This window comes from Pseudovibrio flavus (genome assembly GCF_009711345.1).
Lineage (GTDB): Bacteria > Pseudomonadota > Alphaproteobacteria > Rhizobiales > Stappiaceae > Pseudovibrio > Pseudovibrio flavus.
The window spans coordinates 423,917-481,383 of the sequence record NZ_SMMA01000066.1 but is presented as its reverse complement, the minus strand read 5'-3'; the positions used below and the strand labels follow the sequence as shown (position 1 = coordinate 481,383).

The following is a 57,467-nucleotide window of genomic DNA, read 5'->3' as shown; positions in this document are numbered from 1 at the left end:
AACTCACATCAAATGTATTTCAAATTAAAATAAAACTTACTTCAAATACATCTAAAATATAAGTAAAAACAACCAGTTGACTTTATACGGAAAGAAAATCCATAGAGTCATAGTGACCCTCAAGGTAGTTGGAGGGCGTTATGGCTACTATGAAGAAAACATTTTTATCCGTAATAGGTAGTTTTACTTTATCACTACTCGCATTCACGGGTATTTCGCAGGCAGACCAAACATTAGGTCCGTTTATGCCTGTACTGGGGGAAACCGCGGCACCAATGGGCCACGTCTCATTCTGCGCGAGCAATCCCCAAAGCTGTAACTATGGAACGAACACACCGCTTGTCGTCAAACTCACGCAAGAGCGCTGGAATGAGCTATTGCAGGTCAATGCAGACGTGAATGCTCGCGTTCAGCCGATGACTGATGACGACCTCTTCGGCATGGCGGAGTATTGGACCTACCCAACTCAAGGCGCAGGTGATTGCGAGGAGTATGTTCTCGAAAAACAGCGCGTTTTGATCTCACGCGGCTGGCCGGCAAGTGCGCTTCTTATTACCGTGGTAAAAGACACCAATAACGCCGGCCATGCAGTTCTTAGCGTGCGCACGGATCAGGGTGATCTCATTCTCGACAACCAGATGAGCGTTATTCTTCCTTGGTATTCTACGCCCTACCGGTTTGTGAAGCGCCAATCCAGCAGACATGCAGCCGCTTGGACTGCAATCTCTGACCGCCGCGTCACCACAGTTGCGAGTATTTCCAACTAGGCAGGGCTAGCGCCCGCGAACCAATATCCACGAACGCCGTTATTGCCTTACAGTTCAACAAGCCCTTCACGATAACGGCGGCCGTTGTTGACATAGCCATCAGCAGAAGCCTTCAACTTCTTCGCGGTTGCCTCATCCAACTGGCGAACAACCTGACCCGGCACTCCAACCACTAGGGAGTTGTCGGGAATTTTTTTGCCTTCAGGTACCAAGGCATTCGCACCGATAATGCAGTTAGAGCCGATCTCTGCGCCATTGAGAATGGTTGCGCCCATTCCCACCAACGTTCCACTGGCAACCTTACAGCCATGCAAGATGGCCTGATGGCCCACGGTTACATCCTCACCGATCTCTAAAGGAAAGCCCATATCAGTGTGAAGAACGCATCCGTCTTGAATATTGGAACGGCGCCCAACTGTAATGCGCTCGTTATCACCGCGCAGAACGGCACCGAACCAGACGCTTGCGTCTTCTTCGATCAAGATATCGCCAATCACACTGGCATTGGGAGCGATGAAACAGTTCCCGCTTTCAGGAAGGCACGGGGCTTTATCCCCCAAACGGTAGAGCGTCATAAAAAGCTTCTCCTCAAAAACTCAAAGCAGGACATAGCCTGCTTCAACTCAGAAGGGAAGTGACAGCGCAATGTGCACCACGACGAGACCTGAGGAAACGCTCCAGAGCATAACAAGGCTAGAAGCAATCACACCGCCAGCAATGGTCAGGGAATTCTCGCTTCGTCCCGCCATAACCAAACGGCTGACAATGAACGGGCCTGCAAAGATATAGAGGAAGAAGCGGGCAAAGGTAGCGATGAAGGAATTGAGTTCCGTTTTGAAGGTCAATGGCAAGCCAGTCACCAACTGAAAGAAACTACCGACGATGCCAGCAAAAACAAAACCGGCTGATCCAAGATACGCCGCTAACAATAATTCTTGAAACATAAGTGCCCCCTACTTTGCCATCCAACAGCAAATCGCGGGCCAAAAAAACACCTCAGAAAAACCTTGGCATTTCCTAGGAGTTTCGCGTCATGCGGGACACAACTGGTCCCGAACTGAAACAAGGTGTCCTATAGAGAGACACCTCGACGTTTGGCCATGAAAAAAGGGCCCCGAGAGGCCCTTCATCATGCAAGGAGACTGTACCCAAGCTTAGAGATCTTCCACGTCAATATCGAGGATCGCCATGGAGAAGTTCCAGCTGAGTTCACCTTCGTCTTCATCGCGGAACAAGATACCCAGAAATTCATCATCCATGTAAACTTCTGCGGAATCGTCTTTGCGAGGACGCGCACGAACGCTGATTCCAGGAGCCTTGAATGTCTTCTGAAGGTAAGACTCCACTTTCTTAATTTCGTCAGGCTTCACAGCCGTCTCCTTTGTTTTCAGTCGGATTAATCGCAGGTGAACCTATACAAATCGAGGCCGCTGCCAACCCCCACAAACAAGCTTATCCTTGTTTGTTTTTGTCGGAAAACTCTTGACCCTGCCCAAGCATTTGATCCATGGCCCTTGAAGGTTGGTCGCAGCCCGCACTTCCAACAACCCTTGCAGGTACCCCTGCTACCGTGGAGCACGGTTCTACCGATTTAAGCACAACAGAGCCCGCAGCAACACGGGAACATTGTCCTATTTCGATGTTGCCCAGAACCTTTGCACCGGCGCCAACAAGGACGCCGCGTCTGATTTTTGGATGACGATCACCGCCCGCTTTGCCCGTACCGCCAAGGGTTACGCCCTGCAAAATAGACACATCATCTTCAACCACTGCGGTACCGCCAATAACAATGCCCGTACCGTGGTCAAAGAAGATACCCATGCCCACTGGAACCGCAGGGTGAATATCAACCTGAAACACCTCAGAGCTTCTGCTTTGCAGGTAGAAAGCAAAGTCCTTGCGGCCCTGCTTGAACAGCCAGTTCGCTAGGCGATGGGTCTGCAGTGCGTGAAAGCCTTTGAAATAAAGGAGAGGCTCAAGGAAACGCTCGCAAGCCGGATCTCGGTCCTGCACAGCAGAAATGTCGACGCGAAACGCCTTGGCGATATTCTCGTCGTCAGAAAGCGCTTCCATGTAGGTTTGGCGGATGAGATGGGCAGAAACCACAGTATGGGCCAAACGGTCCGCAATACGGTGAACAATCGCCTGCTCAAGCGAAGGGTGGTTCAAAACGGTTTCGTAAACGAACGAAGCCAACGCAGGCTCGTTCCGTGCCATTTCTTCTGCTTCGCTGCGCACGCGCAACCAAACTGGATCATGCATAGCAACCGTTTTACCGGCATAGCTTGGTGCCTGAGACATTCATCTATCTCCCGTAACGGGTTCTGGCATTTCCATGCCTAATAACATAGGCAGGTCGCGAAGTTAAACCAACCCCGCGTGCCATAATCTTTCGAATCTATCGAAATTGTGATCAGCCGAGTTCGGAAAGAAATTCCAGAACGCCCTGCTTGAAAACCTTGTCTCCAACCGCAACCATATGATCACGGTTTGGAATATCGAGCACCTGCGCATTCTGCATAAGATCGGCAAGTCGCTGCGGGTCCCCTGCTACATCATCTTTTGTGCCAACAGCAATAAGTGTAGGCGCGGTAATCTGTGCAATATCGGCTTCAGAGATCGGTTTTCTGGCTGACTGCATACAGGCGGCAAGCGCTTTACGGTCAGACTTTGTTTGCTCTGCAAAGGCGCGGAAGGCACGGCCAGTGCGGTCTTCGATATCACGGATATTATCGGCCAGCAGCCCGTTGATGATTGGCTCCGGATTGCCAACACCGGAAATGAGGCCGTAACCCATACCGCCAAAAATAAGGGAGCGAACGCGTTCCGGCTGAGCAAGAGCACAAAAAGCCGAGATGCGGGTACCCATAGAATAGCCCATGAAGTCAGCCTGTTTGATATCAAGATGGTCCAAAAGCGCAAGCACATCACCTGCCATTACAGGCGCACCGTAATCCTCTGGAGAATAGAACTTATGGCTCTCACCATGGCCACGGTTGTCTATGGCAATTACACGGCGGCCATCTTTTAAAAGCAGATCAACCCAGCCCGGATAGACCCAGTTTACAAACTTGTTAGAGGCAAAGCCGTGCACAAGCACGATCGGGTCACCATCACCCTCGTCAAGAAAAGCAAATTCATTGCCGTTATTATTAAAGCTTGGCATGGGGTCTTGTCTCTCTGGCTGGTGATCGCAAAAACTGGCGTGACAATAGTGTTCCCGTTTAATGGATGGAAGCACCCTTTCCCCTGTCTAAAGCACAGTGAAGCCTATTTGCACCAGAAATCACGTATTTTCCATTGCATCTGAACGAAAGAACAACCAAAACCATAGGAACATCGGCCAACAGTGGAACCCGCTTGCTTTCCGTTCAAGGGGCAAGTACCAAACTGGGACTGCCAGATGATTACTGATAGCTTTTTGCATTCAAAGGGGAGAGCGTAAGCACATGGCCCACGCAAAGACACCGCATTTCCAAAACTCCAACGGCTATAATTCCATTAGCATTGGCGCAAAAGAATTTATGTGTATCGGCGCAAAGCCTCCTTTTGATCATCCGCACGTATTTCTTGATATGGGCGCAGATGACGAAATCATTTGCCCATATTGCTCAACGCTCTACAAATATAACAATGAACTGGATGCAGGCAGTTCGGAGCCAGCCGGTTGCCAGTGGGACCCGCAAGAAGCCCTTTAGACATCAGGCTGGAGACACTTGAAAGCTTTTGTCTAAGGTCTGCGCATAAATATGAAAAAGAATAGAATCGCCATTGCCGGAGGTGGCATTGCCGGTCTCACCTCCGCACTCTTTCTGGCAAAACAGGGTTTTTCCGTCGATATTTTCGAAGCATCGCCGGTCCTGTCTGAAGTTGGAGCGGGCCTTCAGCTTTCTCCAAACGCCTGCCATTGCCTTGCAGAAATCGGCCTGTTGGGAAAACTTGAGGAAGTAGCGACCAAGCCGGAAGGCATCATGATGATGTCTGGCCGCTCAGGTAAGCCCCTCACAACAATCCCTTTGGGAGAAGCGGCTCGGCAGCGCTACGACGCCCCTTACCTTGTCATCCATCGTGCTGACCTTCAGTCGGTTCTTAGGGAAGCTGCCGAAGAAAATCCGTCCATTACTCTGGCGTTGGGCTCCAGCGTTGAAAACATCCGCGAGACCGACAGTGAGCTCTTTATAAAGCTCGGAACAGAGGAAGAGGAAAAAGGCGCATACAGCCTGCTTATTGGAGCTGATGGCGTCTGGTCTTCTATTCGCACAAACGTTTTAGACCTCTCGCCGGCAGTTCACTCTGGCCGTGTTGCCTACAGAGCAACAATTCCGGCCAAGGGATTGGGCAAAAAGTACCTCGTGAACACTGGCCTTTGGCTGGGTGATAAGGCCCATGTCGTTCACTACCCTGTCCAAAACGGAAAAGCGCTCAATATCGTCGTGCTGACAGTAGAGAACTGGACAGCGAAAGACTGGTCTCACCCGGCAGACAGGGCTCAGGTTCTTGAGGTCTTGAAGGCGTGGCCAGATGACGTCCGCAGCTTGGTCAACAAAGCCACGAACTGGACCCGTTGGGCGCTTTGCGGCGTGATACCGGGCGAGCCTCTGGTAAAAGGACGTGTGGCATTGGTTGGCGATGCCGCCCACGCAATGCTGCCATTTATGGCGCAAGGCGCTGCAATGGGCATTGAGGACGCGGCTGTTCTTGCCTCTCATATCCAAGAACTCGGACCAGAGCCAGATGCCTTAATCGCCTACCAGACTGAGCGCCAGCCACGGGTTAACAAGGTCGCGCAGACTGCACTTCGAAACGAGAAAATCTATCACCAGCGAATGCCTGCCAGCTTGGCGCGAGACATGGTTTTAAAAAACATGCCCGCCGACAAGCTCCTTGCAGGGTTCGACTGGATTTATGAATGGAAGCCGCAGACCAAAGCAAGGACCTGCGCACACAACGGGGAAAACAAATGAGTGGTGAAGCGCAGGACGTGGTAACGGCTGGCTTTGTTGTTATTGGCGACGAAATTCTATCTGGACGCACCAAAGACAAGAACATTGGCTTCATTGCCGAGTTTTTGACCGAGCTGGGCATCGACCTAAAAGAAGTACGCGTTGTTTCCGATGATGAGGACTGCATTGCAGAAGCAGTCAACGCGCTTCGAGCCCGCTACACCTATGTGTTTACCTCTGGCGGTATTGGCCCAACCCACGATGATATTACCGCTGACAGTATCGCAAAGGCTTTTGGTGTCGGCATCGATAAAGACCCACGCGCAATGGCGCTGCTTGAAGCACACTATCCGGTTGGTGAGTTTACCCAGGCCCGTCAGCGTATGGCCCGTATTCCAGATGGAGCAGACCTCATTAACAACCCCGTTTCGGTTGCTCCGGGCTTTAAGATCGGCAACGTTCACGTCATGGCTGGCGTACCAAAAATCATGCAGGCCATGATGGACGAGATCGCTCCAACCTTGAAAGGTGGGCGCAAGATTATCTCCCAAACTATTCCGGTTCCACTGCCGGAAAGCCGCATAGCAATGCGCCTTGGAGAGATACAGGAAGCCTACCCGCAGACCATGATTGGCTCCTACCCGCAGAACGTAGATGGAATTTTTTCGACACAAATTGTTGTACGTGGCAGGGATTCTGGTGTAGTGCGGTCGGCAATTGAAGAAATTGAGGCGGCAGTAGCCGCCGCTGTAAAAGAAAACTCTTGAAGGACGGACTATGGAGAACGACCAGCAGTCAAAAGCGTTCCCTGTATCTTGGGACCAGTTTCACCGTGATTGCCGCGCGTTGGCATGGCGCCTTGCGGACAAAGGCGAATTCAAAGCAATCGTTTGCATTACCCGTGGCGGCCTTGTACCTGCAGGCATCATCGCCCGCGAACTGGGCGTGAGAACCATCGAAACTGTTTGCATCGCTTCCTATCACGACTACGACGATCAGGGCGAGCTGAAGGTTATCAAGCCAATCGACCCGAAAGTCATCGGTAACGACGGCGAAGGCGTTCTCATCATTGACGACCTCGTAGACACCGGAAAGACCGCTAAGGTTGTTCGTGAAATGCTTCCAAAAGCACACCTTGCAACCGTCTATGCAAAGCCACAGGGCCGCGAAATGGCTGATACCATCGTGACCGAGCTTTCTCAGGACACTTGGGTATACTTCCCATGGGATATGGGTTGGCAGTTCCAGCCGCCAATCACCAAAGACTCTGCTGGCTAATCAGCAATAAGAAAAGGCGCTCATTTGAGCGCCTTTTTTATTTGGAACCGCAGAAATACGAGATTGCCTAGATTTCGACGCGGGCTTGACCGGTAACCTCGATCCGCTCCGGCGTGATCTTGCAGCACAGAGCGTAAACCTCCACGCCCTTTGCACGCGCCTCTTCAAAGCACTTGGCGTATTTAGGGTCGATATCGCTGGCTAGAGATAACCTGTCACAGTCATCACGCTGAATGAGGTAGACCATCGCAGCGCGGTCACCCTCTTCGACGACCTTGCCCATCTCATCAAGATGCTTGGCACCGCGAGCTGTTACAGCGTCAGGAAACTCGGCAAGACCAGCCTCGCGCGAAAGCGTAACGTTCTTCACTTCCACATAGACGCGCTTGCCCTCAAGCCCTTCGAGCAGAATATCAATGCGGGAATTGGTGCCGTACTTCACCTCGCGGCGCAGGTTTTCAAAGCCTGACAGTTCAGGAATTGCGCCAGCTTTAAGAGCTTCTTCCACCAAGCCGTTAGGACGAGAGGTGTTGATGCCGACCATGGCACCGTCCACCTGCAGCAACTCCCAAGAATAGGCCAGCTTACGTTTCGGGTTATTGGAATTGGAAAGCCAGACGGCAATCCCCTCTCCCGTAAGCCCCATCATGGAACCGGAGTTGGCGCAGTGCGCAGTGATGACTTCACCGCTCCCTTCCAGCTCGACATCCGCAAGAAATCGTTTGTAGCGCTTGATAAGACGCCCTTTGACGAGCGGTGCTTCGAACTCCATGGAACCTCTTTTTGGTATCAGCGGGACCAGAAATCAGGATCCAGCAGGATGAGAACCGTAAACAGCTCAAGGCGGCCCATCAACATCGCAGCGCTCAAAATCCACTTAACCTCGTCAGGAAGCGGACCGAAAGTGCCAGATGGACCAATTACGGTACCAAGCCCCGGCCCAACGTTACCAACGGAGGTCGCAGCAGCAGAAACGGCTGTCACAAGATCAAGGTGGAAGGCGGAGAGAATAAGAGTGAGAAGGCCAACAGAGCCCAGATACACAACAAGGAACGCTAGAACCGAAAACGTCAGTTCTGGTGTAAGGCGTGTACTGCCGTAGCTCACAGAGATAACGCGGTTCGGACGAACCATGCGGCGCATGTGCGCTTTTACAGTTCCGAAGAATACGAGGAAGCGGAAGATCTTGATACCGCCAGTCGTGGAACCTGTGCAGCCGCCAACGAACTTTAGCAAAAGCGCAAGGCCGATAACCGGTGCACCCCAGTTGGTGTAATCGCCCATCGCATAGCCGGTACCCGTCACCACAGACACAACGTTAAAAGTTGCCTGAAGCAGCGCATCACCAAACTCGGCTTGGCCTGAAATTCCGAGATAGAAAGTCAGAGCGAGCGATACAATGCCCAAAAATCCGAGGAACGAACGAACCTGAGGGTCCCGCCACAATAGCAGCGGCTGACCACGCAAACCCTGAATAATCAGAACAAACGGCAAGGAGCCGATGATCATAAATACAACAGCGATCCAGCCGGTAAGCGGATTGGTGAAAAAGCCGAAGGACGCATCGTGGGTAGAATAGCCACCTGTCGCGATTGTCGTCAGCGCGTGGTTAAACGCGTCGAACATGGACATGCCAGACGCCCAATAGGCAAGAAGGCAAAGACAGGTGAAGAAGAAATAGGTCAGACTAATCAGACGGATTAGTTCAATAGAGCGGCTAACGATCTTCTCGCTCTGGTCCGAGCTTTCGGTCTGGAATAGCTGCATACCGCCAATCTTCAGGAACGGCAGCAATACGATTGCCATAACCACGATACCAATACCGCCCATCCACTGCATGAGCGAACGCCAGACGAGAAGCCCTGGTGGCAAAGAATCAAGACCGGATAGAACAGTAGAGCCCGTTGTGGTGAAGCCCGAAACCGCCTCGAAGACCGCATCAACGTAGGCAATGCCGAGCCATAGAAACGGTAGCGCACCAAATGCAGGAAGCGATATCCACGCAAGTGTGGTCAGCAAAAAGGTCTGGCGCGTATCCAGCCCCTCCGTCAACGCACTACCCATCGCAACCGATAGCAAGAGCCCGACCAAGCCAACGATAAGGGAAGAGAAAACAAACGCCTGCCAGTCAGCATTGCGTGCGGCAACGTCAACGATTGCAGGTATCAGCATGGCTGCTGCCAGCCCCACGTAGAGATACCCCAAAACGCTTAGTACAGGTCGGAATGAAATCACTGTTTGAATACTCTATTCCCGATAGCAATTGGCTTTTCTGCATAGCTCCCCAGAAAAGCTGTAAAAATATTGCTGCGGCAGGAATTCTCCGCAAGATACTCAAACAATAGAACTGATGTTTTAGAGTGGCTCTCCACAGCAATTCATGGGGTACAAACAATAGTATCCCATGAATTTGCCGTTTTTCGTTTGCTGCGCCGCGTTAGTCTGCAAAAAACTTGCCGTTCAACAGATGAAATTCTAGGCTAGATCAACTCCAGAATTCCGGTTCAAGAAGAATAAGAACCGTAAAAATCTCTAGTCGGCCCAACAACATAGAAAAGGCGAGGACCAATTTTGCAGCCTCAGGGATTTCTGCAAAGGTTCCCACAGGGCCAACTTGATCACCAAGGCCCGGTCCAACGTTGCCAAGCGCTGTTGCCGCAGAGCTAACCGCAGTAACAAGATCAAGGCCCATACTGGTCAGAATAACAGTTACAAGCCCTGTTACCGCAAGGTAGGCCACCAGAAACGCCAAAACCGAGAACCCAAGATCAGGCGTAATTTTGGAATCGCCATAATGGAGTGAGACCACGCGATCAGGCCGGATCATGCGCTTAAGGTGGGCACTCACGCTTGCAAAGAACACGATAAAGCGAAAGGTTTTGATACCGCCTGTGGTAGAGCCGGTACATGCGCCGCAGAAGGTCAGAACAAAGATAATGCCGACCATAGGTGCGCCCCACGCGGTGTAGTCACCAAGGCCAAAGCCTGTTGTTGTCACGATGGACGTTACAACAAACGCAGATTCTGCGAAGGCCGTTCCAATGGTGTATTCGTTGTTGTGGCCCAGATAGAACGCAATGCCGATGCTGCAAACAAGCAATAGCCCCAAAAACACGCGCACCTGAGGGTCTCTAAACAGAGCACTAACGTTGCCACGCGCACCTTCAATAAGCAGAACAAACGGAAGACCAGAGAAGATCATAAAGATGATACCGACCCAGATCGTCGATTGGTTCTGGAAATAGTCGAAGGAAGCATCGTGGGTAGAAAAGCCCCCAGAGCTGAGGGTCGTCATGGCGTGGTTAATCGCATCAAACCATGACATGCCGCTTATCCAGAAAGCGATCGCACAAAGCACCGTCAGCACGCTGTAAACGCCGATAATCCAGCGGCCAAGCTGTGTTGCACGGCTGAACGCCTTTTCACCCTTCTCCGAGCTTTCAGTACGGAAGAGCTGCATACCGCCAACACGAAGCTGCGGCAGCATCAAGATCGCCATACCGATAATACCAACACCGCCGATCCACTGTGTCATGGAGCGCCAGACGAGCAGGCCCGGTGGCATACTATCAAGCCCCACGAGAATGGTAGAGCCGGTTGTGGTGAAGCCTGACACGCTTTCGAAAAACGCATCAATAATACCAACACCCAAGCCCAAGAATGGCAAAGAACCAGCAAGTGGCAGCGTCAGCCATGACAGAGCAGTAATCAAGAATGCATGTCTTGCAGACATTTGCTGCAGCTTGTAGCCACCCGTTGCTGTAGAAAGCAGCAGACCAAAACCACCAACTACGAGGGAGGACAAAGCAAAAGATACCCAGTCCGGGTTCCGCTCCACAAGGTCCACACCCATCGGCACAAGCAGCATTATGGCTACGCCCATGTAGCCAAACCCGAGAATATGAAAGACCGGCCCCAAAAGCGTCATTGTAATTGCCTTCTTATACGAACTGATCTCTAACTTTGAAGGTTATATCAGGGTTCGTTCTAAAACGTTTCCGACCGAGGGTGGCTCCATTATCACCACATCCCTTAGGGCTCAAGAAAAAGAAATCGGAAATCTGCGCATCCTGCGGCATAAACCGTAATCACCACCGGTGCGGTCTTAACCGCTACCTTAGTGCCTCCGTATTCGAGCTGCCTCTTGCAGCTCTCGTTTGGCGTTTCGCGCCAGACCTCTGGCAACCGTTTGGCGCAATAGCGCTAAACTCGTCATGGCACGAAATCGTGTTCTTTTGTTTGCACCAATCACTGCCAATGTTTATTGGAAGTTTCACGCACAAGTATTTCTATCTATGCGCGATAAAGCCTAAAGTTGGCCGCCATCTCTTTGTACTTATTCAATCTTTGAAAGATCGTCCAAGTCAGTGATGCTTTCAGCTTAGCACCAAGCTGCAAACAAAAAAGGGAGCACGAAGCCCCCTTTTCTCAGCGTTGAACGCGCTCCCCTTAAGCAGCTCGAACTTTTGCAAGGAACTGGTCAAGCTCTGCGCCCAAGCTATCAGCCTGCTGCGCCAAATGCTTGGATGCCATCAAGACATCTTGAGAAGCTGAGCTAGACTCCTTCGCAGCATGTGAAACGCCTTTAATTGCGGAGCTCACTTCTTCTGTTCCGCTGGAAGCCAACACAACGTTGCTGGAGATATCCTGTGTGGCAGATGCCTGCTGCTCGGTCGCGGCAGAGATCGACGCGGAGATTGCGTGAATGTTCTGCAGCATACCGGAAATGCTGGTTATTGCCGTTGCAGAGTCCTGCGTTGCAAGCTGGATCTCTTCCACCTGCTTGGCAATTTCAACGGTAGCCTTTTCAGTCTGATCTGCCAGACCCTTCACTTCCGCAGCCACCACAGCAAAGCCCTTACCAGCATCCCCTGCTCGTGCCGCTTCAATGGTAGCGTTGAGTGCCAGAAGGTTGGTTTGCGAGGCGATGTTATTGATGAGCTCTACAATGTCGCCAATCTTCTGAACAATTACCGTCAGGCCCTGCACCTTGAATGCTGCATCATCAGCATCCCCAGCAGCTTTAGACGACATGTCGTTGGAACGCTCGATCTGATCGGCAATTTCCTTAATGGAAACGGAAAGCTCCTCAGTTGCGGCTGCAACAGTATGAACCTTTTCGTTGGCAAGGTTTGAAGCTTCTGCCACCGACATGGACTGCTGACTGGTTTGCTCGGCATAACCAGACATAGTGTTTGCAGCATCACGAAGCTGCAATGCAGACGTGGAAACAGAGCGGATAATCGTGCCAACAGAACCTTCGAACTCTGTCGCCATCTTCTCCAAGAACTCTTTACGGCGTTGTTCGGTAGCCAGTTTTTCAGCTTCACGCTCATTCACCATGCGCGCATTTTCAACGGACTGCTCTTTAAAGAAGAGCGCAGCCTTCGCTAGAAGCCCCACCTCGTCTTTACGCTCAGTGCCATGGATTTCGACGGTGTGATCACCCTTTACCAGCGAGTTCAGCGTCTCAATGATATCTGTAATCGGTTTGGAGATACCTGTTCGACCAATCCAAATACCGAGCAAAGTGCCTAGAAGAATAACCGCAGCAGCAATGCCAGCCAGATAGGTCTTCATTTCTTCCGCATGAGCGGTGAGCTCGGTACCCTGACCCGCCATTTCCTCAGAAGAGTAGGTGCTATAGGTCTTAACGGCTTTAGTCAGCCCTTTCTGGGCTTCCAGCGTAGCGTTGAGCTTTTCCGTAATGCCGTCACGGTTATTGCTATCCGCAGCTGCCGTTGCAATCATATCGTCGATACTAGCGAAGTAGCCGTCCAGCCCTTTTCTAATATCAGCGATTTGCTTCATTTGCGCATCATCTGCAGCAGCTTGAAGAATTGGCAGACGGCCCAGCATTTCGTTGACTCGGCGGTCCCGTTCGTCAGCAAATGCCTCGGCTTTCTCAGGGAAGTACGCCAGCTGGTAGGTCATGCGGCTGATTGCAATGATATCAATACGAAGATCCATTGCCTCCAGTGCAGCACTCTGAGATTTTCCAACCTCCTTGTTGGAGGAGGTCAGGAGATTAATCTCCCAAATCGCGACACTGGTAATTGCAGCTGCAGAAAAGCCCATAAGAATGACAACGAACATAATTTTCGTAACAATTCTAATGTTCTTTAGAAGGGAAAAGCTTGATGCCATTTTTTTGCCCCTAAAACATCTCTAGGTTGAACCAAGGAACGTTAGAACCAAGAGATGCGATCAAACATTCGCAGATCTACGCAAACTAATGTTTTGATTAAAATTGTCCTAACTACTTTAGAACGAGTGGAAAATATGTATCCGCAGCGAGATGAAGTCTGAGCGTTTCGAAGGCCTTAGCTCGCACAAGACCACTTGGCCGCGCAAAGAAAGCTATGTGCAGTTTGAGAAACGCGCAGGGGTGCCCGCGCAGGGTGCGCGCTGCAAAAGCATTCAGAATTTATTGGGATTTTGGTGCGGACGGCGGGACTCGAACCCGCAAGCCTATCGGCGGCAGATTTTAAGTCTGCTGTGTATACCAATTCCACCACGACCGCTTGTCCACTCTGGGTAATCGCGTTTCCATTTTGTTGCAAGCGCAACCTGCCAGTTGTCCAATATGTTCTTTAAATCCCCATGGCCCTTTACGCACCAAATACTAAGGAGTACACAGCCGCAAAGCCCCCCTTTTTCACAAGGTGCCAGTTTTCTATTTAACTACGAAGATTTGCGGTCAACACTCCCTATTTTCGGGTTATAACTGCGCAACAATACAGCAAATATCGCATAGGGTGCTCACCGTAAAATGCAGCCACCCTACTGAGAAGCAGGGCTTGCGCCAGAATTGTTAAAATGGCGTAGTCTTCGACCGGAGGGCAACGATGCCAAGGGTAAGCGCTTCTCTCAAGAACTGATAGGAACCAGTTTCAGATGGTCTCATACATTGACGCCAGCGTAGCGCCGCTAAAAAACACAGGCCAGATCAAGCTCTACTCCCCTGAAGATTTTGAAGGGATGCGTAAGGCCTGCCAGCTGACATCTTCCTGTCTTGACGCCCTCGTACCGCTGATCAAACCGGGCATTACAACGCAAGAAATCGATGACTTTGTATACGGCTTTGGCCGCGACCATGGCGTTGTTGCAGCCACTTTGAATTACCGCGGCTACACCCACTCTTCATGCACCTCTATCAACCACGTTGTTTGCCACGGCATTCCAGAGGCAAAACGTCTTCGTGAAGGTGATATCGTCAACGTTGATGTGACTTTTGTGGTTGATGGCTGGCATGGCGACAGTTCTCGAATGTACCCGGTTGGCACCCTAAAACGCTCTGCTGAGCGGCTTATTGAAGTGACCTACGAGTCCCTCAAGCGCGGCATTGAAGCGGCGAAACCGGGTAACACCACTGGTGACATTGGCTATGCAATCCAGTCCTACGTGGAAGCTGAGCGCTGCTCTGTCGTTCGTGATTTCTGTGGTCACGGCCTTGGCCGCCTGTTCCACGACATGCCGAATATTCTGCACTACGGCCGTCCGGGCGAAGGCATTGAGCTAAAGCCGGGCATGATCTTTACTATCGAACCGATGGTGAACCTTGGCCGTCCAGAGGTGAAGGTTTTAAAAGACGGCTGGACTGCGGTAACCCGTGATCGCACGCTGTCTGCTCAGTTCGAACATTCCATCGGCATCACAGCAAACGGTGCGGACATCTTCACCCTTTCCCAGAAGGGTCTGTTCAACCCGCTTCATCCAGAAGACAAGCCAAACTGATTATGTGGGGGTGCGCATGAAAGACGATACTCTGTTTGAGTTCGCCGAGCGCGCCTCCCACACACCGCTCCAAGACGATCTTCAGTTATCGGCAAAAAAAGCGGGGCCGAAAAAACAATCAAAACATTACCATGGGCACCGTGAGCGATTAAAATCCCGCTTTGAAGAGGCTGGGCCGCAAGCTCTTGCATCCTACGAGATGCTGGAAATGCTGCTCTACCTCAGCATTAAACAAGGCGATACCAAACCGCTGGCCAAGGCACTTCTTGCTCGTTTTGGTTCGTTTGCCGATGTTTTGGCCGCTCCCAAAGAACGCCTAATGGAAGTGGAAGGATGTGGCCCGCAAACCGCCCGCATGCTCAAATTGCTTGAAGCTTCCGCTGTTCTGTATGCCAAAGACCAGATCAACACCAAGAAACCACTTTCATCATGGTCAGCCGTGCTGGATTACATTCACACGGCAATGGCGAGAAACGAGCGAGAGGAATTTCGCATTCTTTTCCTCGACAAAAAGAACAACCTTGTGGCCGATGAAGTGCAACAAAAAGGAACAATAGACCACACGCCCGTTTACCCACGTGAGGTTGCAAAGCGATCACTAGAACTCGGTGCCTGCGCAGTTATTCTGGTCCACAATCACCCATCGGGAGACCCCACTCCTTCGCGCTCTGATATCCAGATGACGAAGAAAGTGGCCAGTGTTCTAGAGCCTTTGAGCATCGTATTGCACGACCACATTATTATCTCCAGAGGCGGACATGTAAGCTTCCGCGCCCTTCAGCTTCTGGACGATTAAAAACAAAGTTTACTCAACACTGACGTAAAGCAACCGCTTAACTACGGATTGCATATTTTTCAGTGCAACTTATTAAGCCCCATCCACCCTTGCACCATTTGCCGCCAGTCTCACTCAAGTATCTAGCAGTAATCTGCAGACGTTATTCATTTGAGTTGTCATTAATCCGAGAACCATCCGCCAATGCCTACTTTTCTTGAAACCATATACGGTAACCCTTCAATGGAAGTCAGTGCGGCTGTATCAAAGGATGTGCAGGAAAGCCGAAAACGCTCTGCTCGCGCCATTGCTCTATTTCTACTGCTGATTGTATGCTTTGCCTTCGGAACCGGCTTCTTTGTTCTGGACTGGGCAACAAAACAGGCAGTCATTAACGAGGCTGCAAAAGAGCGTCGCTTGGTGACAAGTAACCTCACCGTTTACCGCGATAGTCTGGCAAATGAGCTAGAACGACTGGCTGTCTCCAACAGGGCATATGATGTCGTAACTTCCGACAAGGACATCATCTATCTGGATCAAGACCTCTCCCCGACAGCCAGTAACCGCGGTGATCGTGACGTCTTCGTTATTCTAGATGCAGACCGCAAAGTCTTGCAGACATACCGGCAGGATCTGCCTTGGCACTCCGATGTCTACAAGGACGAGCTGAGAGAACACTTGGCCCCGCTGCTGGATCTGTTGGAATCTGAAGCTAAGTCCCAATTCAATCGCCCTCGCATTCCCGGACCGCTGATTAGCCGTCCACCGCTCACACTGTCGGCGCATGACATGGTGGCCCAAGATGGCGGAATTAGCTTGGCGACAGTCGCCGCAATCATTCCGGCAGACAGCAGCGTTAAGGCAGAAAACAGACTGGGCGGTTATCTCGTTTGGCTCAGAGCGCTCGATAGCCGCGCGCTCAAGGGCTTTGAGCGTTCCACAGGCCTGAAGGATATGTACATCGCACCTCGCAAGAAGCGGAACGATCCTGGCGTAGTGGCTGTTCCGCTCATCACCTATTCCGGCGAGATTACAGGCTATCTTCACTGGTCAACAGCTGCAGTTTCCAAGTCTATTCTCCCAACGGTGGCCCCTTATTTCATCGGCGCGTCTCTTGCTATCCTGCTCATAACTATGGGCTTGCTCAGACACTCCATTCGCCTGACAGACAAGATCGTCCGCAACGAGGCCGCCGCTACCTATGCAGCTTTGCACGACCCTCTTTCTGGCCTGCCTAACCGGACATATTTCGCCAACAAGGCTTCCTTCGTTCTCAAGAAAGCGTGGGGGCACGACAAAAAGTGTGCTCTTATCTTCCTTGACCTCGATCACTTCAAGCAGATCAACGACAGTCTTGGCCATCCGATCGGCGATAAAGTCATTCAGGAAGTGGCACGGCGGATTCATAACGTCGTCAAGAAAACCGATATTGCTGCACGCATCAGCGGTGATGAGTTCCTCATTTTGCTGAGCGGCCGCAACAACGAGTCCGAAATTCTGGCAAGCTGCCGCGCCATCGAAACCAGCCTCATGGAACCGATGAAGATCGACCGTCATAAAATCCTGACAACGATCAGTATGGGTGTTTCCATCAGTCCTGAGCATGGCACAGACCTTAACGAGCTGCTGCGTAAAGCTGACATTGCCCTTTATGAGGCAAAGCGAAATGGCCGCGGCTGCTACCTCATTTTCCGCCCTGCTATGGAAGAGAACATCATCATCCGTAGAGAACTTGAGGTGGAAATCGAACGCGCTTTGGCACGCAACGAGTTCCAGAACTACTATCAGCCAATTCTGGATCGTAACGGCGAAGAAGTTATCGGCGTTGAAGCGCTCATTCGTTGGAACCACCCTAAGCAGGGTCTTCTGTCTCCAGCAATGTTCCTACCTGTTGCGGAAGAATCCCAGCTCATTGTTAAGGTTGGCGAGTGGGTCCTTGAAAACGCGATTAAAGACGCAACCACGCTGCCGGGTATCAAGTTCAGTATCAACGTTTCACCGGTACAGCTCAGACAGCGCGACTTCCCTGCTCTCGTATCAGGCCTGCTGGAGAGCTACGGTGTCTCTCCTGACCGCATTGAAATGGAAGTGACCGAAGAAGTTTTGATGAACTCCGGCGATGGTGCAACAGACGTACTGGAGCGTTTGAGCGAGCTTGGCATCTCTATCGCGCTCGACGATTTCGGCACCGGCTACTCGTCCATGAGCTACTTGCGCCAGTACAAGTTCAACAAGATCAAAATCGACCGCTCCTTCGTTCAGGATCTGGATACCGACGAAGATGCCCGCGTGATCGTGACCTCGCTCATCAACCTTTCTCAGTCCATCGGCATGCAGGTATGCGTGGAAGGCGTGGAGACCGAAGAGCAGCACGAATTCATCAAAGAAACGTCCTGCGAGATGGTTCAGGGCTACCTCTTCTCCAAGCCGATCCCGCTCACCAAGTTCAAAATGTGGAAGGACGACCACTACGAGCTATTGGCTAGAAGAGCGCAGATCGCAGCACTTGCAGAATAGGCAAGACAAATCTCTGTCAAGGAAAGCCCCCGCAACCGGTTGGATGCGGGGGCTTTTTGTTGTCTTAAACGCTCACTAACGCAGAGCTTATGACCTGTTCTTGATCGTTGCTTGCGCCGCAGCCAAACGGGCGACAGGCACGCGGAACGGTGAACAGGAAACGTAGTCCAGTCCAACTTTATCGCAGAAGCTGATCGATGCCGGATCACCGCCATGCTCACCGCAAATACCGATCTTCATAGCCGGATTGATCGAGCGGCCTCTTTCAAAACCAATACGAACCAGCTCGCCAACACCGTCTTCGTCGATAGAGACAAACGGATCTTTCTCCATTAGTCCCTTTTCTTGATAGCGACCCAAGAACGAGGCTGCATCATCACGAGAGATACCGTAGGTCGTCTGCGTTAGATCGTTTGTTCCGAATGAGAAGAACTGGGCAGAGCCTGCAATTTCTTCAGCTCGTAGCGCTGCACGAGGAAGCTCGATCATCGTACCGACGGTGTAGTCGAAAGCCACGCCGGTTTCTGAACGAACAGCGTCAGCCGTGCGAACAACGATATCGCGAACAATATCCAGCTCCTTCTTCATACCAACGAGTGGAACCATCACCTCCGGCAGTACAGGAGTGCCTGTCCGCTTGATAACGTCTGCGGCGGCCTCAAAAATCGCCCTTGCCTGCATCTCTGCGATTTCAGGGAACGATACAAGAAGACGGCAGCCACGATTACCGAGCATAGGGTTGAACTCATGAAGCTCCATCGCACGCTCGCGTAGGTCTTCAGGGTCAACCTTCATAACAGCCGCAACCTCTGCAATCTCTGCATCGGTCTTTGGCAGGAACTCATGAAGCGGCGGATCAAGCAAGCGAATGGTAACAGGCAGCTCGCCCATCAGCTCGAAGATCTCGGTGAAGTCCTTGCGCTGCATCGGCAGCAACTTCGCCAAAGCCGCACGGCGGTCATTTTCCGTATCGGCTAGGATCATCTCGCGAACTGCGATAATGCGATCCCCTTCAAAGAACATATGCTCGGTGCGGCAAAGGCCAATACCTTCCGCGCCAAAGCCAAGAGCAGCTTTAACATCGGCAGGCGTTTCTGCGTTTGTGCGCACCTGCAAGCGGCGCAGCTCATCAGCCCACTGCATGATCTTCTGGAAGTCGCCAGAGATGTCCGGCTGCTGCATTGCCACTTGACCGGCAATAACCTGACCAGAGCCACCATCAATGGTGATGATGTCGCCCTTCTTAAAGCTCCTGCCCTCAATGCTCATTGTACCGCGAAGGGTATCAACACGCACTGAGCCAGCACCGGCAACACACGGCTTACCCATACCACGGGCCACCACTGCTGCATGGCTTGTCATACCACCGCGAGCGGTAAGAATGCCTTCAGCAGCGTGCATTCCGTGAATGTCTTCAGGACTGGTTTCGATACGTACCAGAACAACCTTCTCGCCGTTGGCTTTTTCAGTCTCGGCATCATCTGCCGTAAACACAACAGCACCGCTTGCGGCACCCGGAGAAGCAGGCAGACCCGTGGTAAGAACGTCAAGCTCCGCCCCCGGCGCGATGGTCGGATGGAGCAGCTGGTCAAGAGCTGCCGGATCAATACGGCTAACCGCTTCTTCCTTGGAAATGAGACCTTCTGCTTCCATATCAACGGCAATCTTCAAAGCCGCTTTCATGGTCCGCTTGCCTGTTCTGGTCTGCAACATCCAGAGTTTGCCCCGTTCAACGGTAAACTCCAGATCCTGCATTTCGCGGAAGTGTCCTTCGAGCTTGTCGCATACGGCAACAAACTCATCGAAAATCGGAGGCATCAGCCGCTCAAGCGACGGCTTGTCAGAGTTTGCAGCCTCGCGTGCGGCTTCGGTAATATCCTGCGGGGTACGAATACCAGCAACAACATCCTCGCCCTGTGCGTTGACCAAAAACTCACCGTAGAGGCTCTTTTCACCGTTCGACGGGTTACGGGTAAAGGCCACACCGGTTGCGCAGTCTTCGCCCATATTGCCGAACACCATGGCCTGCACGTTTACAGCGGTGCCCCAATCCTCGGGAATATCATGAAGCTTTCGGTAGGTTCGTGCACGCGGCACCATCCATGACTTGAACACAGCCCCGACAGCGCCCCAAAGCTGTTCGTATGGGTCGCTTGGAAACGGCTCTTCAAGCTCTTCTTCTACCAGCTCTTTATAGGAGGCGACGATGGCCTTCCAATCATCTGCGCTAAGGTCGGTATCGAGCACGTGGTCGTGCTCTTCCTTGTAGTCTTCGAGAATGTCTTCAAACTCGCCAACATCAAGACCCATAACCACATCGCAGTACATCTGAATAAAGCGGCGGTAACTGTCGTAGGCAAAGCGCTCATCACCAGACTTGCGGGCAAGTGCTTCTACCGTTGTGTCGTTAAGGCCAAGGTTGAGGACCGTATCCATCATACCCGGCATAGAAACCCGCGCACCGGAGCGAACCGAAAGCAGCAGCGGGTTTTCAGCGTCGCCAAAGACTTTGCCGGTAATTTCCTCAACCGCTTGTACAGCAGAAAGAACCTGCCCTTGCAGCGTATCAGGATAGGTTTGGCCGGAAGAATAATAGTGCGTGCAGACTTGAGTTGTAATCGAGAATCCAGGAGGAACAGGAAGCCCCAAAAGGGCCATTTCTGCAAGATTAGCGCCCTTACCTCCCAGTAGGTTGCGCATAGAGGCATCACCCTCTGTTTTATCTCCACCGAAAACGTAGACCCACTTTGTCATGGTGCCCCCCGTTTGAGTTATGAGGCTGTGCGCGTTCACCTTGGAACAAGTGGGTTGCAGCGCAACTCCTCTGATTACGACATGTCCAGTTTACCACTTTGGCGCTTTTACACCCTTCGAGAAAATACGGATATACACCGCAATTAGAGCAAAACCTCTTCAAAAAGCCTCAAAATAACGCTCAAATGCTCATCTATTTACCAATGCCACATTGCATTTCTATAAGATAAACTCATTCTTATAAGTCCGACCTGCAAGTTGGATGTCGATAAAACCGTTATTCAAGAGGGTAATACCTGAAGAAGCCCCGAGTCGAACAAGGCTCCCAAACAGAGAGACATGAACTTGAGAAGCATTCGCGTACATAACCGTCCTCAATCACTCTCCGCTGTAAGTACACTGGGAGATAAATGGAGAGCGTCGGTCAGCGCCCTTGCTCTAGCCTCACTTGTTATGGCTGGCTGCATTATCGGCAGTGGTCAGGCGCGTGCGAACAACGCTGACGCCTTTGGCGATCCGGTAACCCTTTCAGGTAGCTACCTTTCCGGACGAAGTGCCCTTTTAGCGCAGGACCTAGATGAAGCGTCGCGCTATTTCTCGGTTGCGCTCTCCAAAGACCCTGAAAACTACTATTTGCAGGACCGCGCTTTTGTAACCGCACTTGCCAATGGCGAGTTCAACAAAGCGCTTCCGCTCGTGGAGCCGATCTGGGTGAATGACCCCGATCACTTCCTTTCCCATTTCGCAGCTGCAACCGAAGCACTCAAGCTTGGCAAATATAAGGAGGCTACTGCTTTACTCGACAAGGGTGACGTAAATCCCCTTTCCCGCCTGACCTTTGCCATTATGTCCGCTTGGGCAAGCGCTGGTATTGGAGACACTCAGAAGGGCCTTGAGGAGCTGGAGGCGGTTGAAGGCCCTGCTTGGTTTGATCTGTTTGCGAGCTATAGCGCTGGCCTGCTTCTGGAAGCAGAAGGCAACTGGGAAGCGGCAAACGAGCGCTACAAAGACGCGTATAAAAGCGATCCAGGTGCCCTTCGCATTGCAAACGCCTATGCGCGTTCCCTTGCTGCTACTGGCAAGCAAAAAGAGGCCATTGAAGTACTGGACGCCTACGACTTCCTCGTTCCAGATCACCCAGTGCTGCTTCAAACGCGCAAGGTAATTACCGATGGCAAAACCTTCGAGCCGACCGTAAATAGTCCGGCAGAAGGCGTTGCAGAGGCACTTTACAGTCTTGGTGCTGCAATCAGCCGTGACGGCCAAGAGCTGTCCGCTGTGTACCTTCAATCAGCAGCGCATCTTGACCCGTCCCTTGACGCCACCGCGATTGCGCTTGGCGCATTGTTTGACCAGATGGGCAAGCCTGAGCGCGCCATCGATTACCTTTCCAAGGTCGATGAAAGCTCGCCAATGAAGCGCGAAGCCGAAATCCAGATCGGTCTGCACTACAATACACTTGATCGTTTGGATGATGCGCGCAAGCACCTTGAAGCACTGATCAAGAGCGATCCGAAAGACGTGGAAGCAGCCGCTTCCCTTGCCAACGTGCTGCGTTCCCACTCCCAGTTCGCGGATGCAGAAAAAGCATACTCTCTGGCTTTGGATGGCCTAACGGAAATTAAAGGCAACGACTGGACCCTGCTTTACTTCCGCGGAATTACCCGCGAGCGTCTGGGCAAATGGCCGGAAGCGGAAAAGGATTTCCGCGAAGCTCTGACTTACAAAAAAGATCAGCCGATGATCTTGAACTATCTGGGTTATTCCCTCGTTGATCGCGGTGAAAAGCTTGATGAAGCTCTGGGCATGATCGAGTCTGCGGTCAACCTTCGCCCGAAAGACGGTTACATCGTTGATAGCCTTGGCTGGGCTTTCTACAAGCTTGGCCGTTATGAAGAGGCGGTTGAGCAGCTTGAGCGCGCAGTAGACCTGCGCCCGCAGGACCCTATCATCAACGATCACTTAGGTGATGCCTATTGGAAAGTCGGCCGCAAACTAGAAGCTCGCTTCAAATGGAACCACGCAAGAGACCTCAATCCAGAACCGAAGGACCTTGAGCGTATTCTTGAAAAAATAGCGAACGGTTTGCCAGAGGAACCACAAAAAGAAAGTGCCGAGGCTGCCAATACCTCCGCCAACGATGGATAATCAAACCTGATGAACGCTATTGTTTCATCCCCAACGCAGGTCGAGGAACTCGCCCGTGCGAAAGTAAACCTCGCCCTGCACGTCACCGGTCAGCGTGAAGATGGCTACCACCTGCTCGACAGTGTGGTTGTGTTTCCAGAGTTTGGAGACCGCCTCACGCTTGCGCCTTCTGACGCAACTTCGCTTGATATTGAAGGTCCGTTTGCAGACCTCCTGCCCGGAGACCAAACAGGCAACCTCATTTTTAAGGCAGCACAGCTTCTTGCAGAGAGCGTTCCCAATTCTCGCGGCGCAATGATCGGCATGGTAAAAGCGCTGCCGGTTTCTGCCGGCATCGGCGGCGGCTCTGCAGATGCTGCAGCCACCTTTAGAGCGCTAACCCGCCTTTGGGGTATCTCTCCTTCCAAGCAGGAGCTGGAAAAGCTGGCAGCACGCCTTGGCGCGGATGTGCCTATGTGCCTGCAATCAAACCCTATCCGCTGCCGTGGCATAGGTGAGATTATCGAGCCAATTCCGGCACTGCCAAAAGGCGCTCTGGTCCTTGTAAATCCGGGTGTGAGCCTTGCAACTCCTGTTGTGTTTGAAGCCCTTCAGAACAAGAAGAACTCTGGCCTGCCTCAAATGCCGGAAAAATTCGCCAGTATCCAAGGGCTTGCGGAGTGGCTAAAGAGCTGCCGCAACGATTTGCAGGCACCAGCGACTACGCTTGTTCCTGAGATTGCTGACGTTATTTCTGTACTCCAGTCCCAGCCGGAAACGCTTCTGGCGAGAATGTCCGGCTCTGGCGCAACATGCTTTGCTCTTTGCAGCTCACTCGCAGCAGCACAGCAGCTTGAAGAACGTATTCGCGATAACCGTCCTAACTGGTGGTGCGTCGCTGCGCCTTTCTAAGTTGGCAGACAGATAGAAATAAAAAAGCCAGTATCTCGCGATACTGGCTTTTTTTATCCAAATTTGCTCGCTGCGTTAGTTCACGCGGGCAATGCAGAACTCTACAGCCTCGCGCAGTGCTTCCTTCTGCGCACCATCAGGCAGCTTACCAAGAGCAGCAATAGCAGCCGCACCAAAATCACGCGCACGCTTGATTGTATCATCCAAAGCGCCAGTGCTCTTCAGCAGGCCAATTGCATGCTCAAGGTCGCCGTCTTTGATGTCGCCATCTTCAAGGCAGCGCTTCCAGAACGCACGATCTTCGTCAGAGCCACGCTGCAGCGCGTAGATGATCGGCAGAGTGATTTTGCCTTCGTGGAAATCGTCGCCCACGTCTTTGCCAAGATCAGCGGTTGATCCGCCGTAGTCCAGAACGTCATCAACCAACTGGAAGGCAAGACCAAGGCTCATACCGAAATCGCGGGCTGCGGCACGTTTTTCCGCGCCCATATCGCAAATCTCAGGGCCAACCTCACAGGCAGCTGCAAACAGCGCTGCGGTCTTGGCTTCAATAACCTGCATGTACTGTGCTTCGTTGGTGGCGGTATCCTGCGCAGCACCGAGCTGGAGAACCTCACCTTCAGCAATGATAGCAGAGGCTTCCGACAGGATGCGCAGCGCTTCCAAAGAGCCCACATCAACCATCATCTTGAAGGCCTGACCAAGCAGATAATCGCCAACCAGAACACTGGCCTGATTGCCCCAGAGCTTACGTGCGGCCAGCTTACCGCGGCGCATATCGCTCTCGTCCACCACATCATCATGCAGCAAGGTCGCGGTATGCATGAACTCAACGCTTGCTGCGAGAATAACATCGCCTTCGCCTTGGTAGCCAAACATCTTGGAGAACGCCAAGGTCAGCATAGGGCGCAAGCGCTTACCACCGGAATCAATCAGATGACGGGCGATTTCAGGAATGAGATCCACATTGGAACCAGCTTTGGAAAGGATAAGCCGGTTAACAGCTTCCATATCCTCTGCTACAAGATCAACCAGAGTTTGAATACTGGATTTATTGGAGTTCTGCTCTTTCAAACTAACCACGCCCACGAGTTGCCATCTCCCAGTACAATTTGGCAGGACAATAGGTCGCGTAGCTGGCATGGGCAAGGCTTGTTCAGGAATTCTTCGTCTAAGTAATGAGCAATTCACCTTTTTTCCGCCATATTTGGGCACTTGCCCACATAAGGATATAAAACGAGAGATCCATGGAAGAACTGTTGCGCACCAATGATGCTGTTTTGATTTCCTATGTCGAAGCTCTACTCAAAGATGCAGGGCTGGAATATTTCATAGCCGACACAAATATGAGCGTTATGGAAGGCTCTCTCGGTTTCCTTCCTCGCAGAATTCTTGTAGATGGCACTCAGCTAGAAAACGCCCGCACCATGCTTCACGAAGCTGGTCTGGGTAACGAACTCAAATAACGTCAGTTTTGCCAATTACCTATGCAGCATCAGTTTGAACCGGTCGCCATTGAAGACGGCGCTTACACAAAAGACAAGTTTCTGGACGGCCAGATTTTGATGCTGCAACCGGCAAAAGGTAGGCACAGAACCGGCCTTGATGCTGTGTACCTTGCCGCCTCCCTACCGGAAGGCACAAAGGGCCATGTCGTTGATTTGGGAACCGGTGTTGGTACTGCTGCATTTTGCGCGGCCCACCGTTTGCCCGATATAACCTGCACGGGCGTTGATATGGACGATGTCGTTCTAACGCTTGCGGGTAAATCGCTGGAACAGCCGGAAAACAGCCACTTCAAGGACCGCGTAAAGCTCATGAAGGCGGACATTACCGCCAAGGGCCAACTGCGCCACTCTCAAGGGCTTGTTCCGAAAATGGCTGACCATGTCATTATGAACCCGCCCTACTACAGCAACACCCGCTTTACAGTGACCCCGCAAGGTGCGCGCGCCACTGCCCACGCGCTGGATGATCGCGGTGTTGAACCATGGATCCGCACCGCCAAGGACATCTTGAAGCCAAATGGCACCCTTTCGGTGATCTTTCGTTCAGAAGACATGATGCCCCTGTTAAAGGCGATGGAAGGCCGGTTTGGCTCAATTGATATCATTCCGCTCTATCCTGCACCTGGCTTACCGTCCAATCGGGTAATCGTGCGCGGTATTTGCGACAGCAAAGGCCCGGTACGACTACTGCCCGGTTTTGACATCCACTGCGAACGTGGCGGCGAATTTACCGAGCACGCCAAGGGCATCTTGCGTACCGGCCTTGGTCTTACCGTTCCAGCTCGGTAAGAACGGCCTCTACTGAAGACTGGGCGAATACCGGCCAAGCCCTCTACGTCAGTTTTTCCATTCCCTCCCTGTTGAAACTGCGTATCACCACGTATGATACGCAGTGCGTCGGGATTCGCCTTTAAGCGAAGCCGCACCTCGGTAACAGGGAAAGGAACGGCATGTCTGAAAGCGCTCTGCCAAACTCCATTGAAGAGACACAGGAGCTGCTTGCCTCCGGTAGTTACGTGGCAGATCGTTCGCTTGCCACCGTTCTCCACCTTGCGCTCAAAATGGGCCGGCCGCTTTTCCTTGAAGGGGAAGCGGGCGTCGGTAAAACCGAGATCGCCAAAGTGCTGTCGCAAGCCTTGGGGCGCCCGCTGGTTCGCTTGCAGTGTTATGAGGGCTTGGATATTTCCACCGCAGTTTACGAATGGAACTACGCTGCGCAAATGCTAGAGATCAGAGTTTCCGAAGCCTCTGGTGAAACTGACAAGAAGGCATTGGCAGAGTCCATTTATTCGCCATCGTTCCTCATCCGCCGACCTGTTTTGCAAGCGTTGGAGAGCGGCGAGAACGGTGCGCCAATCTTTCTTATCGATGAGTTGGACCGCACCGACGAAGCCTTTGAAGCGTTTCTGCTGGAAGTCCTTGCTGACAATCAGGTGACCATTCCAGAGCTTGGAACCATCAAGGCAGACGAGCCACCGATCACCATCATCACCACGAACCGCACACGCGAAATTCACGACGCGCTGAAACGGCGCTGCCTCTACCACTGGCTGGATTATCCTGACGCTGCCCGCGAACTTGAGATTGTTCGCAACAAGCGCCCGCAGGCAAGTGAGGAACTGGCGCGTAGCGTTGTTGCTTTCGTTCAGCGCCTGCGAGCAGAAGAAAACCTCTTCAAAGCACCCGGCGTTGCAGAAACCTTGGACTGGGCCACAGCGCTTACAGAACTTAACGAGGTGGCTCTTGATCCGGAAATGGTGAGCGACACCCTAGGCGCGTTGCTCAAGTATCAAGAGGATATTGACCGCATCAAAGGCTCCAAGGCTCGCGAACTGGTGGATCAGGTAAGGCAGCAGGTCGCAGAAGAAATGCGAGCTGAAAAAGGCCTCACCCAGCCTGTTTTCTAATTTGCATCTAAAAGGAGCAAGTCACTGTCTGCCAACGGCCGCATAACCGAGAACATCGTCCACTTTGCGCGCACCCTGCGCAAGGCTGGCCTGCCTGTTGGCCCTGCTCAGGTTGTCGACGCAGTGGATGCCGTTCTTGCCAATGGCCTTGAAAGCAGACAGGACCTTTATTGGACCCTGCATAGTGTCTTCGTCAAAAAACGGGAGCAGCGCCCCGTCTATGACGAAGCGTTCCGTATCTACTGGCAAACCCACGGGCTGGTAGAGAAGATGCTATCCATACTCTCCCCTGTAGCGCCGTCCGGCCAGCGAGAACCGGAAAAGCCTAAGGCAGGCCAAACCCGCATTGCTAATGCATTCGAGCAGAACAAAAAGCGGCCCGCCAAGGAGACCGTTCCGCAAGTCGAAGTCGATGCAAAATTCACTGTCTCCGGCAAGGAACTGCTGCAAAAGAAAGACTTTGCGCAGATGAACCAGCAGGAGATTGATGAAGCCAAGAGAGCGATCTCCGCACTCCAAATGCCGGTTGATCTGGTTAAGACGCGCCGCTTGGTTGCCGCCCCGCGTGGACGGATCGATCCAAGGCGCACCATGCAGGCATCGGTAAGACATGGAACCGATGCCATTGAGCTGAAAATGCGCCGCCCTGCCCTGAAGCATCCGCCGATTGTCGCCCTCTGCGATATCTCCGGTTCCATGACGCAGTACACGCGGCTTATTCTTCACTTCCTTCACGCGCTGACGGAATCCCGAAACAACGTCCATACATTTCTGTTTGGTACGCGCCTCACTAACATCACACGATCTTTGAAGCGCAAAGATCCCGACGAGGCGCTGGATGCCTGCACTCAAGATGTAGAGGACTGGTCCGGCGGCACCCGCATTGCAGCTTCCATTGGGGAGTTCAACAAGGTCTGGGCCCGCCGCGTCCTCTCAGGAAACCCAGTTGTGCTGCTCATTACAGATGGCCTTGAACGAGAGAGCGACGAAAACCTATCTACTGAAATGGACCGGCTGCACCGCTCTTGTCGGCGTCTGGTATGGTTAAACCCGCTGCTCCGTTTTGAGGGGTTTGAGGCGCGGGCCAAAGGCATTCGTGCCATGCTGCCCCATGTGGACGAGTTTCGCACTGTCCACTCGCTAGAGGCGGTCTCTGGGCTCTGTGAAGCCCTATCGGGCAGCAGATCATCCTTGGAGGTAGACCCGAAACGCTACCTTGAAGCCTAATGGGGAGGAAGAACAATGACCTACATTGATACAGCCGTTACTCCGGTCAAAACAGATAAGAAGGAAGCCTATACAGAGGTCTCGGCAATGATGGCACAGGTGTTCAAGAAAGCAGGTGCTTTAAGCGTGACTGAGCTTTGGGCGCTGGATGCTCCCTATGGTGAGAGAACTTCGTTTCCCCGCGCAGTAGAATTGCAACCGGATGAAACCCCTGTCCTTTCCATGATTATATGGCCATCGAAAGAGGCGCGCGACATTGGCATGCACAACGCCATGCAAGACGCTAGCATGCAAAGCGCGTTCAAAACCGGCCTTTTTGATGGAGCGCGGATGATCTTCGCTTCGTTCGAGCGTATCGTGGACGTTTGATCGTCCCTGCTTAACCGGCTAGGAAGCAACACGATCTCAAACCGACGTAAACAGGCACAGAGAAGCCTGTTTACCCGTCCTGAACGAGTGCGCAATAGCGCCCAGTCGCCTGTAATTCCTCAGCGTCCTTCGGCTGCAAAACAACGCCAATCTGGCTATCCGGCTTTTCAAGAATGGCGGCGATTTCATATAGCCCGACCAAACGGCATTGGTCATTTTCAAAAGTCGGCGTGCCGGTTATCTCAAGTGATACCTTGCCCTGATCTAGGTCTTGATGATCGACTTCCCAAAAAAGCGTGGTCACTCCGTCCTTGACAATGGCGGCGCAGCTATTCACATCCTGCTCCAGAAAATCCAGAATGACCTCCAGCACAAGGTTCTGGATTAGCGGCGGTGGGTAATTCAAATGCAAATCCTTCGCCACCATGCTTTCCCAATGAGGAATGGGGACGCGTTCATCATCCGGCTTACACTCGGCAAAAGTTTGCGGACCTGCAAGCGCGAGAGATTGAAATCCCAAGAGTGCCGCTGCGGCGATGGTGCAAAGCCGTGTCATTTGGTTCCCATTTGCTCAAGGTTGATTGCATGAATAGCTTTTAGGCGATTGAGACACTGCAGCTTGCCGACCGGCCGCGCAGCCTCATCTGCCAGTAGCGCTTCCATCAGCTTACAGTTCATGTCGCGGAAGTTGCCCCACTTCTGCTGAAGCTCATCAAGGTCGGCCTTAACCTCGTCACTAGCACCTTCAACAAGGCGCTCGTACGCGCTGTCCATTCGCTGGGTCCATAAATCGTCTTCGAGTTTGATGCATGTGCTGATGCTATCGACGCTCGGAGTTTTGTTTGCTGCTTGGCAGATTTCAATGACCTTGCCAATGCAATTGTAGGAGTTAAAACGGTCCCCGTTAGCCTCGTTAAGACATGCCTCAAACACATCCTTTTCTTTTGGTCCGGGTTGATTGAGGTTGGTTGCCCATAGTCCTGTAGTAGTGCCTGCCAAAATGAGACAGGCTGCGCATACTCGAAAAAGCATAGTGGCCTCTTTTGAGATCTTCTTATCGCCCAGTATCGGGCGAAGCGGGTAAACTTCGGCCTACTAAATCATGGAAAGTGGGCATGAATATACCCTAGCGTTTACAATCTATTACAAACAGGAAATGAAATTCATCTGGCATAGATGAGGTTGGTTGGAAGTCTTACGATCTCTAATACAAAAAGCCCCGATCCACATAAGGACCGGGGCTTTTATAGACATCTAGTCAACTAGACAAATACGAGTTCATATAACTCTTATTTGTAGTCGTACTGGCCGTCTTTCCACTCGTACCAAACGTAGCCTGGCAGGGAAACGTCACCCTTGTCGTCGAAGGAGAGTTCGCCCAGAACGGTCTGGAAAGAACCGTTGTCCAGCTGCTCAACAACTGCGTCGAAGTCGGTGGAACCGGCTGCGTTTGCAGCAGCTGCCCATGCCTGGATCGCAGCGTAGGTGTAAAGAGCATAACCTTCAGCGGTTTTGCCAGCTGCTTCAAGAGCTGCAACAACTGGAGCTGCTTCAGCGTTCTTACGTGGGTCTGGAGAGAAGGTCATCAAAGTGCCTTCGCCAGCTGGGCCAGTGATGGACCAGTACTCATCGGTCACAAGCGCGTCACCGGAGATGAGGATGGTGTCCATACCCTGATCCTGCATCTGACGCTTAATCAGACCAGCTTCAGTGTGGTAACCGCCAACGTAAAGAACGTCGATGCCTTCAGCTTTCAGCTTGGAAACAAGAGCTGTGTAGTCTTTTTCACCAGCGGTGAATGCTTCGTACAGAGCTTCTTCTTTGCCTGCTGCGTTCATGACAGCTTTGGTCGCATCAGCCAGACCCTTACCGTATGCGGTCTTGTCGTGGATGATTGCGATGTTCTTGTCTTTGTATTCGGTCGCAAGGGTTGTACCTGCAACTTCACCCTGCTGGTCATCACGACCACAAACGCGGTACGTACCTGGACCAGGACGCTCGTCGGTGTACTTAGGGTTGGTAGATGCAGGAGTGATCTGAACGATGCCTTCTTCCGCATACACCTGAGATGCAGGGATAGAAGAACCAGAGCAGAAGTGACCAGCCATGAATGCTACGTCTTTACCAACCATCTGGTTAGCAACAGCAACAGCCTGCTTAGGGTCACAAGCGTCATCGCCTACTTCCAGAACAAGCATTTCGCCGTTAACGCCACCAGCTGCGTTGATGTCAGCAACTGCCTGCTCAGCACCGGCTTTCATCTGCGCGCCGAAGGAAGCGTACTGACCGGTCATTGGACCTGCAGTCGCAATAGTGATGTCTGCCATCGCTGCGCTGGACATTGCCATTGCGGAGATACCGGCGACACTCGCCAAAAGATACTTTTTCATTTTAACTCCCCTGGTTTCAGGTTATCTCTGAACCATCATCAAGTATTTTGGACAGCCAACTGCCCGGCAGGCAGTCCGTACTGCCTCAGGAACCTCTTCAACGAATGAGCCCCTCTGACTTCATCTGCTTTGAAGGTTCCGCTAGGGCTAGTTTGACCCAGCCCTAGAAGCTTTTGCAACTTACAATTCCGTAAATATACTTATATTTAGTAGCTATCGTCCCGACCGGGCTTCAAAACCCAGGTAAATGGACTGCTTTTGCGGTAAAGCCAGCTGTATTGGGTTGTCATTTGAGTAGTGCGGGTGATGCGCCATCCCGCCAGACCGATGCCAGCAAGAATCACATAATCGACTACGAACAACTGCACTGACAGCAGCGGCTCCTCGAACAAGGCAAACGAGAGGAAGCGCATTGCCAAGGTCAGCAGGAACATGAACCACATCAGCGTCCACAGTGGACGCCATGTGCGAGCCACTGCGCGCCCTGTTGCATAGGCTGCCAAACCACCAAGCCCCAAGACGAGGAAGATGAACACCCAGATAGAACTTGCGTACAAAATACCCATCATCGCCTCCTAGTGTGCCCCGCCTTCCAGATACGCCGCTTTCACGTCCTCACGTGCCAGCAGTTCGGATCCGGTACCGCTCATGGTAATGACGCCGTTCACCATCACATAACCGCGATGAGCCAATTTCAGCGCGTGGTAAGCGTTCTGCTCAACGAGGAACACAGTCAGACCATCGCGTTCGTTCAGTTCTTTAATCGCGTCAAAGATCTGCTTCACGATGATTGGAGCCAGACCCAAGGACGGCTCGTCCAGAAGCAACAAACGCGGACGGCTCATCAACGCACGGGCAATGGCCAGCATCTGCTGTTCACCACCTGAAAGCGTACCGCCGCGCTGCCCCTGACGTTCTTTCAAACGCGGGAACAGCTTGAACACGCGAGCCAGATCTTCCTCATAGGTCGATCCGTCGGTGACCATTGCGCCCATCATCAGGTTCTCAAGAACCGTCATACGCGGAAAGATGCGACGCCCTTCCGGCGACTGGGCAATACCGGTGCGCATGATCTCGAAGGTCGGCTTGTAGGTGATGTTCTCACCAGCGTATTCGACATCACCGTTACGGGCCTGCGGCGTGCCACAAACAGTCATCATCAAGGTAGACTTGCCTGCACCGTTCGCACCGATAATGGTTACGATTTCGCCCTCATAGATATCCATGTCGATACCTTTGAGTGCCTGAATTTTACCGTAGAAGGTTTCGACCCCGCGAACCTTCAAGAGTGGCTGGGCTGAACTCATAGACCAACCTCCTGTTCCACTGTGTCCACCTCATCGTCATCAACGCCAAGATAGGCGGCGATAACGTGCGGATCGTTCTTTACGAATTCAGGATCGCCGTCGGAAATCTTCACACCATAGTCGAGAACAACCACGTGATCGGAGATCTCCATAACAACCGACATGTCGTGCTCGATAAGAAGAACAGAGGTGTCATGCTCCTTGCGGATGTACATGAGCAGCTCGTTCAGCTCGGCACTTTCTTTCGGGTTAAGACCGGCAGCCGGTTCATCAAGACACAAAAGCTCAGGGCCGGTACACATAGCGCGTGCAATTTCCAAGCGGCGCTGGTCACCATATGGAAGATCAGCTGCTGGATTATCAGCACGGTCAATCAAGCCGGTACGTTCCAGCCAGTACTTGGCCTTCTCGACAGCCTCATTGCTGGCACGCTTATAGGTCGGCAGTCCGAACAGGCCGCCAACGGTGTGTTGGGAAGCAACCATGAGCGGGTTGTGCTGTGCTACCATCAGGTTTTCCAGAATGGTCATACCGCCGAACAGACGGATATTCTGGAAGGTACGGGCAACCTTTGCCTGTGCCGAAATCTTGAAGTCCGGCATGCGTTCCAGCAGGTACTTCTCACCGCCAGAACGTGCCATCACAAGACGGCCCTCAGTCGGCTTATAAAAACCGGTAACGCAGTTGAACACGGTGGTCTTACCGGCACCATTGGGGCCGATAAGAGCTGTAATTTCACCGCGACCTACGTTGAAGGACAGGTCGTTGATCGCTACCAGACCACCAAAGCGCATGGTCAGATGTTCGATCTTGAGTACTGGATTATTATCCCAAGATTTCATTGTATTACTCATCCTGTACCCTCCTGCACCAGATCGGCAGAGATACCTTTTGCGTTCTTGGAGAGCGCAATAGATGGGGTACGGCTGGAAATGAGACCACGCGGTTTCCAAACCATGATGACAACCATCAAGAGACCGAAGACGAGCATTCGATATTCTTCAAACTCGCGGAAGAACTCGAAGCCGCCGATCATCACCACAGATGCGATCACCACACCAACCTGAGAGCCCAGACCACCAAGAACAACGATGGCGAGGATCACGGCCGATTCCATAAAGGTGAAACTTTCTGGAGAGATGAAGCCCTGACGGGTTGCGAAGAACGAGCCGGCGAAACCACCGAACATCGCGCCAAGAGCAAATGCAGTCAGCTTGGTGTTCGTTGTGTTGATGCCCAAAGAGCGGCATGCAATCTCGTCTTCACGCAATGCTTCCCATGCGCGGCCAATTGGCAGGCGGCGCAGGCGGTTGGTCACGATATTGGTGACAAGCGCCATGATGAGAATGAGGTAGTAAAGGAAGATGATGCGGTGAATGGAGCTGTACTTAAGCCCGAAGAAGTCCGCAAAACCACCCTCGCCTCTTGTGAACTCAAGACCGAAGAAGCTTGGACGCGGGATGCCGGAAAGACCGTCTGGACCACCGGTAAACTCGTACCAGTTAAGCAGCACAACGCGGATAATCTCACCAAAGGCCAGCGTCACAATCGCGAGATAGTCACCGCGCAATCGCAAGACCGGGAAGCCAAGGATAATACCCCAGAATGCAGCCAGAATACCGGCGAGCGGCAGGCAGAGCCAGAACGAGAACCCGAAGTAGTGAGCCAGAAGCGCGTAGGAATATGCACCCACCGCGTAAAAGGCCACGTAACCAAGGTCCAGAAGGCCAGCAAGACCAACCACGATATTCAGGCCCCAACCCAGCATCACATAAGTGAGAACCAGAATAGCAAGGTCAATATACTGACGTGAGCCACGTGAACCCAGCCAGTACATGAGCAGGAATGGCAGAATTACAGCCAGAGCCAAAAGAACCGGCGTTGCAAAACGGCCCAGACCGCTGAAGGAGCTTACACTTGGCAGGAGGCTGCCCAGCCGAGGCTTTTCGGTATCCTCTTTCTTCCAATAGAAGAGATTGAGAACAAAACGGCCAACGAAGACGATTGCGACAGCCATAGCGACAGCGGCCCAACGGTCTTCGATAAACAGTTCCGCGCCGCGGCCAGAGGCCACATCAACCTTCATGCCAACCATTACCAGAGCCATTAGCAATGCAATAACTGCACCACCCACAGCGTCCTTAAGGCTGGCAACCATGAGTGTATCTTTTTGCTTTTTCATGATTAAACCTTCTCCACCTCAGGCTTGCCCAGCAGACCTTCAGGCATGAAGATCAGCACGATGGCGAGAATGGAAAACGCGGCAACGTCCTTGTACTCAACGGAGAAGTAGCCCGACCAGAAGGTCTCGATCAGACCGATCAAAAGACCGCCGAGCATTGCACCTGGAAGCGAGCCAATGCCGCCCAGAACAGCCGCGGTAAACGCCTTAACACCAGCAAGGAAGCCGATGAAGAAGTCGATCACGCCGTAGTAAAGCAGGAACATAAGACCAGCCACGGCCGCAAGCGCTGCACCCATAACGAAGGTTAGGGAGATCGTGCGATCAACGTTCACGCCAAGCAGAGCCGCCATCTTACGGTCCTGTTCGCAAGCACGCTGAGAGCGACCAAGGGACGTTTTGTTAATGAGGAAGGTAAAGCCAGCCATCAATGCGATCGTCGTAACAATAATGATGATCTGCATGTAGGAAAGCTGAACCACAAAGCCTGTTCCGTCCGGTCCGCCGTCTGTCAGCTGGAAACCGCCGGAAATCAAAGGCTGCAAAGGTTTGTTTCTTGCACCCTGCGAAATCTGAACAAAGTTCTGCAGGGTAATAGAGGCACCAATTGCGGTAATCAGCGGCGCTAGCCGGAATGACCCGCGAAGCGGCCTATAAGCAACACGCTCGACCGTCCACCCCCATACGGCGGTCAAAGCCATTGCCAGCACCAATACAAGAATTAGTGCGAAAATGAGCAAGAACACTGGTGTCGCAGCAGAAAGACCCAGAGTTACAATAAGAATAAGCGCAACAAAGGCACCCACCATAAAGATGTCGCCGTGCGCAAAGTTAATCATACCGATGATGCCGTAGACCATCGTGTACCCGATGGCGATCAGGCCATAAATCGACCCGAGCGTAACGCCATTTATGAGCTGTTGGAGAAAGTAGTCCATTTTCTTGTTCGTTCCCCGAATGGATCAGCGGCTAATGCCGTCTTGTCTAGAAACCCGATGTAGGTCACTAAGTGTTACTACTGACCAGAGCCATATAAGTAAATTACCAGAAAACAAATCTACTTATAAATGTGACTTTCGTTCACAAAAGGCACCTTCGGCGAAATAAAAATGCGCTAACTTAACGTATTCCGGCATTTATTTCACACGCACACACCCCAAAAGGTTAACTGGTAAAGCCGCAACCTTCCCTTGAGTACCTCTGAGATTTCAAATCACGAGAATCAGCCCTGCACTTTCTGTAATATATCACTAAGCGTTTATGCGTATCAAGACAGCTCGCCGGAATTATCGAGTTTTTAACGGGCGGCATTCTTTTGAGGGCTTTTGAAATAGGAAAAATCGTAGCTCGCCCCTACGGCATGACCAAAAAAGGTAGGCAGCGGAGCGCAGATTTTCCTAGAAGTTGGGGTAAGAAACGGCTAGGACATCCACTAAGAGCCTAAAAACGTAACCATTCTGCATTAGGCCATTCGGGCGGGTCGAAGAATGGAAAACGACAAACACGCTAAAGGTGTGCATGCAAAACGAAACCCATACGCCAATTGCTCCAGATCTGTTCCGTGAGGCTATGAGCCGTCTCGGGTCCAGCGTTCACATATTGGCATCAGATGGTGCTAGTGGCCGCACAGGGGCAACCGTATCCTCTGTTTGCTCTGTCAGTGACAACCCGCCAACTCTTCTCGTATGCTTGAACCGCGGCACAGCCGTTAACGGTCAGGTGAAAGAGAACGGGGTCTTCACAATCAACACTCTGGCGCATGATCACACTGATGCATCCAATGCCTTTGCAGGCGTGGGCCAGCTGCCGATGAATGAGCGCTTTGCGCTGGCCGATTGGGAGACCATCGAAACGGGCGCCCCTGCGCTTAAAGATGCGCGTGTAAGCTTCGACTGCAAGGTGACACAGATCACCGAGGTAGGCACCCATTCCGTGATTTTCGGTGAAGTGGTTGCAGTAAAGAGCAGCGAACAGAACAAAGCCCTCATCTACATGGACCGCAATTACCACGCCCTTTAAACAATCGTGCTGTGAGTGAAAGCCTGTCAAAGGGCTTTGCTTTCTTTGCCTTGGCGCTATGCTGCGGTAATAACCGCTGCAACTGACAACATGCGCTAGAGGGTATAAGGCATGGCAATCGTAGGGACTGGTCCTCGCAATCTCATTACTGACGTAGAGGGCCTGAAGGTCGGCAATGCGCACAATGAAGGCGTAAAGACGGGCACAACCGTTCTCTTGCCGGACGAGCCATGCTGCGCCTCTGTTGCCATTCATGGCGGCGCACCGGGAACCCGCGACGTATCCCTGCTAGAACCGGAACAAACCGTCTCGCAAATTGACGCGCTCTTCCTTTCCGGCGGCTCGGCGTTCGGCTTGGAAGCTGGCGCAGGCATTCAGTCAAAACTTGCTCAGATGGGGCGCGGCTTTGAAGTTGGCGCTGTTCGCGTTCCTATTGTTCCGGGCGCAATCCTCTTTGACCTCCTGAACGGCGGCAACAAAGCTTGGGGCGCAACAACACCCTACTACCAACTCGGTGTAGAGGCGCTTGAGGCAGTTGGGGATACCTTCCAGCTCGGCAGCATCGGAGCTGGCTTTGGCGCGACCACGGCGGACCTTAAAGGCGGTCTGGGCTCCACCTCCACAGTCCTTTCCAATGGCGTAACAGTAGGCGCTCTGGTTGCAGCAAATGCCCTTGGCCGTGCAACCGTAGGCACCTCGAAGAACTTCTGGGCAGCCCCGTTTGAGATGGACGCTGAGTTTGGCGGCTATGGCTTCCCGTCAACGATGCCGGAACAAGCCTTTGATGTTGTCACCAAGCTGCCACCAGCACCGGGTGAAGAAGCGGCAATCTCCAACACAACAATCGCCATCGTTGCGACAGATGCGATCCTGACGAAAGCAGAACTCAAACGCGTCGCTGTTGCCGCCCATGACGGCCTTTCCCGTGCCCTATGGCCTGCTCATACTCCGCTTGACGGTGATCTGGTATTTGCAGTCTCCACCGGTAAACGCGCACTGAAAAATCCGCTGCCGGATCTTCTTGAGATCTGCGCAGTTGCAGCCTCGTCCCTTTCCCGCGCAGTGGCGCGAGGGGTTTATCACGCAAACCCTACCCCTGCTGACCCGTTCCCTACGTGGCAACAAAAGTTCGTAGGCAAGTAACACAGGCAAAAAAGGCCGAAGCATCGCTCCGGCCTTTTCTATTGCAGTAAGAACTATGAGGCTTATTCAGCCGCTTCCTTCATCGGGAAGTCCGCAGGGCCACGGCTCAGCTTCTCCAGAAGGCCCTCACGTGTTGCTTCCGCTTCCTTAGCAAACTTCAGCTTCACAGGACCGTAGCCACGCACGTGATCCGGCACCTTAAGGAAGGCTTTGAGAAGCGCGGTATCAGCAGAGCCAACCATAGAAGCCGCCTTTGCGATATCCGCAAAGTACTGCTCACGCAGATCACGCTCCATACGGCGTTCTTCTGTCTTGCCGAAGATATCAAACGCCGAACCGCGAAGGCCTTTCATCGCAGCCATCACTTTGAAGGCGGTGAAGACCCAAGGACCAAACGCGATCTTCTTCGGACGACCGGTTTTCTGGTCCAGACCACGAGACATCAGTGGCGGAGCAAGCATGACAGTCAACCGAGATGGGTTCTCGAACTGTGCTTCGAGCTTCTGGCGGAAAGCCGGGTCGCTATAAAGGCGCGCAACCTCATACTCATCTTTGTAAGCCATGACCTTGTAGAGCATCTCTGCCGCTGTCTCGGTCAAATCATGCCCACCACCACCATGGCTTTCTTCACTGCGACGCAGCGCGTTGACCGCCTCCACGTAGCGCGATGCATAAGCCTTGTCCTGATAAGCCGTCAGCTCTTTTGCAAAGAAGTCGATCTTCTGATCGATATTCATTGCGCCAACAGCATCTTTGCGCGGCATCGCATCAAACACAGCCTGCGGATTGGCATAGAGCACACGGCCCGCTTTGAACGCCCGCTGGTTTGCTTCCACCGCTGCACCATTGAGAGCAATAGCCTGTTCAATCGCCTCAGCACTCATCGGCAGGGAACCGGACTGATAAGCAAGACCAACCAACATCATGTTAGTGAAGATGGAATCGCCAAAAAGCTTCTCTGCGATCTCTGCAAGGTTATGATTGCAAAGCTCAAGCGAACCACTCTTCAAGCTATTCACAATCCCGGCGTCATTTGCAGACTGGGTCTGGCGCATCACGAATTCGGCAGTCGGAGCCATCTTCGTGTTGATGAAGCTACGGGTACGGCTCTTATGCACGAGCGAGAGCTGCTCTGCCTTAGCACCAACCAGCATGTCGCTTGCCAGAAGAACATCCAGCTGTGCTACAGGAACACGCGGACCGTTGATCTGCTTGGAACCATCAGCAAAGCGAACATGAGATGTTACTGGGCCGCCCTTCTGGGCAAGACCTGTCATATCAAGGGTCGATGCTTTCAAGCCATCAACGTGTCCAGCCATCGCCAGCACAGCAGCAATGGTGGTAACGCCCATGCCGCCAACACCAGCAACGAGCAGGTTCACCGTCTCATCAAGAGAGGCAAGCGTAACAGCAGGAAGCCCCTTCACCAGCGTATCAAGGTCGAAGTCCACGGTCTTTGCTTTGCGCAGCTTGCTACCTTCAACATAGACGAAGGATGGGCAGAAGCCCTTCACACAAGAGAAGTCCTTGTTACAAGACGACTGGTTGATGATGCGCTTTTCACCAAATGGCGTCTGTAGCGGTTCAACCGAAAGACAGTTGGACTGAACAGAACAATCACCACAGCCTTCGCAAACACGGTCATTAATAAACAGACGCTTGTCGGGATCAGGATAAAGGCCGCGCTTACGGCGACGGCGTTTCTCGGAAGCGCAAGTCTGGTCATAAACGATAACGGATACGCCAACGAATTTCTGCAAGTCCTTCTGCACATCCATCAATGCATCGCGGTGCTGCACCGGCATGGAAAGCGGAAGATCGCGACGGCCTTCATAAAGCTCCGGCGTTTCAGAAAGCAGAACAATCTTGCCAACGCCCTCAGCCTGCAACTGCGCAAGAATCTGATCAACCGCCAGATTTCCGTCAATCGGCTGACCGCCGGTCATGGCTACAGCGTCGTTGTAAAGGATCTTGAAGGTAATCGGCACGTTCGCCGCAACAGCCTGACGAATAGACAAGATGCCAGAGTGGAAGTAGGTGCCATCGCCCATATTGGCAAAGACGTGCTTGTCTTTGGCAAATGGAGCCTGCCCGACCCACAAGGTGCCTTCGCCGCCCATAGCGACCTGACCATCTGTGGTACGCCCTGCAACTTCACTAAGCGCGTGACAGCCGATACCCGGCATAGCGCGAGAGCCCTCAGGCACCACCGTGGAGGTGCTGTGCGGACAACCAGAACAGAAGTAAGGAACACGCGATGCGCTCTCACCATGCCCCTGCGCCCACATCTGCTGGCGCATCATCTTCTGGGATACAGCGCGCATTTCATCGGTGATAAAATCAGCAGGCAAGAAAGCCAGAAGACCCTGAATGATCTCGTAGACAGTCAGTTCCAGAACGTCAGAGAGGAACGGCTCACCGCTTGGCGTCTTCTTGCCGTAAATAGCAGGACGCTGACCTTCTACCCATGAGTAGGCAACCTCTTTAATCTGCGGCTCGATGAATGCACGCTTGTGTTCAACCACAAGCATCTTTTCAAGACCACGCGCAAAGGCATGCAAACCAACAGGGTCTATTGGGTAGGAAAGACCGATCTTGTAAACGCCAAGGCCAATAGATTTTGCCTTTTCCTCGGTAATACCAAGCAAGCGCATCGCCTGACAAAGATCACGGTAGGCCTTGCCGGTTGCCGCCATACCAATACGCGGCTGTGTCGCGCCAAAGGCGATCTTGTCCAGTCCGTTGGCACGGGCATAAACCTGAACCGCCGGTAGGCGAATATCGCGCAGCAGACGCTCGGTCTCAAGGCGGTTGCCAAGCAGCAGAACGCGGTTCAACTCGGCATTCTTGCGCGGGTCTTTATCCTCCGGACGCACAAACGACAAACGGTCTGGGTCAACGGAAATAACAGCGGACGCATCCATCGTATCCGCAAGGCAGATAAGAGAACTCCACAAACCGCTGTAGCGCGACAATTCAAACCCGTGCAGACCAAAGTCCAGCACCTCTTGAATGTCGGATGGGTTCAGAACCGGCATTTCTGCGTGCTGGAAAAAGAATTCACTTTGCGCAGGAAGGACGGAAGATTTTGCCAGATGGTCATCACCGGCAAGTGCCACAACACCGCCGTTAGGGTCTGTTCCGCTGGCGTTGGCCTGCTTCAGCACATCGGCAGCACGGTCAACACCCGGCGCCTTGCCGTACCAGATACCGAAGACGCCATCAAAGCCCGAACCCTGTCCGTGCTGACGCACTTTCTGGGTGCCCCAAACAGCTGTCGCGCCCAGCTCTTCGTTTACGCCCGGTTGAAAATGAATATCGAGCGGATCCAGTATCCGCTTGTTTCTAGCCAGCTCACTATCGTAGCCCGCAATCGGCGATCCTCTGTAGCCAGAAACAAAACCGCCGGTATGCAAACCCGCAGCCTTATCCAGCCTCGCCCGATCCAGAGCAAGCCGCACCAATGCCTGAATTCCGGATATATAAACCCGACCAGATTCGGCTAGATACTTATCGTCCAGCGATACCGGTCTAAACATTTGGTTCATATAAAAACGCTCCTCTCCCTCAGCGTTCTCAATGGATTACCCTCAACCTCTAATCCATAAAAACACAGTTCTTATCTGGATTTAATAATGATCCTTTTTCAGAGTATTTTCTGTGCTATTATACCGACAAACACGTAGATAATTGAAAAATATTTCCCCTAGAGTGCCATGACCGAAATATCTCTTCTCGACGCATCTGACATTAGAGTTCTGAAAATTCTTCAACGAGACGCCTCACTTTCAATCGCTGATATAGCTAAAGAGGCGGGTATGAGTCAGACGCCCTGCTGGCGTCGGATCAAGAAACTCAAAGAAGCCGGCATCATCAAACAGGTTGCTGCTCAAGTCGATCGCGAAGCTGTTGGATTATCATTCCTAGCTTACGCCTTCGTGAAGCTAACCGTGCCGAGTCGCGAAAACATGGAAACCTTTGACAAGCTGGTAGACCGCTGGCCAGAGGTTGTAACATGCGAACGCATTACCGGTGCAGTAGATTACCTTATCAAGGTAGTCGCACGCGATATCAAGGCCTACGACGACTTTTTACGTCTGAAGCTTCTCGATAATTCGTTGGTATCAGACGTGCAGTCACGCATTGTTGTAAGCACCATCAAAGAAACCATAGCCTTGCCTCTTCGGGAGAGTTAATCTCCCGTTTCCGCAGGGACTTTTCCCTTCCCTGTACCCATTCAAGTTGTTAGGTCTAGTGCTGCAGTGAGCGGATTACCGTTTCATGCCTGAATAGTAATTGTAGGAAAGAAGGCAGAATGAGTGGTCCATATAAGCAGCTCTCAAAGGGGGCTAGTGGTGTAGGAAGAGCGCTTCTCAGCCCTATTCGAGTGGCTGGCCGCTACACCACCATAACCATTGCTTTCTCAGTGGTGATTGGCCTTGCTATTCCAGCGCTTCCGCCGTTGATACGCCCCTATCTACAACCGCTCATGTTCGCGCTTATGTTCCTCAACATGCTCCGCGTGGAACCGTCAGCGCTACAGGGATATTTCGAGCGTCCTCTCCTACCATTGGCGGCAAGCCTTTGGATGCTGCTTGTCATACCGGCAAGCGCAGCCGCGATCCTCGGGCTAATCGGCATTGAGAACTTTTCCGAAGGCACGCGAACCATCGTCTTGATGGTAACAGCCGCGCCGCCGGTTATGTCGGCCGTCGCGCTGCTGTTTTTCCTTGGCTTCAATGGCACTCTTGGCCTTGCCTTAACGCTGCTAACCACTATTGCAGCACCGTTCACTGCGCCGCTGCTCGCCGCCTATATCCTACCAGAAGCAGAAACCATCCAGCCGCTTGCTCTGGCAGCAAACTTGTTCCTGCTCCTTGCAGGCTCAACCATATTGGCACGCTTGGTGCGCCACAAAGCAGGTGCAAAGCGCATTGCAGAACACACCGAAACAATTAATGGCGTAAGCTGTGTGGCGTTCTTCTGTTTCACTGTTGCGGCAATGGATGGCCTAACAGCGACAACGCTTGCCCGCCCGATAGAAGTACTCGCCATGCTCGGCGTAACGTTTGCGGTCGCGCTTTCGCACATGGCAATCACATTTGCTGTCTTCAAAGTAACAGGACGCAATACCGCCTTCACTGTCGCTTTTAGTGCAGGCATGCGCAATCTTGGCCTTATGGTTGCCGCGATGGGTGGTATTATTCCCCCACTTGCATGGCTATTCTTCAGCGTAGCCCAGATACCGATAAACCTTTTACCGCTCCTCTTCACCCCGCTGGCTCGACGATGGAACAATACCAATAGCGCACAGCAGGATGTAGAGAACGCCTTGGAAAACAACCCCTAGCCACCCTCTTGGCACCGACCTGAAGGTGTGCTAGCGAGCCTTACAATTACTGAACGCATTCAGGGAAAGAAAATGGCCCAACCTCTTGTCATTGCACCTTCTATTCTGGCTTCCGACTTTTCCAAGCTGGGACAGGAAGTTTCCGACGTTGTAACCGCAGGTGCCGACTGGATCCATCTGGATGTCATGGATGGCCATTTCGTACCGAACATCACCTTCGGGCCGGATATTATTGCAGCGCTGCGTCCGCACACCGACAAGGTGTTCGACACACACCTGATGATCGAGCCATGTGACCCGTATCTTGAAGCCTTCGCAAAAGCAGGTTCTGACTACATCACGGTTCATGCCGAAGCGACCAAGCATCTGGACCGCAGCCTTCAGGCAATCCGTAACCTCGGTAAAAAGGCAGGCGTATCGCTTAACCCACACACGCCAGAGAATGTGCTGGAGTATGTGCTGGACCGCGTTGATCTCATTCTTTTGATGACCGTGAACCCGGGCTTTGGCGGCCAGAAGTTTATTGAAGCTGTGGTGGAGAAAACTCGCCGCGTGAGCAAGATGATTGGTGACCGTCCGATCCGTCTGGAGATCGATGGCGGCGTTACCCCGCAAACCGCTCCGCTCGTGACAGCAGCGGGTGCAGATACCCTCGTTGCAGGTTCTGCTGTCTTTAAAGGTGGCACGGTAGAAAGCTACCGCGCCAACATTGAAGCGATCCGCCAGTCAGTCGTGACCAGCGCTTAAAGTCCAAAAGCCTTTCCTCCCCTTAGCGCCAGTGCACTGAGGGGAGAAACTATCTCAGTAGAGACTTGATCCATCAGAGGAAGGTTCTTTAACGCCTGCAAGCACACTCGATGCTGCAGCGGAGCCTTCACGGATCATTCCCGCATCAGAACCGGATGTGATGAACTGGAAGCCCGCTTGCGCGCTGACCTTCACATGATCTGCATCCAGACCATAGATGCCTGCAAACTTGCCGAACTTTAGCGCTGTCTGTGCAATCTGCTTCTGCAGAGCCAACGACGCTTCGCTCGCCGGATCAACACGCTCGCCATTAGAGACGGAAATCGCCAGATCCGCCGGACCGACGAACACACCATCAATGCCTTCTACCGACAAGATTGCATCGAGATTATCGACCGCTTCCTGCGTTTCGATCATCGCAATAGCCAGCGTTTGCTCATTCGCCGCTTTGAAGTAATCCGGCATAGCCGTGTCATGCAGCATGGAAGCGCGCATCGCACCGTAGCTCCGCTCTCCCAACGGCGGATACTTGGTGAACTCGACAAACGCCTTTGCATCGGCTTCAGTATTGATCATTGGTGCAACGATGGCTTCCGCTCCAGCATCAAGGAACCAGCTCGCACGGGCGAAGTCTCCAACACAGATGCGAAGCACCGCATGAGCACCCTCACCAACAACAAGACCGATAGAATCACGCGCTTCGGCATGATCCATAAATCCGTGCTGCAAATCGACAAGAACAGAAGAATAGCCAGATTTGACCATAAGCTGACAGACGCTAGGCAATCCGAGAGCGGACCATGCACACAGCACTGACTCACCGCGCCGCAACTTGGCAGCAAGACCATTTTCTAAAGACATAAAACCTCCCGTGTAACGTGCTTCTTCGGCACGAGCACAATCAGACTAGCACCAAGTGCCACACGCAAGAGGGGAAAAAGCCGATCATGCACCGCAAAACAGCAAGGCTCATAAAACAACCTGCCGAAAACAAAAAAGCCGGCCCAATGGACCGACTTTGAAGCATCTATAAAGCGTGCAATTACGCTTTTTCGGAGAGTTCCAGCTCAGCCTTCGCAAGAAGCTGATCCATAGTACGGCGAATCTGGTGCTCGGACTGTTCTACTCCCTTGGCTGCAAATGCCTCCGAAACCAGCGTGAAGACTTCTTCGTGGCCCGGACGTTCCAGATCAGCCTGCACAAGTTTCACAGCAAATGCAGTAGCTTCCTCTCCAGAAAGCCCCATCTTCTCGGCAGCCCAAAGCCCCAATAGCTTGTTCCGCCGTGCCTCGGCCTTAAAGCGTTGTTCTTGCCCCGCTGAAAAACCGCCTTCAAAACTTTCTTCACGTCGATCAAATGTTGTCATCAGTAAAAATTCCAAATCATTTGCGTTGGTGATTCCGGAAACCGCTAGAGTTTCTAATAGGTTTATTCTTAGGCAACTTGGGAGGGTACGTCAAAGGTCTAACGCAAAAAAGGCGAATATCTAACCTGAACAACGACAAGGAAAATTACTCGTTTGTGCTTTTGGTAAAAGTCGGGTAAGTTCCGCGCCGCAATGCAGGAAGCAGAAATGGTTCCGGCTCTCGGATCGATTTACCTTCTATCATCTGTTTTCTGATGACTGCAGTTGCCATGACGGCTGCAGAGGTCGATCCATTCAAGGATTCAAATAGGGACATAGGTGCCATGAACCGTCGCCGCCGCATTTACGAAGGCAAGGCTAAAATCCTTTACGAAGGACCAGAGCCAGGTACGCTCGTTCAGCATTTCAAAGACGATGCCACAGCGTTCAACAATCAGAAGCATGAAGTTGTCGACGGCAAGGGTGTTCTGAACAACCGGATCTCCGAGTACATCTTCAATCAGTTGAACACTCTGGGTATCCCGACGCACTTCATCCGCCGCCTGAACATGCGCGAACAGTTGATCCACGAAGTAGAAATCATTCCGCTTGAAGTGGTTGTTCGCAACGTTGCAGCTGGCTCTTTGTGCAAGCGTCTTGGTGTTGAAGAAGGAACTCAGCTCCCACGTTCCATCATCGAGTTCTACTACAAGAACGATGAACTGGGCGATCCGCTGGTTTCTGAAGAGCACATCACCGCTTTCGGTTGGGCAACGCCTGCTGAGCTCGATGATATGATGGCCCTTGCCATTCGTATCAACGACTTCCTGTCCGGTCTGTTCCTTGGTGTTGGCATCCGCCTCGTCGATTTCAAAATCGAAATGGGCCGCCACATCGATGGTGACATGATGCGCGTTATTCTGGCTGACGAAATCTCTCCAGATAGCTGCCGCTTGTGGGACTCCCAGACCAACGACAAGATGGATAAAGACCGTTTCCGCCAGAACCTTGGCGGTATGGTTGAGGCCTACCGCGAAGTTGCGCGCCGCCTTGGCATCCGTATCGACACCGACCGTCCCGCCGCTACTGGTCCGGTTCTGGTAAAGTAACTTGAATGTCGGGCTAAGGCCCACTCCAACCACAGTTGGACATCAGGTTTAAAAGGCGGCAAAAAGGCCGCCTTTTTTGTTTTTTCCCTCTTTAAAGCAGACGCTTGGCAGGGTATGAAACCCGGAAAATCCAAGCCTCCTGCAAAGTCAGGAAGAAACGCAAGACATCTAACGTTGCGCAACTCTTAAAGGACCGGAAGACCATGAAGGCACGCGTCACAGTAACTCTTAAAAACGGCGTACTTGACCCTCAGGGCAAAGCAATCGAGGGCTCTTTGGGCGCACTCGGTTTCGAGGGCATTGCAGGTGTACGTCAGGGCAAGGTTTTTGACCTTGAACTGTCTGATCGCGACGCAGAGGCAGCAAAAGCCGACATCGAAGCAATGTGCGAGAAGCTTCTCGCAAACACTGTTATCGAGAACTACGCCATCGAGATCCTCTAAGGAGTGAAGCAATGAAGGATGACGACAGCAGCAAAATCATTCGGTTTATGGCCATCAAGGCCGCTGTATTCATCCTGTTGCCAGCCGCCCTTTCGGCTCTGGCAGTCATTCTTCTCCTTTGATCCAACAATTCCTGAAAGATGAAGAGCATGAAATCTGCTGTTATCCTCTTTCCCGGTTCCAACCGTGACCGCGACATGATCAAAGCGCTGGAAATGATTTCCGGCAAACCTGTTGCAACCGTTTGGCATACCGAGACCTCCCTTCCTGACGTAGATCTCATCGTTCTGCCAGGTGGCTTCTCCTACGGCGACTACCTGCGCTCCGGCGCAATTGCTGCCCGCTCCCCTATCATGGGTGCAGTGAAGGAAGCAGCCGCTCAAGGCCGCCACGTGATGGGTGTATGTAACGGTTTCCAGATGCTCACAGAAGCAGGTCTTCTGCCGGGCGCCTTGATGCGTAACGCGTCCTTGCACTTCGTTTGTAAGGAAGTGAAGCTGCTCACCGCTAATACCAACACCGCCTTTACCCGTTCCATGGAAAAAGGTGCTGTATGGCGTTGCCCTGTAGCGCACCACGACGGCAACTACTTTGCAGATGCTGAAACCCTCAAGAAGATCGAGGACAACGGTCAGGTTGCATTCCGCTATGCAGAAGGCACCAACCCGAACGGCTCTATCAATGACATTGCAGGCGTTACAAACGAAGCTGGCAACGTTCTTGGTATGATGCCGCATCCGGAAAACCTTGTCGAAGACCTTCATGGCGGCCTTCAGGGTCGTGCGCTTTTCGAAAGTGCATTCGCCAACATCTAAGGCTGATCTTCAGCCAACATGCTATCAAAAAAGCCCGGCTTGTTCTGCAAGCCGGGCTTTTTCATTAAATGGTTCAGTGCGTTCATATGAACTGGAGAACGATACCGCTTGCACCGAGCAATAGAACAATCACCCACGGCGGCATTTTCCATTTCACCAGCAGAACAAAGCCAGCCAACGCGACGGCCAAATCAAGTTTGTCGAGCACCGCACTTGTAAACACCGGCGAGTAAAGCGCAGCACCCAGAATACCAACAACAGCGGCATTGGCACCGCGCATTATCGCCCGTGCTTCCACGCGAGAGCCAAGGGTATTCCAAAATGGCAGAGCACCGATCAGCAGCAGGAACCCCGGCAGGAAAATACCAGCGCTTGCAATAAGCGCGTAAAACAGTCCCTCAACTCCCGGAGCCATGGAGGCACCGAGAAAACTTGCGAAAGTGAAGAGCGGACCGGGAACAGCCTGCGCCGCGCCGTAACCTGCAAGGAACGTCGCCTCATTAACCCAGCCAGAGCCGACAACTTCCGCTTCAAGCAATGGCAACACAACGTGGCCGCCGCCAAACACCAGCGCACCAGAGCGGAAGAAGCTATCAAACACGGAAAGGCCAAAGCCTTTAGCGATCAGCGGTAAACCAAACAGTAGCAAGGCAAACAAAACAAGGCAGAGGACCGCAAACGGAACAGTTACGGGAAACACCATGTGCTTTTGCCCTGCATCACCGTCCTGACGACAAAAGATCAGGCCAAGCACAGCGCCAAGCAGGATCGCGAGGATCTGACCCGTCGCGGCAGTCGCGATGCTAACAACGGCAAGAGCACCGATGGCGATGGCGGCTCGCGGCTTATCGGGACACAAGTTCTGTGCCATTCCCCAGACCGCTTGCGCAACAACCGCAACAGCAACCAGTTTCAAACCGTGAATCAGACCGATACCAATCGGACCATCAAACGCACTGGCGCTGTAAGCAAAAGCTATGAGAAGCAAAACCGATGGCAGCGTGAAACCGACAAACGCAGCAAGCGCTCCTAAAGGACCAGCACGCAGCAAACCAAGCGCGAAGCCTACCTGAGAGCTAGCAGGCCCCGGCAAGAACTGACAAAGCGCTACAAGATCTGCGTAACGCGCTTCACTCAGCCATTTGCGGCGTGTAACCAGCTCATCATGAAAGTAGCCAAGGTGTGCAATCGGGCCGCCAAACGATGTTACCCCTAACTTTGAAAACACCTTAAGGACTTCGCCCGCGGAACCCTTTTGGACGGCTTCCTCCACGTTTTTATCCATGAAACCCTACCTCTTTTTATCGTTAGGCCGTTCACAGGGCCGAGCAAACAACCCTTTGGAGCGAAGCAATGCCAAGGCTGTATTACAAAATTATGACAACTACTTATCGGTAGCAGCCAGAACCATTCTTGGCGAGACATCAAACTGCCTGCGAAACGCACGCGATAGAGCTGTAGGAGAAGAAAAACCCACTTTGCTCGCCACAGCTTTTAACGGAACACCGCTTTCAAGCTCCATTTTGGCAATTGCAAGACGCCAGCGCGTTAAATACGCCCCCGGCGTTGTTCCAAGCACCTCGCGAAATTTGGTCGTAAACTGCGTGCGAGACATGCCACATGCATCCGCAAGAGCTTCCAAGCTCCAGTGACGCTCTGGAGATTCATGCATCTTTACAAGGGCATGCGCGAGACGCGGATGCCCAAGACCCGCAACCAAACCAAACTGGGATGCGCCCGTTTCTATGGTGTGGCGTAACAAACGGATAAATACCACCTCACACAAGCGATCGAACACTGCACGGCGACCGCAGCGGGGGCGTGTCACCTCTTCCACCAGCAGTTCGGCAACGCTTGAAAGGTTGGGAGCAGTTTGCAGATCAACTTCGACAATTTCAGGCAGCGCGGTCTCGATGAGCCCACCTCCACCGATCTCGATTCGGGCTGCGACCAGAGGACGGGCACCCTGCGCGGGCCACCCCCGCGCCCCCTGCCCGCTGCCCTCGTCAGCACGGGGAAGATAGAGCAACTTTCGCGGACCATCTTCCATTGCCTCAAAAATGAAGAAATTCCCTGCGTTACTTTCTGGATCAGAAAGAATGTGCGCATGGATTCTGAATTTCTCGATCAAGGCGGACAGTCGATCAAGGCGTTCTGGAGCCGGCATTTTGTACTCTGAGTCAGTTTTATAGAACAAAATAAATCTCAGAGTTCTGTACCATGAGTCTTGATTTAACACCACACACTCTGTGAAGGAGGTTTCAAATGCTCATTCCACGTCAAACTGTGCCATCCCTAAAAGTCGATCTCGTCGGCGGCGGCACTTTCGATCTCTCTCAGGAAAAGCCGGGCTTTGCGACGGTCATTTCGTTCTATCGCGGCTTGCACTGCCCGATCTGCGCGACTTACATGCGCGAGATGGAGCAGATGGCAGATGAATACGCCCAGCGCGGCGTCAATCTGGTTTCCATCTCCTCTGACAATGAAGAGCGCGCAACAAAGATGGCTGAGAAAACCCACGCCAGCAAAATTCGCGTCGGATATGGCCTGTCCTTGGAAAAGGCCAAGGAATGGGGCCTCTACATTTCTGCAGGTCGCGGTAAGACCTCCATCGGCATTGAAGAGCCTGAGCTTTTCTCCGAGCCGGGTCTCTTCTTCGTTCGCCCTGATGGAACGCTCTACTTCGGCTCCGTGCAGACCATGCCGTTCGCCCGCCCTGACTTCAAAACCCTGCTCGGTGCGCTCGATTTCTGCATCAAGAACGATTATCCGGCACGCGGCGAATATACTGGCCCAGTCGCCTAACCGTGACAGGCTGCTGAAAAAACAACAGATTTCATAGTGAAACGGGCTCCTTCTAGGGGCCCGTTTTGCTGTCACCGGTGAGATTTATCCCCGCCAGCGAAAACAACACTAACCTAAGTGTATCGCTAAAGCGGGGGGACATCATGCGTGCCATCAACGAGATAATCTTGCACTGTACCGCCACCGTTGAAGGCCAAGACGTATCTGTCGAGACAATCGACCGTTGGCACCGCGAGCGAAAATTCTCCAGTATCGGCTATCATTTCGTCATAGGGTTGGATGGAACGGTTCATGAAGGGCGACCGCTTGAGCGCATTGGTGCCCACACCAAAGGCCACAACGAGCACTCAATCGGTATTGCCTACGTTGGCGGTCTGGACGCTGATCGCAACCCCAAAGACACTCGAACGGATGCGCAGAAAACAGCACTGACCAAGCTGATCCAGCACCTTGATGAACAGTACCCCGTCAAGAAAGTCAGCGGGCACAATGCATACTCGGCGAAAGCCTGCCCCTGCTTCGATGCAAGTATCTATAACTCACTCCTGAAGAACCCTTCCGGTAGCAGCCTTACGATCGCTGATAGCACTCTATCCCGCCACGATGAGGGATGCACAGTCGAGGCATGGCAAAAACAACTGCGCAAAGCTGGCTTTGATCTCAACATCACAGGCTTCTTTGACGAAGTAACGGAGCAAGCCACGCGCCTCTTTCAGTCGCAGCAGGATATAGTTGAAGACGGAGAAGTCGGTCCGCAGACCCACGCTGTGATGGAAGCGCAGCTCCCCAGCCACGATGAGGCCCAGACATTCGCTAAAGATGCGTTGTTCGTTGAAAAGGCCGCCCTCTATCTTCCTCGCCTCATGAAAGACCTCCTCATCGGGCGCGATGGCGCTGCCGCCATCCTCGGCAATCTAGGACATGAAAGCGCGGGCTTTCGCCACCTCCAGCAAATCAACGGTAGCGCTTACGGCTGGGCGCAGTGGGATGGGACGCGGAAAACCAACTTCTTCAAGTGGTGCGACACATATAGTCTCGACAAAGCATCGGACGAGGCCAACTACGGCTTCCTACTCCACGAATTGAGAACAAGCGAAAAAGCGACCCTTGCAGACTTAGCGGCAGCAAGAGGACTGGAAGCGAAAACCATCGCGTTTGAGCAGAGCTATGAGCGTGCTGGCATTAAACATTACGACAGCCGCATTCGCTACGCGCGCCTAGCAGCCCAACACGGTGTGCTTACCCTTACTGGCGAGCCCAAATCCTCGGTTCGCGCTATTAACACCCTCTCGCAGCTTCAATTCGCGCTAAACTTCCTCGGCGCGAATGCGGGCCCTACCGACAACATCATGGGGCCCAAAACCTCGGCTGCTATTTCCCGTTTTCAATCCCACACCCAGCTTCCCGAGAACGGTAGCGTGAGCCCGGAACTGGTAGCTGCTGTGCAAGCTGTATTCATCGCATTCGACGGATTGCTCCAAGGACCCCATCAATGACCCAAGAGACCACCCCGCACGGCAAATCAACAGAAGCTGCTGACCTTCTCAAGCTCTCGTTCCTGCTTCTTGCGCTTATCATTGCGCTTGTGATGCTGCTTATTATCGCCGTGCCGCTGCTTGCTGCCAGTGTCGCAACTTCCAAGGATATTCTCCTGCAATTAGCTGGGGCTGCTCTTGGCTTTCTAACGGGTCTGGGTGGGCTTTTCGCTCGCAATATCAGCTCGGCCTTTGATTTTTGGTGGGGGTCTTCGGCTGGCTCCAAGCAGAAGGACGCAAACCTGCAGGAAGCGCTGAGTGGGCAGACGGATAAAACTGCAGATCAGCTCAATAAGTTCAGAAGCGCACTTTCGAAAAAGGCATCTTGATCTGGATCCCGCATCAGGCGCGGGATGACTGCGAATGACCTCCGCACCGCCTGTCGCGTACCAACCCCAAGCCCCCAACCGTCATACCGGACAAGCGTAGCGTGATCCGGTATCCAGAAAGCCCAAACACCAAAGAAGCGCAGCGCCTTTGGGCAACCAATATTAGCAGCATCAAACTTGATCCCGCATCAGGTGCGGGATGACTGCGAATGACCTCCGCACCGTCTGTCGCGTACTAAGCGCGGGATGGCGGCCTTCTCGCACTCCCTGCCCCGGATCAGATGATGCGCGCTTCCTCGCCCCAACCGTCATACCGGACAAACGCAGTGCGATCCGGTATCCAGCAAAAGCTCAGCTCGACAACAAACGATCCGGTATCCAACAGATGCACCGCCAGTACCCCACCCGATAACCAGAACTGGCAACCATCCAGCATGAACTTTGGTATGACCCACCATTCACACTGCGGTTTTACAGAGCGAAAAGGCATCACCTTGCGATAAATTTATGCAGACTTTGCCTTGTTTTTCGCCATTCCATGCCAGCAGTTCAAAAGACCTCCACATTTTCAATATTTTAACCCTCCCACCGCCGAAAAGAGACGAGTTTAGCCGCCTTACCATTTCCATTTGTGCTCGTTTCTGCTAAGCAGCCCCTGTAATTCGGCCTGGCGTCTCACGCCTAAAAAATCTCAGATTGTGATGATTCAAAATAACATCGAAATCACCCCCGATCTTATCGCCGCACATGGACTGAAAGAGGACGAGTATCAGCGCATTCTCGACCTTATCGGACGCGAGCCAACCTTTACCGAGCTTGGCATCTTCTCCGCCATGTGGAACGAACACTGCTCCTACAAATCCTCCAAGAAATGGCTCAAAACGCTGCCGACCAAAGGTCCGCGCGTTATTCAGGGTCCGGGGGAAAACGCGGGCGTTGTAGACATTGATGACGGTCAGGCTGTTGTCTTCAAGATGGAAAGCCATAACCATCCATCCTACATCGAACCGTATCAGGGCGCTGCCACAGGTGTTGGCGGCATTCTGCGTGACGTGTTCACCATGGGTGCCCGCCCGGTAGCTGCCATGAACGCCCTGCGTTTTGGTGAGCCAGACCACCCGCGCACCCGTCACCTTGTTTCTGGCGTTGTTTCCGGCGTAGGCGGATACGGCAACTCCTTCGGCGTTCCAACTGTTGGCGGCGAAGTCGAGTTCCACAAAAGCTACAACGGCAACTGCCTTGTAAACGCCTTTGCAGCTGGCCTTGCCGACGCTGACAAAATCTTCCTTTCCGAAGCGAAGGGCGTTGGCCTACCGGTTGTTTACCTTGGCGCAAAAACCGGCCGCGACGGCGTTGGTGGTGCGACCATGGCATCTGCCGAGTTCGACGACACCATCGAAGAAAAGCGTCCTACCGTTCAGGTTGGTGACCCGTTCACCGAAAAATGCCTGCTGGAAGCCTGCCTTGAACTGATGAAAACCGGTGCGGTTATCGCAATTCAGGACATGGGCGCAGCTGGCCTGACCTGCTCTGCAGTTGAAATGGGCGCAAAAGGTAACCTTGGTATCGATCTTGATCTCGACAAGGTGCCAGCTCGTGAAGAAAACATGAGCGCCTACGAAATGATGCTCTCTGAATCCCAAGAGCGCATGCTCATGGTTCTGGAGCCATCCAAAGAAGACGTTGCAGAAGCAATCTTCAAGAAGTGGGGTCTGGACTTCGCAATTTGCGGCGTAACCACCGACACCCTCCGCTTCGTTGTCAAACATCACGGTGAAGTGATGGCTGACCTGCCTATCAAGGAACTGGGTGATCTCGCCCCAGAATACGACCGTCCTTGGGTACAGTGGCAGGAGCCGGAAGCAATTCCAGCTGCCAAAATCGAAGCGCCTGCTGACTATGCAGCTGCCCTGCTGACCCTCGTTGGCAGCGCAAACGGCTGTTCCCGTCGCTGGGTATACGAGCAGTACGACACCCTCATTCAGGGTAACTCTGCTGCAACTCCGGGCGGCGATGCTGGTGTTATCCGCGTTGAAGGCACCCAGAAAGGTCTGGCGTTCACCGTCGACGTGAACCCACGCTACTGCTATGCGAACCCGTTTGAAGGCGGCAAGCAGGCAGTTGCGGAAACCTACCGTAACCTTTCCGCTGTTGGCGCTCTGCCACTTGCAACAACCGACAACCTGAACTTCGGCAATCCTGAAAAGCCAGAGATCATGGGTCAGTTCGTTGGCTGCATCAAGGGTATCGGCGAAGCATGTGAAGTGCTTGAAACACCAATCGTTTCCGGTAACGTTTCCCTTTACAACGAAACACATGGCGAAGGCATTCTGCCAACTCCGGCTATCGGCGCAGTTGGCCTGCTCAACGACGTAACCAAACGCGTTGGCAGTGCATTTGTTGGCGAAGGCGAAGTGATCGTTGTTCTGGGTGGCGAAGGTACCCACCTTGGCGCAACTCAGTACATGGCAGAGGTTCTCGGCCGTGAAGAAGGCGCACCGCCGCCTGTCGATCTGGAGCAGGAAAAGCGTAACGGCACCTTCGTACGTGAAGCGATCCGCGTTGGCCGCATCACCGCAGCCCACGACATTTCCGGCGGCGGTCTGGCAGTTGCTCTGGCTGAAATGGCTATCAGCTCTCAGATGGGTGCAAACGTTAAGGTTTCTGGCGAAAACATCCACGCACAGATGTTTGGTGAAGACCAGGGCCGTTACGTCGTAACCGTAAAGCCACAGGAAGTTGCTACCTTTATTGAAGATGCCATTGACGAAGGCATCAACCTCATTGAACTTGGTAGCACAGGCGGTTCGCAATTGATCTTTGAAGGGCTTGTAACCATATCAGTGGAAGACTTGTCTAAAGCCCATTCGAAATGGTTCCCTGAATACATGGCGAATAGCTGATAGAATTGGCTTAAACCAAGTTGGCTCCCGGCCCGGTCGCCGGGAGCTGAAAATGAATAAAAGGAGACCGCACATGGCGATGGACGCAGGTGAAATCCAGTCCTTGATCAAGGAAGCCCTGCCAGATGCGCATGTAGAAATCCGCGATCTTGCTGGTGATGGTGATCACTATGCGGCTGTGGTGATCTCTGAAGCATTTAAGGGCAAGTCCCGCGTACAGCAGCATCAGATGGTCTATCAGGCCCTCAAAGGATGCATGGGCGGGGAACTGCACGCACTGGCGCTGCAGACCTCTGCACCTGAGTGAGACCATAGTTACCGGTCATCAGGCTTTTAACCTGACAGAACGAAGAGGAATATTTTTGATGAGCGATATCCAGAGCTGGATCAAGCACGAAGTGGACAATAACGACGTTGTGCTTTTCCTGAAGGGCACACCATCTTTCCCACAATGCGGCTTTTCCGGTCAGGTGGTTCAGATACTTGACTATATCGGCGTGAACTACGTCGGCCACAACGTCCTTGAAGACGATACACTGCGTCAGGGCATCAAAGAATTCAGCAACTGGCCAACCATTCCTCAGCTTTATGTAAAGGGTGAGTTTGTCGGCGGCTGCGATATCGTGCGTGAAATGTTCCAGGCTGAAGAACTTCAGTCCATGTTCGAACAGAACGGCATTGATACCCCGCGCAAAGCTTAATTCCTTAAAAGCAAGCGCGACAAACACCATTTTGAAAGCGGCCCTTCGGGGCCGTTTTTTGGTTTAAAGGCCGCCTGCGTCTCTCTTTATCGCTTTTACCAAACATCCTCAGCATCGCTGCAAGCCTCTCGATTCGAGGAAGTCAAAAAACGCGATTATTGAAAGTTTCGCAATATATCTCACGGGAAACTGGGAGACGCTGGGTTTTAAACACGTTAACCCCCTCATAAACCTATGAAAAATATCGATAATAAAAATTTGTTGCCTCATAGGGCTCATGAGGCTAATAGAGCGCCAAAGCGTTCATAGTGAGTAAGACTAAAAACCCTGACTGGAATAATTTGAGAAGCATGGCGGTACTCTTCGAGACCTCGCCTCGCTTCGGCCCACGCAGCGAATAAACGCGCCTTTCGTTTTTCGTTCCAGCAGGCAACGCTGCACTAAACTGACAAAACTCCACTGACAAATGGCTGGCATACCAGAATGAATAAGGTCACCCGTAAACAGAGCTTGGACAAGGATCTGGAAAGGCTCTCCGGACTAGAGTTGCAAACCTCACGTCAGGCAAGACGGCTTCTGGCACCGGCACTATCCATTGTGTTCCTGCTCACAGCTATGGCTATTGCCAGCTTCTATGTGACAGGCGACCACACTGGTGGTGTAATTATCGCTGCCGCAGGTTTTGGTGCCTATCTTGCACTGAACATCGGCGCAAACGACGTAGCAAACAACGTAGGCCCTGCTGTGGGTTCTCGTGCGCTGTCCATCGTCGGTGCGCTTATCATTGCTTCCGTTTTTGAAAGTGCTGGTGCACTTATCGCAGGTGGTGACGTTGTCAGCACCATCTCCAAAGGCGTTGTAGACCCTGAAGCGATCTCCCAGAGCGCGGTATTTATCCGCGTAATGATGGCAGCGCTCATCTCCGCCGCTCTTTGGGTTAACCTTGCAACCGTTCTGGGTGCGCCGGTTTCCACTACTCACGCCGTTGTTGGCGGTGTTATGGGCTCGGCAATCGCAGCAGCAGGTTTTGTAGCGGTTAACTGGCCAACCATGTACGCGATTGCAGCAAGCTGGGTTATTTCTCCGGTTCTTGGCGGTGTTATCGCGGCGCTGTTCCTCGCGTTCATCAAATATTTGGTCATCTACCGAGACGACAAGATTGAGGCTGCGAAGACTTGGGTACCTGTACTCATCGCGGTTATGGCTGGCGCATTTGCCGCCTACCTTTCTCTGAAAGGTCTTTCCAAGCTGGTTAAGGTTTCCATGCTCACCGCAAGCCTTATTGGTGTAGGCTTCTTCGTTGTGACATGGATTATGGCAATTCCATACATCCGCCGTCAGGCAACCGGCATGAAGAACAAGAACTCTTCCCTGAAGAAACTGTTCCGTGCGCCGCTTATCTTCTCCGCAGCCCTGCTTTCCTTCGCACACGGCGCAAACGACGTAGCAAACGCAATTGGTCCGCTTTCCGCTATCGTTCACACTGCACAGTTCGGCAGTGTTGTTAGCTCCGTTAGCATTCC

General features: G+C 52.7%; 55 protein-coding genes, 1 tRNA gene and 1 pseudogene (1 of these 57 cut by a window edge). 31 read left to right on the top strand and 26 right to left on the bottom strand.

Annotated elements, in window-relative coordinates; all coding sequences use genetic code 11:
- Positions 1-140 precede the first annotated feature (140 nt).
- Positions 141-767 (top strand): transglutaminase-like cysteine peptidase, encoded by a 627-nt coding sequence (locus E1162_RS19130; RefSeq protein WP_155134928.1) that lies wholly within the window; start codon positions 141-143, stop codon positions 765-767.
- Positions 768-814: 47 nt separating this feature from the next.
- Here the strand turns inward: E1162_RS19130 and E1162_RS19125 are convergent, their stop codons facing one another.
- The 5 genes from E1162_RS19125 to E1162_RS19105 form a co-directional block, all read right to left on the bottom strand.
- Positions 815-1,342 carry a gamma carbonic anhydrase family protein gene (locus E1162_RS19125; RefSeq protein WP_155134925.1) on the bottom strand — a complete coding sequence of 176 codons (528 nt, stop codon included), beginning with the start codon at positions 1,340-1,342 and terminating at the stop codon, positions 815-817.
- A 48-nt stretch (positions 1,343-1,390) separates the two neighbouring features.
- A complete protein-coding gene (locus tag E1162_RS19120; RefSeq protein ID WP_155134922.1) occupies positions 1,391-1,711 on the bottom strand; it encodes a DUF6949 family protein in 321 nt (106 codons plus the stop codon).
- A 210-nt stretch (positions 1,712-1,921) separates the two neighbouring features.
- The gene (locus E1162_RS19115; RefSeq protein ID WP_371312024.1) at positions 1,922-2,137 is read right to left on the bottom strand and encodes a DUF3126 family protein; all 216 of its coding nucleotides are present in this window, start codon (positions 2,135-2,137) and stop codon (positions 1,922-1,924) included.
- 82 nt (positions 2,138-2,219) lie between these two features.
- The gene (gene cysE, locus E1162_RS19110) at positions 2,220-3,068 is read right to left on the bottom strand and encodes a serine O-acetyltransferase (protein WP_155134916.1); all 849 of its coding nucleotides are present in this window, start codon (positions 3,066-3,068) and stop codon (positions 2,220-2,222) included.
- Between the two features lie 112 nt (positions 3,069-3,180).
- The gene (locus E1162_RS19105) at positions 3,181-3,933 is read right to left on the bottom strand and encodes an alpha/beta fold hydrolase (RefSeq protein ID WP_155134913.1); all 753 of its coding nucleotides are present in this window, start codon (positions 3,931-3,933) and stop codon (positions 3,181-3,183) included.
- Between the two features lie 283 nt (positions 3,934-4,216).
- Between E1162_RS19105 and E1162_RS19100 the strand changes: the two genes are divergently transcribed.
- From E1162_RS19100 to gpt, 4 genes are read left to right on the top strand one after another with little or no spacing between them, the layout of a single operon-like run.
- Positions 4,217-4,465: a zinc-finger domain-containing protein gene (locus E1162_RS19100; protein ID WP_155134910.1), complete on the top strand. Its 249-nt coding sequence runs from the start codon at positions 4,217-4,219 to the stop codon at positions 4,463-4,465.
- Between the two features lie 51 nt (positions 4,466-4,516).
- A complete protein-coding gene (locus E1162_RS19095) occupies positions 4,517-5,731 on the top strand; it encodes an FAD-dependent monooxygenase (RefSeq protein WP_155134907.1) in 1,215 nt (404 codons plus the stop codon).
- Positions 5,728-6,477, top strand: coding sequence for a competence/damage-inducible protein A (locus E1162_RS19090; protein ID WP_155134904.1), 750 nt, complete (start codon positions 5,728-5,730; stop codon positions 6,475-6,477). The genes E1162_RS19095 and E1162_RS19090 overlap by 4 nt, the downstream gene beginning before the upstream one ends.
- A 10-nt stretch (positions 6,478-6,487) precedes the next feature.
- A complete protein-coding gene (gene gpt / locus E1162_RS19085; RefSeq protein ID WP_155134901.1) occupies positions 6,488-6,988 on the top strand; it encodes a xanthine phosphoribosyltransferase in 501 nt (166 codons plus the stop codon).
- A gap of 67 nt (positions 6,989-7,055) precedes the next feature.
- Here the strand turns inward: gpt and sfsA are convergent, their stop codons facing one another.
- From sfsA to E1162_RS19060, 5 genes are all read right to left on the bottom strand, one after another.
- Positions 7,056-7,760 carry a DNA/RNA nuclease SfsA gene (sfsA, locus tag E1162_RS19080; RefSeq protein WP_155134898.1) on the bottom strand — a complete coding sequence of 235 codons (705 nt, stop codon included), beginning with the start codon at positions 7,758-7,760 and terminating at the stop codon, positions 7,056-7,058.
- A 17-nt stretch (positions 7,761-7,777) separates the two neighbouring features.
- Complete coding sequence (locus tag E1162_RS19075; RefSeq protein ID WP_371312023.1) at positions 7,778-9,223, bottom strand: TrkH family potassium uptake protein; 1,446 nt, start codon at positions 9,221-9,223, stop codon at positions 7,778-7,780.
- Between the two features lie 250 nt (positions 9,224-9,473).
- On the bottom strand, positions 9,474-10,916 hold the full coding sequence (locus E1162_RS19070) for a TrkH family potassium uptake protein (protein ID WP_155134895.1): 1,443 nt from the start codon (positions 10,914-10,916) through the stop codon (positions 9,474-9,476).
- A 521-nt stretch (positions 10,917-11,437) separates the two neighbouring features.
- Complete coding sequence (locus E1162_RS19065; RefSeq protein ID WP_155134892.1) at positions 11,438-13,135, bottom strand: methyl-accepting chemotaxis protein; 1,698 nt, start codon at positions 13,133-13,135, stop codon at positions 11,438-11,440.
- Positions 13,136-13,427: 292 nt separating this feature from the next.
- A tRNA-Leu gene (locus E1162_RS19060) sits at positions 13,428-13,512 on the bottom strand.
- Positions 13,513-13,885: 373 nt separating this feature from the next.
- Between E1162_RS19060 and map the strand changes: the two genes are divergently transcribed.
- The 3 genes from map to E1162_RS19045 all read left to right on the top strand — a co-directional run bounded on the left by map (position 13,886) and on the right by E1162_RS19045 (position 18,017).
- Entirely contained in the window at positions 13,886-14,725 is an 840-nt protein-coding gene (map, locus tag E1162_RS19055; RefSeq protein ID WP_155134889.1) for a type I methionyl aminopeptidase, read from the top strand.
- Between the two features lie 16 nt (positions 14,726-14,741).
- The gene (gene radC / locus E1162_RS19050) at positions 14,742-15,521 is read left to right on the top strand and encodes a RadC family protein (protein WP_155134886.1); all 780 of its coding nucleotides are present in this window, start codon (positions 14,742-14,744) and stop codon (positions 15,519-15,521) included.
- Between the two features lie 183 nt (positions 15,522-15,704).
- Positions 15,705-18,017, top strand: a complete 2,313-nt coding sequence (locus E1162_RS19045) for a putative bifunctional diguanylate cyclase/phosphodiesterase (RefSeq protein WP_155134883.1) — start codon at positions 15,705-15,707, stop codon at positions 18,015-18,017.
- A gap of 87 nt (positions 18,018-18,104) precedes the next feature.
- Here E1162_RS19045 and ppdK read toward each other — a convergent pair whose 3' ends face one another.
- Positions 18,105-20,771 (bottom strand): pyruvate, phosphate dikinase, encoded by a 2,667-nt coding sequence (gene ppdK, locus E1162_RS19040; RefSeq protein WP_155134880.1) that lies wholly within the window; start codon positions 20,769-20,771, stop codon positions 18,105-18,107.
- Between the two features lie 339 nt (positions 20,772-21,110).
- Here ppdK and E1162_RS19035 point away from each other — a divergent pair, with 339 nt between their 5' ends.
- Entirely contained in the window at positions 21,111-22,919 is a 1,809-nt protein-coding gene (locus E1162_RS19035; RefSeq protein WP_155134877.1) for a tetratricopeptide repeat protein, read from the top strand.
- A gap of 9 nt (positions 22,920-22,928) precedes the next feature.
- Entirely contained in the window at positions 22,929-23,810 is an 882-nt protein-coding gene (locus E1162_RS19030) for a 4-(cytidine 5'-diphospho)-2-C-methyl-D-erythritol kinase (protein ID WP_155134875.1), read from the top strand.
- A gap of 75 nt (positions 23,811-23,885) precedes the next feature.
- On the opposite strand, the gene E1162_RS19025 is transcribed toward E1162_RS19030, so the two are convergent.
- The gene (locus E1162_RS19025) at positions 23,886-24,899 is read right to left on the bottom strand and encodes a polyprenyl synthetase family protein (protein WP_371312022.1); all 1,014 of its coding nucleotides are present in this window, start codon (positions 24,897-24,899) and stop codon (positions 23,886-23,888) included.
- A gap of 158 nt (positions 24,900-25,057) precedes the next feature.
- Here E1162_RS19025 and E1162_RS19020 point away from each other — a divergent pair, with 158 nt between their 5' ends.
- From E1162_RS19020 to E1162_RS19000, 5 genes are all read left to right on the top strand, one after another.
- The gene (locus tag E1162_RS19020; protein ID WP_155134869.1) at positions 25,058-25,276 is read left to right on the top strand and encodes a putative signal transducing protein; all 219 of its coding nucleotides are present in this window, start codon (positions 25,058-25,060) and stop codon (positions 25,274-25,276) included.
- A 21-nt stretch (positions 25,277-25,297) separates the two neighbouring features.
- Positions 25,298-26,107, top strand: coding sequence for a tRNA1(Val) (adenine(37)-N6)-methyltransferase (locus E1162_RS19015; RefSeq protein ID WP_155134866.1), 810 nt, complete (start codon positions 25,298-25,300; stop codon positions 26,105-26,107).
- Between the two features lie 161 nt (positions 26,108-26,268).
- Positions 26,269-27,225, top strand: coding sequence for an AAA family ATPase (locus E1162_RS19010; RefSeq protein WP_155134863.1), 957 nt, complete (start codon positions 26,269-26,271; stop codon positions 27,223-27,225).
- A gap of 24 nt (positions 27,226-27,249) precedes the next feature.
- Positions 27,250-28,452, top strand: coding sequence for a vWA domain-containing protein (locus E1162_RS19005; RefSeq protein ID WP_155134860.1), 1,203 nt, complete (start codon positions 27,250-27,252; stop codon positions 28,450-28,452).
- 15 nt (positions 28,453-28,467) lie between these two features.
- Positions 28,468-28,821: a DUF1428 domain-containing protein gene (locus E1162_RS19000; protein ID WP_155134856.1), complete on the top strand. Its 354-nt coding sequence runs from the start codon at positions 28,468-28,470 to the stop codon at positions 28,819-28,821.
- 70 nt (positions 28,822-28,891) lie between these two features.
- Here E1162_RS19000 and E1162_RS18995 read toward each other — a convergent pair whose 3' ends face one another.
- From E1162_RS18995 to E1162_RS18960, 8 genes and pseudogenes are all read right to left on the bottom strand, one after another.
- A complete protein-coding gene (locus E1162_RS18995; protein ID WP_155134850.1) occupies positions 28,892-29,377 on the bottom strand; it encodes a hypothetical protein in 486 nt (161 codons plus the stop codon).
- A complete protein-coding gene (locus E1162_RS18990; RefSeq protein ID WP_155134847.1) occupies positions 29,374-29,853 on the bottom strand; it encodes a lysozyme inhibitor LprI family protein in 480 nt (159 codons plus the stop codon). Before E1162_RS18990 ends, E1162_RS18995 begins: the two co-directional genes overlap by 4 nt.
- A 257-nt stretch (positions 29,854-30,110) precedes the next feature.
- Positions 30,111-31,211, bottom strand: coding sequence for a branched-chain amino acid ABC transporter substrate-binding protein (locus tag E1162_RS18985; protein WP_155134844.1), 1,101 nt, complete (start codon positions 31,209-31,211; stop codon positions 30,111-30,113).
- Positions 31,212-31,417: 206 nt separating this feature from the next.
- A complete protein-coding gene (locus E1162_RS18980; protein ID WP_155134841.1) occupies positions 31,418-31,777 on the bottom strand; it encodes a DUF6867 family protein in 360 nt (119 codons plus the stop codon).
- Between the two features lie 9 nt (positions 31,778-31,786).
- Positions 31,787-32,518: an ABC transporter ATP-binding protein gene (locus E1162_RS18975; protein WP_155134838.1), complete on the bottom strand. Its 732-nt coding sequence runs from the start codon at positions 32,516-32,518 to the stop codon at positions 31,787-31,789.
- 14 nt (positions 32,519-32,532) lie between these two features.
- Positions 32,533-33,372, bottom strand: a pseudogene (locus E1162_RS18970) (ABC transporter ATP-binding protein); the annotation flags it as partial.
- Positions 33,369-34,700, bottom strand: coding sequence for a high-affinity branched-chain amino acid ABC transporter permease LivM (gene livM, locus E1162_RS18965; RefSeq protein WP_155134834.1), 1,332 nt, complete (start codon positions 34,698-34,700; stop codon positions 33,369-33,371). The gene livM and the pseudogene E1162_RS18970, both read right to left, overlap by 4 nt.
- Positions 34,701-34,702: 2 nt before the next feature.
- The gene (locus E1162_RS18960; RefSeq protein ID WP_155134831.1) at positions 34,703-35,638 is read right to left on the bottom strand and encodes an ABC transporter permease subunit; all 936 of its coding nucleotides are present in this window, start codon (positions 35,636-35,638) and stop codon (positions 34,703-34,705) included.
- Positions 35,639-36,218: 580 nt separating this feature from the next.
- Here E1162_RS18960 and E1162_RS18955 point away from each other — a divergent pair.
- On the top strand, positions 36,219-36,719 hold the full coding sequence (locus E1162_RS18955; protein ID WP_257099120.1) for a flavin reductase: 501 nt from the start codon (positions 36,219-36,221) through the stop codon (positions 36,717-36,719).
- A 111-nt stretch (positions 36,720-36,830) separates the two neighbouring features.
- Entirely contained in the window at positions 36,831-37,862 is a 1,032-nt protein-coding gene (locus tag E1162_RS18950; protein ID WP_155134828.1) for a P1 family peptidase, read from the top strand.
- Between the two features lie 62 nt (positions 37,863-37,924).
- On the opposite strand, the gene E1162_RS18945 is transcribed toward E1162_RS18950, so the two are convergent.
- Entirely contained in the window at positions 37,925-41,410 is a 3,486-nt protein-coding gene (locus E1162_RS18945; RefSeq protein ID WP_155134825.1) for an indolepyruvate ferredoxin oxidoreductase family protein, read from the bottom strand.
- A gap of 168 nt (positions 41,411-41,578) precedes the next feature.
- Here E1162_RS18945 and E1162_RS18940 point away from each other — a divergent pair, with 168 nt between their 5' ends.
- The 3 genes from E1162_RS18940 (at position 41,579) to rpe (ending at position 43,959) form a co-directional block, all read left to right on the top strand.
- On the top strand, positions 41,579-42,058 hold the full coding sequence (locus tag E1162_RS18940; protein WP_155134822.1) for an Lrp/AsnC family transcriptional regulator: 480 nt from the start codon (positions 41,579-41,581) through the stop codon (positions 42,056-42,058).
- Positions 42,059-42,177: 119 nt separating this feature from the next.
- Positions 42,178-43,212 (top strand): symporter, encoded by a 1,035-nt coding sequence (locus tag E1162_RS18935; protein WP_155134819.1) that lies wholly within the window; start codon positions 42,178-42,180, stop codon positions 43,210-43,212.
- Positions 43,213-43,284: 72 nt separating this feature from the next.
- Positions 43,285-43,959: a ribulose-phosphate 3-epimerase gene (gene rpe, locus E1162_RS18930; protein WP_155134816.1), complete on the top strand. Its 675-nt coding sequence runs from the start codon at positions 43,285-43,287 to the stop codon at positions 43,957-43,959.
- Between the two features lie 54 nt (positions 43,960-44,013).
- Here rpe and E1162_RS18925 read toward each other — a convergent pair whose 3' ends face one another.
- Both E1162_RS18925 and E1162_RS18920 read right to left on the bottom strand, forming a co-directional pair.
- Positions 44,014-44,820, bottom strand: a complete 807-nt coding sequence (locus E1162_RS18925; RefSeq protein WP_155134813.1) for an HpcH/HpaI aldolase family protein — start codon at positions 44,818-44,820, stop codon at positions 44,014-44,016.
- Between the two features lie 181 nt (positions 44,821-45,001).
- Positions 45,002-45,325 carry a DUF1476 domain-containing protein gene (locus E1162_RS18920; protein WP_155134810.1) on the bottom strand — a complete coding sequence of 108 codons (324 nt, stop codon included), beginning with the start codon at positions 45,323-45,325 and terminating at the stop codon, positions 45,002-45,004.
- A 323-nt stretch (positions 45,326-45,648) separates the two neighbouring features.
- On the opposite strand from E1162_RS18920, the gene purC reads away from it, so the two are divergent.
- The 4 genes from purC to purQ all read left to right on the top strand — a co-directional run bounded on the left by purC (position 45,649) and on the right by purQ (position 47,671).
- On the top strand, positions 45,649-46,413 hold the full coding sequence (gene purC, locus E1162_RS18915; RefSeq protein WP_155135157.1) for a phosphoribosylaminoimidazolesuccinocarboxamide synthase: 765 nt from the start codon (positions 45,649-45,651) through the stop codon (positions 46,411-46,413).
- A gap of 203 nt (positions 46,414-46,616) precedes the next feature.
- Entirely contained in the window at positions 46,617-46,856 is a 240-nt protein-coding gene (gene purS / locus E1162_RS18910; RefSeq protein ID WP_155134807.1) for a phosphoribosylformylglycinamidine synthase subunit PurS, read from the top strand.
- A gap of 11 nt (positions 46,857-46,867) precedes the next feature.
- Complete coding sequence (locus tag E1162_RS19660; RefSeq protein ID WP_257099119.1) at positions 46,868-46,978, top strand: phosphoribosylformylglycinamidine synthase-associated small membrane protein; 111 nt, start codon at positions 46,868-46,870, stop codon at positions 46,976-46,978.
- Between the two features lie 27 nt (positions 46,979-47,005).
- On the top strand, positions 47,006-47,671 hold the full coding sequence (gene purQ / locus E1162_RS18905) for a phosphoribosylformylglycinamidine synthase subunit PurQ (RefSeq protein ID WP_155134804.1): 666 nt from the start codon (positions 47,006-47,008) through the stop codon (positions 47,669-47,671).
- A gap of 82 nt (positions 47,672-47,753) precedes the next feature.
- Here the strand turns inward: purQ and chrA are convergent, their stop codons facing one another.
- Both chrA and E1162_RS18895 read right to left on the bottom strand, forming a co-directional pair.
- Positions 47,754-48,956 (bottom strand): chromate efflux transporter, encoded by a 1,203-nt coding sequence (gene chrA, locus E1162_RS18900; protein ID WP_155134801.1) that lies wholly within the window; start codon positions 48,954-48,956, stop codon positions 47,754-47,756.
- A gap of 99 nt (positions 48,957-49,055) precedes the next feature.
- Positions 49,056-49,838, bottom strand: a complete 783-nt coding sequence (locus tag E1162_RS18895; protein ID WP_155134798.1) for a helix-turn-helix transcriptional regulator — start codon at positions 49,836-49,838, stop codon at positions 49,056-49,058.
- Between the two features lie 98 nt (positions 49,839-49,936).
- Here E1162_RS18895 and E1162_RS18890 point away from each other — a divergent pair, with 98 nt between their 5' ends.
- The 3 genes from E1162_RS18890 (at position 49,937) to E1162_RS18880 (ending at position 52,340) form a co-directional block, all read left to right on the top strand.
- Positions 49,937-50,476, top strand: coding sequence for a peroxiredoxin-like family protein (locus E1162_RS18890; protein WP_155134795.1), 540 nt, complete (start codon positions 49,937-49,939; stop codon positions 50,474-50,476).
- A 143-nt stretch (positions 50,477-50,619) separates the two neighbouring features.
- On the top strand, positions 50,620-51,972 hold the full coding sequence (locus E1162_RS18885; RefSeq protein ID WP_155134792.1) for a phage tail tip lysozyme: 1,353 nt from the start codon (positions 50,620-50,622) through the stop codon (positions 51,970-51,972).
- Complete coding sequence (locus E1162_RS18880; RefSeq protein ID WP_155134789.1) at positions 51,969-52,340, top strand: hypothetical protein; 372 nt, start codon at positions 51,969-51,971, stop codon at positions 52,338-52,340. The genes E1162_RS18885 and E1162_RS18880 overlap by 4 nt, the downstream gene beginning before the upstream one ends.
- A gap of 277 nt (positions 52,341-52,617) precedes the next feature.
- On the opposite strand, the gene E1162_RS18875 is transcribed toward E1162_RS18880, so the two are convergent.
- A complete protein-coding gene (locus E1162_RS18875; RefSeq protein WP_155134786.1) occupies positions 52,618-52,830 on the bottom strand; it encodes a hypothetical protein in 213 nt (70 codons plus the stop codon).
- 211 nt (positions 52,831-53,041) lie between these two features.
- Here E1162_RS18875 and purL point away from each other — a divergent pair, with 211 nt between their 5' ends.
- The 4 genes from purL to E1162_RS18855 all read left to right on the top strand — a co-directional run.
- Entirely contained in the window at positions 53,042-55,243 is a 2,202-nt protein-coding gene (gene purL, locus E1162_RS18870; RefSeq protein WP_155134783.1) for a phosphoribosylformylglycinamidine synthase subunit PurL, read from the top strand.
- Positions 55,244-55,316: 73 nt separating this feature from the next.
- Positions 55,317-55,550, top strand: coding sequence for a BolA family protein (locus E1162_RS18865; protein ID WP_155135154.1), 234 nt, complete (start codon positions 55,317-55,319; stop codon positions 55,548-55,550).
- 58 nt (positions 55,551-55,608) lie between these two features.
- On the top strand, positions 55,609-55,944 hold the full coding sequence (gene grxD, locus E1162_RS18860; RefSeq protein ID WP_155134780.1) for a Grx4 family monothiol glutaredoxin: 336 nt from the start codon (positions 55,609-55,611) through the stop codon (positions 55,942-55,944).
- Positions 55,945-56,427: 483 nt separating this feature from the next.
- A protein-coding gene (locus E1162_RS18855; protein ID WP_155134776.1) for an inorganic phosphate transporter crosses the window boundary here: on the top strand, positions 56,428-57,467 show its 5' portion. 442 nt of this gene lie beyond the right edge of the window; 1,040 of the gene's 1,482 nt are visible here — the first part of the coding sequence; it begins with the start codon at positions 56,428-56,430; the stop codon falls past the right edge of the window.

Bases quoted from the DNA above. Each gene is read 5' to 3' on its own strand.
- E1162_RS18960 (WP_155134831.1), bottom strand. From the start codon at position 35,638: ATGGACTACTTTCTCCAACAGCTCATAAATGGCGTTACGCTCGGGTCG.
- E1162_RS18995 (WP_155134850.1), bottom strand. From the start codon at position 29,377: ATGACACGGCTTTGCACCATCGCCGCAGCGGCACTCTTGGGATTTCAA.
- E1162_RS18880 (WP_155134789.1), top strand. From the start codon at position 51,969: ATGACCCAAGAGACCACCCCGCACGGCAAATCAACAGAAGCTGCTGAC.
- E1162_RS19030 (WP_155134875.1), top strand. From the start codon at position 22,929: ATGAACGCTATTGTTTCATCCCCAACGCAGGTCGAGGAACTCGCCCGT.
- rpe (WP_155134816.1), top strand. From the start codon at position 43,285: ATGGCCCAACCTCTTGTCATTGCACCTTCTATTCTGGCTTCCGACTTT.
- E1162_RS19020 (WP_155134869.1), top strand. From the start codon at position 25,058: ATGGAAGAACTGTTGCGCACCAATGATGCTGTTTTGATTTCCTATGTC.
- ppdK (WP_155134880.1), bottom strand. From the start codon at position 20,771: ATGACAAAGTGGGTCTACGTTTTCGGTGGAGATAAAACAGAGGGTGAT.
- sfsA (WP_155134898.1), bottom strand. From the start codon at position 7,760: ATGGAGTTCGAAGCACCGCTCGTCAAAGGGCGTCTTATCAAGCGCTAC.
- E1162_RS18940 (WP_155134822.1), top strand. From the start codon at position 41,579: ATGACCGAAATATCTCTTCTCGACGCATCTGACATTAGAGTTCTGAAA.
- E1162_RS18985 (WP_155134844.1), bottom strand. From the start codon at position 31,211: ATGAAAAAGTATCTTTTGGCGAGTGTCGCCGGTATCTCCGCAATGGCA.
- purL (WP_155134783.1), top strand. From the start codon at position 53,042: ATGATTCAAAATAACATCGAAATCACCCCCGATCTTATCGCCGCACAT.
- E1162_RS18975 (WP_155134838.1), bottom strand. From the start codon at position 32,518: ATGAGTTCAGCCCAGCCACTCTTGAAGGTTCGCGGGGTCGAAACCTTC.
- E1162_RS19015 (WP_155134866.1), top strand. From the start codon at position 25,298: ATGCAGCATCAGTTTGAACCGGTCGCCATTGAAGACGGCGCTTACACA.
- purS (WP_155134807.1), top strand. From the start codon at position 46,617: ATGAAGGCACGCGTCACAGTAACTCTTAAAAACGGCGTACTTGACCCT.
- E1162_RS19045 (WP_155134883.1), top strand. From the start codon at position 15,705: ATGCCTACTTTTCTTGAAACCATATACGGTAACCCTTCAATGGAAGTC.
- E1162_RS18885 (WP_155134792.1), top strand. From the start codon at position 50,620: ATGCGTGCCATCAACGAGATAATCTTGCACTGTACCGCCACCGTTGAA.
- chrA (WP_155134801.1), bottom strand. From the start codon at position 48,956: ATGGATAAAAACGTGGAGGAAGCCGTCCAAAAGGGTTCCGCGGGCGAA.
- E1162_RS18875 (WP_155134786.1), bottom strand. From the start codon at position 52,830: ATGCCTTTTCGCTCTGTAAAACCGCAGTGTGAATGGTGGGTCATACCA.
- E1162_RS19100 (WP_155134910.1), top strand. From the start codon at position 4,217: ATGGCCCACGCAAAGACACCGCATTTCCAAAACTCCAACGGCTATAAT.
- E1162_RS18935 (WP_155134819.1), top strand. From the start codon at position 42,178: ATGAGTGGTCCATATAAGCAGCTCTCAAAGGGGGCTAGTGGTGTAGGA.
- cysE (WP_155134916.1), bottom strand. From the start codon at position 3,068: ATGTCTCAGGCACCAAGCTATGCCGGTAAAACGGTTGCTATGCATGAT.
- E1162_RS19130 (WP_155134928.1), top strand. From the start codon at position 141: ATGGCTACTATGAAGAAAACATTTTTATCCGTAATAGGTAGTTTTACT.
- E1162_RS19010 (WP_155134863.1), top strand. From the start codon at position 26,269: ATGTCTGAAAGCGCTCTGCCAAACTCCATTGAAGAGACACAGGAGCTG.
- E1162_RS18920 (WP_155134810.1), bottom strand. From the start codon at position 45,325: ATGACAACATTTGATCGACGTGAAGAAAGTTTTGAAGGCGGTTTTTCA.
- purQ (WP_155134804.1), top strand. From the start codon at position 47,006: ATGAAATCTGCTGTTATCCTCTTTCCCGGTTCCAACCGTGACCGCGAC.
- E1162_RS19105 (WP_155134913.1), bottom strand. From the start codon at position 3,933: ATGCCAAGCTTTAATAATAACGGCAATGAATTTGCTTTTCTTGACGAG.
- livM (WP_155134834.1), bottom strand. From the start codon at position 34,700: ATGAAAAAGCAAAAAGATACACTCATGGTTGCCAGCCTTAAGGACGCT.
- E1162_RS19090 (WP_155134904.1), top strand. From the start codon at position 5,728: ATGAGTGGTGAAGCGCAGGACGTGGTAACGGCTGGCTTTGTTGTTATT.
- E1162_RS18955 (WP_257099120.1), top strand. From the start codon at position 36,219: ATGCAAAACGAAACCCATACGCCAATTGCTCCAGATCTGTTCCGTGAG.
- E1162_RS19660 (WP_257099119.1), top strand. From the start codon at position 46,868: ATGAAGGATGACGACAGCAGCAAAATCATTCGGTTTATGGCCATCAAG.
- map (WP_155134889.1), top strand. From the start codon at position 13,886: ATGGTCTCATACATTGACGCCAGCGTAGCGCCGCTAAAAAACACAGGC.
- purC (WP_155135157.1), top strand. From the start codon at position 45,649: ATGAACCGTCGCCGCCGCATTTACGAAGGCAAGGCTAAAATCCTTTAC.
- E1162_RS18865 (WP_155135154.1), top strand. From the start codon at position 55,317: ATGGCGATGGACGCAGGTGAAATCCAGTCCTTGATCAAGGAAGCCCTG.
- E1162_RS19070 (WP_155134895.1), bottom strand. From the start codon at position 10,916: ATGACGCTTTTGGGGCCGGTCTTTCATATTCTCGGGTTTGGCTACATG.
- E1162_RS19120 (WP_155134922.1), bottom strand. From the start codon at position 1,711: ATGTTTCAAGAATTATTGTTAGCGGCGTATCTTGGATCAGCCGGTTTT.
- E1162_RS18990 (WP_155134847.1), bottom strand. From the start codon at position 29,853: ATGCTTTTTCGAGTATGCGCAGCCTGTCTCATTTTGGCAGGCACTACT.
- gpt (WP_155134901.1), top strand. From the start codon at position 6,488: ATGGAGAACGACCAGCAGTCAAAAGCGTTCCCTGTATCTTGGGACCAG.
- E1162_RS18980 (WP_155134841.1), bottom strand. From the start codon at position 31,777: ATGGGTATTTTGTACGCAAGTTCTATCTGGGTGTTCATCTTCCTCGTC.
- grxD (WP_155134780.1), top strand. From the start codon at position 55,609: ATGAGCGATATCCAGAGCTGGATCAAGCACGAAGTGGACAATAACGAC.
- E1162_RS18945 (WP_155134825.1), bottom strand. From the start codon at position 41,410: ATGAACCAAATGTTTAGACCGGTATCGCTGGACGATAAGTATCTAGCC.
- E1162_RS19000 (WP_155134856.1), top strand. From the start codon at position 28,468: ATGACCTACATTGATACAGCCGTTACTCCGGTCAAAACAGATAAGAAG.
- radC (WP_155134886.1), top strand. From the start codon at position 14,742: ATGAAAGACGATACTCTGTTTGAGTTCGCCGAGCGCGCCTCCCACACA.
- E1162_RS19125 (WP_155134925.1), bottom strand. From the start codon at position 1,342: ATGACGCTCTACCGTTTGGGGGATAAAGCCCCGTGCCTTCCTGAAAGC.
- E1162_RS19065 (WP_155134892.1), bottom strand. From the start codon at position 13,135: ATGGCATCAAGCTTTTCCCTTCTAAAGAACATTAGAATTGTTACGAAA.
- E1162_RS18895 (WP_155134798.1), bottom strand. From the start codon at position 49,838: ATGCCGGCTCCAGAACGCCTTGATCGACTGTCCGCCTTGATCGAGAAA.
- E1162_RS19035 (WP_155134877.1), top strand. From the start codon at position 21,111: ATGAACTTGAGAAGCATTCGCGTACATAACCGTCCTCAATCACTCTCC.
- E1162_RS18925 (WP_155134813.1), bottom strand. From the start codon at position 44,820: ATGTCTTTAGAAAATGGTCTTGCTGCCAAGTTGCGGCGCGGTGAGTCA.
- E1162_RS18950 (WP_155134828.1), top strand. From the start codon at position 36,831: ATGGCAATCGTAGGGACTGGTCCTCGCAATCTCATTACTGACGTAGAG.
- E1162_RS18890 (WP_155134795.1), top strand. From the start codon at position 49,937: ATGCTCATTCCACGTCAAACTGTGCCATCCCTAAAAGTCGATCTCGTC.
- E1162_RS19095 (WP_155134907.1), top strand. From the start codon at position 4,517: ATGAAAAAGAATAGAATCGCCATTGCCGGAGGTGGCATTGCCGGTCTC.